The 56,523-nt window shown below is 59.4% G+C and carries 55 protein-coding genes (1 of these 55 cut by a window edge); 29 read left to right on the top strand and 26 right to left on the bottom strand.

Annotated elements, in window-relative coordinates; genetic code table 11:
- Positions 1-124 precede the first annotated feature (124 nt).
- Genes AC1DPR_RS09460 through AC1DPR_RS09450 form a run of 3 tightly spaced genes read left to right on the top strand, consistent with a single transcriptional unit; the run spans position 125 to position 2,682 of the window.
- On the top strand, positions 125-691 hold the full coding sequence (locus tag AC1DPR_RS09460) for a TadE/TadG family type IV pilus assembly protein (RefSeq protein WP_477816215.1): 567 nt from the start codon (positions 125-127) through the stop codon (positions 689-691).
- Positions 678-1,271 (top strand): TadE/TadG family type IV pilus assembly protein, encoded by a 594-nt coding sequence (locus tag AC1DPR_RS09455; protein ID WP_477816214.1) that lies wholly within the window; start codon positions 678-680, stop codon positions 1,269-1,271. Before AC1DPR_RS09460 ends, AC1DPR_RS09455 begins: the two co-directional genes overlap by 14 nt.
- A 22-nt stretch (positions 1,272-1,293) precedes the next feature.
- Positions 1,294-2,682, top strand: coding sequence for a pilus assembly protein TadG-related protein (locus AC1DPR_RS09450; RefSeq protein WP_477816213.1), 1,389 nt, complete (start codon positions 1,294-1,296; stop codon positions 2,680-2,682).
- Between the two features lie 758 nt (positions 2,683-3,440).
- Here the strand turns inward: AC1DPR_RS09450 and AC1DPR_RS09445 are convergent.
- On the bottom strand, positions 3,441-3,893 hold the full coding sequence (locus AC1DPR_RS09445; RefSeq protein WP_477816212.1) for an MEKHLA domain-containing protein: 453 nt from the start codon (positions 3,891-3,893) through the stop codon (positions 3,441-3,443).
- 141 nt (positions 3,894-4,034) lie between these two features.
- Here AC1DPR_RS09445 and AC1DPR_RS09440 point away from each other — a divergent pair, with 141 nt between their 5' ends.
- Entirely contained in the window at positions 4,035-4,379 is a 345-nt protein-coding gene (locus tag AC1DPR_RS09440) for a hypothetical protein (RefSeq protein WP_477816211.1), read from the top strand.
- 234 nt (positions 4,380-4,613) lie between these two features.
- On the opposite strand, the gene AC1DPR_RS09435 is transcribed toward AC1DPR_RS09440, so the two are convergent.
- The 14 genes from AC1DPR_RS09435 to AC1DPR_RS09370 form a co-directional block, all read right to left on the bottom strand.
- Positions 4,614-5,354 carry an MOSC domain-containing protein gene (locus tag AC1DPR_RS09435; protein WP_477816210.1) on the bottom strand — a complete coding sequence of 247 codons (741 nt, stop codon included), beginning with the start codon at positions 5,352-5,354 and terminating at the stop codon, positions 4,614-4,616.
- Positions 5,355-6,368 (bottom strand): GlxA family transcriptional regulator, encoded by a 1,014-nt coding sequence (locus AC1DPR_RS09430; RefSeq protein WP_477816231.1) that lies wholly within the window; start codon positions 6,366-6,368, stop codon positions 5,355-5,357. It lies immediately after the preceding gene.
- 16 nt (positions 6,369-6,384) lie between these two features.
- On the bottom strand, positions 6,385-7,236 hold the full coding sequence (locus AC1DPR_RS09425; protein ID WP_192303459.1) for an ABC transporter permease: 852 nt from the start codon (positions 7,234-7,236) through the stop codon (positions 6,385-6,387).
- On the bottom strand, positions 7,233-8,081 hold the full coding sequence (locus AC1DPR_RS09420; RefSeq protein WP_477816209.1) for an ABC transporter permease: 849 nt from the start codon (positions 8,079-8,081) through the stop codon (positions 7,233-7,235). The genes AC1DPR_RS09425 and AC1DPR_RS09420 overlap by 4 nt, the downstream gene beginning before the upstream one ends.
- A 23-nt stretch (positions 8,082-8,104) precedes the next feature.
- Positions 8,105-9,196 (bottom strand): quaternary amine ABC transporter ATP-binding protein, encoded by a 1,092-nt coding sequence (locus tag AC1DPR_RS09415; protein ID WP_477816208.1) that lies wholly within the window; start codon positions 9,194-9,196, stop codon positions 8,105-8,107.
- 83 nt (positions 9,197-9,279) lie between these two features.
- Positions 9,280-10,131 carry a glycine betaine ABC transporter substrate-binding protein gene (locus AC1DPR_RS09410; RefSeq protein ID WP_062368316.1) on the bottom strand — a complete coding sequence of 284 codons (852 nt, stop codon included), beginning with the start codon at positions 10,129-10,131 and terminating at the stop codon, positions 9,280-9,282.
- An 80-nt stretch (positions 10,132-10,211) separates the two neighbouring features.
- Complete coding sequence (locus AC1DPR_RS09405; RefSeq protein WP_477816207.1) at positions 10,212-11,558, bottom strand: NAD(P)/FAD-dependent oxidoreductase; 1,347 nt, start codon at positions 11,556-11,558, stop codon at positions 10,212-10,214.
- A complete protein-coding gene (locus AC1DPR_RS09400; RefSeq protein WP_477816206.1) occupies positions 11,555-13,072 on the bottom strand; it encodes an aldehyde dehydrogenase in 1,518 nt (505 codons plus the stop codon). Before AC1DPR_RS09400 ends, AC1DPR_RS09405 begins: the two co-directional genes overlap by 4 nt.
- On the bottom strand, positions 13,065-13,979 hold the full coding sequence (locus AC1DPR_RS09395; protein WP_062368319.1) for a dihydrodipicolinate synthase family protein: 915 nt from the start codon (positions 13,977-13,979) through the stop codon (positions 13,065-13,067). Before AC1DPR_RS09395 ends, AC1DPR_RS09400 begins: the two co-directional genes overlap by 8 nt.
- Complete coding sequence (locus tag AC1DPR_RS09390) at positions 13,976-14,692, bottom strand: GntR family transcriptional regulator (protein WP_062368320.1); 717 nt, start codon at positions 14,690-14,692, stop codon at positions 13,976-13,978. Before AC1DPR_RS09390 ends, AC1DPR_RS09395 begins: the two co-directional genes overlap by 4 nt.
- A 388-nt stretch (positions 14,693-15,080) precedes the next feature.
- A complete protein-coding gene (locus AC1DPR_RS09385; RefSeq protein WP_477816205.1) occupies positions 15,081-16,427 on the bottom strand; it encodes an NAD(P)/FAD-dependent oxidoreductase in 1,347 nt (448 codons plus the stop codon).
- 1 nt (position 16,428) lies between these two features.
- Complete coding sequence (locus AC1DPR_RS09380; RefSeq protein WP_477816204.1) at positions 16,429-17,316, bottom strand: dihydrodipicolinate synthase family protein; 888 nt, start codon at positions 17,314-17,316, stop codon at positions 16,429-16,431.
- Between the two features lie 154 nt (positions 17,317-17,470).
- Positions 17,471-18,178: a GntR family transcriptional regulator gene (locus tag AC1DPR_RS09375; protein WP_477816203.1), complete on the bottom strand. Its 708-nt coding sequence runs from the start codon at positions 18,176-18,178 to the stop codon at positions 17,471-17,473.
- 244 nt (positions 18,179-18,422) lie between these two features.
- Positions 18,423-19,310 (bottom strand): LysR substrate-binding domain-containing protein, encoded by an 888-nt coding sequence (locus tag AC1DPR_RS09370; RefSeq protein WP_477816202.1) that lies wholly within the window; start codon positions 19,308-19,310, stop codon positions 18,423-18,425.
- A 108-nt stretch (positions 19,311-19,418) separates the two neighbouring features.
- On the opposite strand from AC1DPR_RS09370, the gene AC1DPR_RS09365 reads away from it, so the two are divergent.
- From AC1DPR_RS09365 to AC1DPR_RS09350, 4 genes are read left to right on the top strand one after another with little or no spacing between them, the layout of a single operon-like run.
- Entirely contained in the window at positions 19,419-20,672 is a 1,254-nt protein-coding gene (locus AC1DPR_RS09365; RefSeq protein ID WP_477816201.1) for an aromatic ring-hydroxylating oxygenase subunit alpha, read from the top strand.
- Positions 20,662-21,750, top strand: coding sequence for an FAD-binding oxidoreductase (locus AC1DPR_RS09360; RefSeq protein WP_477816200.1), 1,089 nt, complete (start codon positions 20,662-20,664; stop codon positions 21,748-21,750). The genes AC1DPR_RS09365 and AC1DPR_RS09360 overlap by 11 nt, the downstream gene beginning before the upstream one ends.
- A 50-nt stretch (positions 21,751-21,800) precedes the next feature.
- Positions 21,801-23,075, top strand: coding sequence for a M24 family metallopeptidase (locus AC1DPR_RS09355; RefSeq protein WP_477816199.1), 1,275 nt, complete (start codon positions 21,801-21,803; stop codon positions 23,073-23,075).
- A gap of 58 nt (positions 23,076-23,133) precedes the next feature.
- A complete protein-coding gene (locus tag AC1DPR_RS09350) occupies positions 23,134-23,628 on the top strand; it encodes a DUF1643 domain-containing protein (RefSeq protein ID WP_477816198.1) in 495 nt (164 codons plus the stop codon).
- Positions 23,629-23,672: 44 nt separating this feature from the next.
- Here AC1DPR_RS09350 and AC1DPR_RS09345 read toward each other — a convergent pair whose 3' ends face one another.
- Genes AC1DPR_RS09345 through AC1DPR_RS09330 form a run of 4 tightly spaced genes read right to left on the bottom strand, consistent with a single transcriptional unit; the run spans position 23,673 to position 28,127 of the window.
- The gene (locus AC1DPR_RS09345; RefSeq protein WP_477816197.1) at positions 23,673-24,635 is read right to left on the bottom strand and encodes an electron transfer flavoprotein subunit alpha/FixB family protein; all 963 of its coding nucleotides are present in this window, start codon (positions 24,633-24,635) and stop codon (positions 23,673-23,675) included.
- 23 nt (positions 24,636-24,658) lie between these two features.
- Positions 24,659-25,420 carry an electron transfer flavoprotein subunit beta/FixA family protein gene (locus tag AC1DPR_RS09340; RefSeq protein ID WP_477816196.1) on the bottom strand — a complete coding sequence of 254 codons (762 nt, stop codon included), beginning with the start codon at positions 25,418-25,420 and terminating at the stop codon, positions 24,659-24,661.
- Positions 25,417-26,052, bottom strand: a complete 636-nt coding sequence (locus tag AC1DPR_RS09335) for a dimethylsulfonioproprionate lyase family protein (RefSeq protein WP_477816195.1) — start codon at positions 26,050-26,052, stop codon at positions 25,417-25,419. The genes AC1DPR_RS09340 and AC1DPR_RS09335 overlap by 4 nt, the downstream gene beginning before the upstream one ends.
- 38 nt (positions 26,053-26,090) lie before the next feature.
- Positions 26,091-28,127: an oxidoreductase gene (locus AC1DPR_RS09330; protein ID WP_477816194.1), complete on the bottom strand. Its 2,037-nt coding sequence runs from the start codon at positions 28,125-28,127 to the stop codon at positions 26,091-26,093.
- Positions 28,128-28,271: 144 nt separating this feature from the next.
- On the opposite strand from AC1DPR_RS09330, the gene AC1DPR_RS09325 reads away from it, so the two are divergent.
- The 9 genes from AC1DPR_RS09325 (at position 28,272) to AC1DPR_RS09285 (ending at position 38,095) form a co-directional block, all read left to right on the top strand.
- Positions 28,272-28,901, top strand: coding sequence for a TetR/AcrR family transcriptional regulator (locus tag AC1DPR_RS09325; RefSeq protein ID WP_018856127.1), 630 nt, complete (start codon positions 28,272-28,274; stop codon positions 28,899-28,901).
- A gap of 7 nt (positions 28,902-28,908) precedes the next feature.
- On the top strand, positions 28,909-29,703 hold the full coding sequence (locus tag AC1DPR_RS09320; RefSeq protein WP_477816193.1) for a pyrroline-5-carboxylate reductase family protein: 795 nt from the start codon (positions 28,909-28,911) through the stop codon (positions 29,701-29,703).
- A gap of 68 nt (positions 29,704-29,771) precedes the next feature.
- Positions 29,772-30,773 carry a glycine betaine ABC transporter substrate-binding protein gene (locus AC1DPR_RS09315; RefSeq protein ID WP_112644519.1) on the top strand — a complete coding sequence of 334 codons (1,002 nt, stop codon included), beginning with the start codon at positions 29,772-29,774 and terminating at the stop codon, positions 30,771-30,773.
- Positions 30,774-30,872: 99 nt separating this feature from the next.
- The gene (locus AC1DPR_RS09310) at positions 30,873-31,760 is read left to right on the top strand and encodes an ABC transporter permease (RefSeq protein WP_477816192.1); all 888 of its coding nucleotides are present in this window, start codon (positions 30,873-30,875) and stop codon (positions 31,758-31,760) included.
- Positions 31,753-32,829 (top strand): quaternary amine ABC transporter ATP-binding protein, encoded by a 1,077-nt coding sequence (locus AC1DPR_RS09305; RefSeq protein WP_477816191.1) that lies wholly within the window; start codon positions 31,753-31,755, stop codon positions 32,827-32,829. The genes AC1DPR_RS09310 and AC1DPR_RS09305 overlap by 8 nt, the downstream gene beginning before the upstream one ends.
- A gap of 248 nt (positions 32,830-33,077) precedes the next feature.
- Positions 33,078-35,063: an oxidoreductase gene (locus AC1DPR_RS09300; protein ID WP_477816190.1), complete on the top strand. Its 1,986-nt coding sequence runs from the start codon at positions 33,078-33,080 to the stop codon at positions 35,061-35,063.
- A 1-nt stretch (position 35,064) separates the two neighbouring features.
- A complete protein-coding gene (locus AC1DPR_RS09295; RefSeq protein ID WP_477816189.1) occupies positions 35,065-36,114 on the top strand; it encodes an Ldh family oxidoreductase in 1,050 nt (349 codons plus the stop codon).
- Positions 36,115-36,693: 579 nt separating this feature from the next.
- Complete coding sequence (locus AC1DPR_RS09290) at positions 36,694-37,380, top strand: GntR family transcriptional regulator (RefSeq protein WP_477816188.1); 687 nt, start codon at positions 36,694-36,696, stop codon at positions 37,378-37,380.
- A 40-nt stretch (positions 37,381-37,420) separates the two neighbouring features.
- Positions 37,421-38,095: a GntR family transcriptional regulator gene (locus AC1DPR_RS09285; RefSeq protein ID WP_025661619.1), complete on the top strand. Its 675-nt coding sequence runs from the start codon at positions 37,421-37,423 to the stop codon at positions 38,093-38,095.
- Positions 38,096-38,106: 11 nt separating this feature from the next.
- On the opposite strand, the gene AC1DPR_RS09280 is transcribed toward AC1DPR_RS09285, so the two are convergent.
- The gene (locus AC1DPR_RS09280) at positions 38,107-39,996 is read right to left on the bottom strand and encodes a bifunctional sugar phosphate isomerase/epimerase/4-hydroxyphenylpyruvate dioxygenase family protein (protein WP_477816187.1); all 1,890 of its coding nucleotides are present in this window, start codon (positions 39,994-39,996) and stop codon (positions 38,107-38,109) included.
- Between the two features lie 248 nt (positions 39,997-40,244).
- On the opposite strand from AC1DPR_RS09280, the gene AC1DPR_RS09275 reads away from it, so the two are divergent.
- From AC1DPR_RS09275 to AC1DPR_RS09245, 7 genes are all read left to right on the top strand, one after another.
- A complete protein-coding gene (locus AC1DPR_RS09275) occupies positions 40,245-41,075 on the top strand; it encodes a transporter substrate-binding domain-containing protein (protein WP_018856117.1) in 831 nt (276 codons plus the stop codon).
- Positions 41,076-41,178: 103 nt separating this feature from the next.
- Complete coding sequence (gene aroQ / locus AC1DPR_RS09270; protein WP_477816186.1) at positions 41,179-41,622, top strand: type II 3-dehydroquinate dehydratase; 444 nt, start codon at positions 41,179-41,181, stop codon at positions 41,620-41,622.
- Between the two features lie 9 nt (positions 41,623-41,631).
- Positions 41,632-42,300 carry an amino acid ABC transporter permease gene (locus tag AC1DPR_RS09265; protein ID WP_018856115.1) on the top strand — a complete coding sequence of 223 codons (669 nt, stop codon included), beginning with the start codon at positions 41,632-41,634 and terminating at the stop codon, positions 42,298-42,300.
- Between the two features lie 9 nt (positions 42,301-42,309).
- Positions 42,310-42,951, top strand: a complete 642-nt coding sequence (locus AC1DPR_RS09260) for an amino acid ABC transporter permease (RefSeq protein ID WP_018856114.1) — start codon at positions 42,310-42,312, stop codon at positions 42,949-42,951.
- Between the two features lie 32 nt (positions 42,952-42,983).
- The gene (locus AC1DPR_RS09255; RefSeq protein WP_477816185.1) at positions 42,984-43,748 is read left to right on the top strand and encodes an amino acid ABC transporter ATP-binding protein; all 765 of its coding nucleotides are present in this window, start codon (positions 42,984-42,986) and stop codon (positions 43,746-43,748) included.
- Positions 43,749-43,767: 19 nt separating this feature from the next.
- Positions 43,768-44,844: a Gfo/Idh/MocA family protein gene (locus AC1DPR_RS09250; protein WP_477816184.1), complete on the top strand. Its 1,077-nt coding sequence runs from the start codon at positions 43,768-43,770 to the stop codon at positions 44,842-44,844.
- A complete protein-coding gene (locus AC1DPR_RS09245) occupies positions 44,841-45,671 on the top strand; it encodes a shikimate dehydrogenase family protein (RefSeq protein WP_477816183.1) in 831 nt (276 codons plus the stop codon). The genes AC1DPR_RS09250 and AC1DPR_RS09245 overlap by 4 nt, the downstream gene beginning before the upstream one ends.
- A gap of 88 nt (positions 45,672-45,759) precedes the next feature.
- Here AC1DPR_RS09245 and AC1DPR_RS09240 read toward each other — a convergent pair whose 3' ends face one another.
- The 6 genes from AC1DPR_RS09240 to AC1DPR_RS09215 all read right to left on the bottom strand — a co-directional run bounded on the left by AC1DPR_RS09240 (position 45,760) and on the right by AC1DPR_RS09215 (position 50,682).
- Entirely contained in the window at positions 45,760-46,404 is a 645-nt protein-coding gene (locus AC1DPR_RS09240) for an Isoquinoline 1-oxidoreductase subunit (protein WP_169680447.1), read from the bottom strand.
- The gene (locus tag AC1DPR_RS09235) at positions 46,404-48,554 is read right to left on the bottom strand and encodes a xanthine dehydrogenase family protein molybdopterin-binding subunit (protein ID WP_477816182.1); all 2,151 of its coding nucleotides are present in this window, start codon (positions 48,552-48,554) and stop codon (positions 46,404-46,406) included. The genes AC1DPR_RS09240 and AC1DPR_RS09235 overlap by 1 nt, the downstream gene beginning before the upstream one ends.
- A 4-nt stretch (positions 48,555-48,558) precedes the next feature.
- Complete coding sequence (locus tag AC1DPR_RS09230) at positions 48,559-49,014, bottom strand: (2Fe-2S)-binding protein (protein ID WP_025661608.1); 456 nt, start codon at positions 49,012-49,014, stop codon at positions 48,559-48,561.
- Positions 49,015-49,216: 202 nt separating this feature from the next.
- Positions 49,217-49,540 carry a DUF6665 family protein gene (locus tag AC1DPR_RS09225; protein WP_026371644.1) on the bottom strand — a complete coding sequence of 108 codons (324 nt, stop codon included), beginning with the start codon at positions 49,538-49,540 and terminating at the stop codon, positions 49,217-49,219.
- 84 nt (positions 49,541-49,624) lie between these two features.
- Complete coding sequence (locus tag AC1DPR_RS09220) at positions 49,625-49,933, bottom strand: MliC family protein (RefSeq protein WP_112644491.1); 309 nt, start codon at positions 49,931-49,933, stop codon at positions 49,625-49,627.
- A 332-nt stretch (positions 49,934-50,265) separates the two neighbouring features.
- Positions 50,266-50,682: a hypothetical protein gene (locus tag AC1DPR_RS09215; RefSeq protein WP_018856105.1), complete on the bottom strand. Its 417-nt coding sequence runs from the start codon at positions 50,680-50,682 to the stop codon at positions 50,266-50,268.
- A gap of 718 nt (positions 50,683-51,400) precedes the next feature.
- On the opposite strand from AC1DPR_RS09215, the gene AC1DPR_RS09210 reads away from it, so the two are divergent.
- The 5 genes from AC1DPR_RS09210 to AC1DPR_RS09190 all read left to right on the top strand — a co-directional run.
- Positions 51,401-51,643, top strand: coding sequence for a DUF3302 domain-containing protein (locus AC1DPR_RS09210; protein ID WP_477816181.1), 243 nt, complete (start codon positions 51,401-51,403; stop codon positions 51,641-51,643).
- Entirely contained in the window at positions 51,640-52,581 is a 942-nt protein-coding gene (locus AC1DPR_RS09205) for an HlyD family secretion protein (protein WP_477816180.1), read from the top strand. Before AC1DPR_RS09210 ends, AC1DPR_RS09205 begins: the two co-directional genes overlap by 4 nt.
- Positions 52,582-52,738: 157 nt before the next feature.
- The gene (locus tag AC1DPR_RS09200) at positions 52,739-54,457 is read left to right on the top strand and encodes an ABC transporter ATP-binding protein (RefSeq protein WP_477816179.1); all 1,719 of its coding nucleotides are present in this window, start codon (positions 52,739-52,741) and stop codon (positions 54,455-54,457) included.
- A 78-nt stretch (positions 54,458-54,535) separates the two neighbouring features.
- A complete protein-coding gene (locus AC1DPR_RS09195; protein ID WP_477816178.1) occupies positions 54,536-55,420 on the top strand; it encodes a helix-turn-helix domain-containing protein in 885 nt (294 codons plus the stop codon).
- Between the two features lie 188 nt (positions 55,421-55,608).
- Positions 55,609-56,523: the 5' portion of a TonB-dependent siderophore receptor gene (locus tag AC1DPR_RS09190; RefSeq protein WP_477816177.1), read on the top strand. 1,245 nt of this gene lie beyond the right edge of the window; 915 of the gene's 2,160 nt are visible here — the first part of the coding sequence; it begins with the start codon at positions 55,609-55,611; the stop codon falls past the right edge of the window.

Below are 56,523 nucleotides of genomic sequence, written 5' to 3'. Positions count from 1 at the left end.
ATGTCGCTAATTGCTGATAAAAGGCACAGTTGCATAGAATTTTATCTATCGCGTTACATTCCTATGAATGTTTCGGCGCTAGAACACCCAAAAGATCGCGGAATGGATGCGAGTGGGGTGTTTCGTGAGGGGACTTGTATTGACGCGCTTCCGCACCTCGGTGGACGGAGCGACCGCAGTCGAATTCGCAATCATCGCTCCCGTTCTTATTTTCCTGACATTCGCTATTGCCGAGTCCGGTATTGCCTTTGCTGCCGACATTGTTCTCAAAAACGCTACCTATGACGCAGCGAGGACCGGCCGAACGGGGTTTGTGTCGGAAAACTCGACACAGGATGCGACCGTAAAGGCGAAAATTCGCAACCAGGCGGGCGTATTCATGGATGCCGACAAGCTCGTCATCACCAGCCTGTCCTATAAGGGCTTCGATGCTCTCAAAAAGCCCGAGCCATTCACAGACAAGAACGGCAACGGCGTTCGCGACGATGGAGAAAACTTCACCGACGTCAATGGGAACGGTGTCTACGACATCGACCAGGGGGCGAACGGCTACGGCGGTACGGCACAAGTCGTCCTCTACACCGTAACCTACCCATGGACCTTCCACACTCCCGTCCTCAAGCAGCTTGTTGGCAACGACGGCACCGTCGAACTGACGGCAACAGCGGTGGTGCAGAATGAGCCGTACTGACCTGATCTCCAAGCCCTTGCGCGTCCTCTCTTCCATAGCCCGTCGGCTGGCGGCAAACGACGAAGGCGTCGCAGGTATCGAAATGGCGATCATCACGCCCGTGCTGCTGCTCCTTCTCTGCGGCGGCAGCGAAGTCAGCCTCTATGCCCGCTCGCACTTCCAGACAGCGCAGATGGCATCGACGGTAGCGGATGCGGTTGCGCGCTACGAAGCGATCACGTCGTCGGACATCACTTCGATCTTTTCGGTGTCGTCCGAGGTCATGGGAAACGAAGACTTCAAGGAGAACGGCTACGTGATCCTGACGTCGGTTTCCCGCACGGGCGGCGCGGCACCGGTCGTTGCCTGGCAGTGCAAGGGCGGCGCTGACGCCCAGACGAGCAAGATCGGGATCGTTACCAAGGCCGCCACACTTCCGGGCAACCTCACCCTCGATGCGACCGACAATGTGATCGTCGCCGAGGTCTTCTATCGCTACACCCCGCTATTTTCCAATTTTACGCCGGTCGAGACGCAGCTCTACAAGACGGCGGTCTTCCGCCCCCGTCTCGGCAGCCTCACGAGCGCGCCCGGTTGCTAGTCCACAAGGAAAGGATGATCCAATGTCGTTGATGTCCATGATCTCCCGCTTCCGCAAGGCCGAGGAAGGTGCCGTCCTCCCCTTCGTCGGCATCGTCAGCCTGGCACTGATCGGGGCAACGGGGTTCGGCATCGACGCGGCCCGCCTGATGCTTCTCCATTCGAGCCTTCAGCGCGCCATCGACGCCGGCGCCCTTTCGACCGTCGCCAAGCTGGACACCGCCACCATCGACGTGGAACTGCGAAAGTTTGCGGTCGCCAATTTCAACAATGGGGAGATTGGCGGGACGCTCGACAGCCTGACCTGGACCATCAGCTCGGACAACAAGACACTGACCGTCAAGGCATCGGCCAGCGCTCCCGCGACGTTGATGAAAATCCTCGGCGTCCAGACGATCAGCACCAGCGCGGAAAGTATCATCGAACGATCGACCAGCGGCCTTGAACTGGCACTTGTTCTCGACAACACCGGCTCCATGAAGGGAACGCCGCTCACGAGCCTCAAGTCCGCGGCCAACACACTGGTGAACATCCTTTACGGCAACGACGAAGTTGCCGAAAACCTCTATGTCGGCATCGTTCCGTTCTCGCAGTCGGTCAATGTCGGGACGAGCCATACCAGCTGGATGAAGTCCGGCTCCATCGCCGCGCTCGATTGGGGATCGACATCAACGGGTGGCTCATGGGGTGGCTGCGTCGAGGCGCAGGCCGTAAAGGCCGACGACATTTCTGATGCGATTCCCTCCAGCAAGCCAATCACGCCCTACTATTGGCGAGACGGCACGGATAACAACTGGATCAGCGTCGACCAGAATGGCAAAAAAACATACGTCAAGACTCTCACCACGTCCCTCGGCCCCAACAAGAACTGCCCGGCCCAAGTGACGCGCCTGACGCCCAAGAAAGCAACGGTGGTTGCCGCCATCGCGGCGATGAAGGCGGTGGGCAACACCCACATCAACTTCGGGGCCGTGTGGGGTTGGCGGATGCTGTCTCCCAAATGGCGTGGTCTCTGGGGCGGCGACATGTCGACCTACAATCTGCCTCTCGACTACTACACAAAGAACATGAACAAGGCGGCAGTCATCATGACGGACGGCGAGAACACGATGTCGGCAGACGTCTACAGCGCTTATGGCTGGCTGGCCGACAAGAAACTTGGGACGAGCAACGAGACGGCCGCGGAGACGGAACTCGACAACCGTCTGACCTCGGTCTGCACGGCGATGAAGAACTCCGGCATCATCATTTACACGATCGCCTTCAATGGGCCCAGCGAAGCCACCCAGGACCTCCTGCGCAACTGCGCCAGCCAGAACGCCTTCTTCTTCAACTCGCCGACTACGGCCGCGCTTCAGTCGGCCTTCAAGCAGATCGGGGATTCACTCTCCAATCTCCGTGTCAGCAAATAGACATCGTGCGATCGTGTCGAATGCCTCCTCATCCGACGCGGATCCACAATATGTCCGATGTCCTACTGTAGGAAACAGATGCTGGCTGCCGATGGGCACTCTTCACTACTGAGAGCAACACGGTCACATCTTCGGCTGTGTTATCCGGCTGTCCCTTTGGGAAGATCGTCCTGATCCGTGTCGGAGCGGATCGACGCAAGTTCGAGGCGGCAGCCTAAGCTCGCAAGATTGTCCGTGGCGGGTGGTGTTCTCGCGGCTACGCGAATGGAGCTGACGCGCGTATCCCCGCAGTCGGACGAGGCCGCCATCTCTCGCAAATGTAGCTTGCGCGCATCACCGATTCTTGACCCATGCGTGTCAAAGCCTCTTGCGCGATTTGTGATGCGTTCGCGCCAAGGGCTACACAATGAAAGTCGCATTGTTCGAAGGGTTGGTCTGCCGCAGTCCTTCTAATCGTCCTCGCCGCCATCAACCCCTATGGCAGGCACGTTGCTGATCCGATCACAACCGCCTCGATCTCGACTCCATTTCCGTAGATTCTGCAAAGGCGTCTCGTGCGCAATTCGACGTGGCGTGGTTGGTAAAGCAAGAAGCAGGGACGCAATCGCAATGGCACGAGGAGACGAATGGGTAAGTGTCGTCTCGCGAGTTTCATGCCGACATCAAACGACGGAAACACCAGGTGATTGCCGTGGAACTCCAAGTCGCTGACCAGGCAATCCGGCATGCCATTGGTCCCGGTGCGCTCCCCAATAAGCTTACGCTTCCGTCCAGCTGGAGAACGTGGCAGCCTGCCCCAGCCGCATTCCGGCTTCTGACCGCAGTTCCCAGACGAGCCCGTCCTCCATCCAAAAATGCGCGCCGGACTTGCGAACTCTAAGCCCACGATAATTCGCGATAAATCCGTGCCGTGCGACTTCATCGAGAAGCGCCTGGCGCTCCAGTCGATCCGGAGCTTCAGCAGATAATCGAGAAGGCAATTTCGTAAACTCCTCCCACGAGTATCCGAAACATCGCTGTGCCGTGCGATTTGCATAAATGAACCGAGGATCCGGCTCGGTATTGTGGGCGACAACCACAAATGGGGCGTCGAAGTAGAGCCATTCGGCTCCCTGCCCTGGCTCAACAAGCGGTCGGCCGACAGCACGCAGAAAGCTTTGCGCAAGGAGTTCGAAGAAGGCTTGACTGGTTGAAGGCTCATCAGGCGACATTTGGCTACTCCCGTTTAGGCTCTTGTTGAGACGCGCCATGATGCCGCCGACTTTGACACCAAGAACCAGGATAAGGTCGCTGGCGTGTGATCCGGCCACCTTAAGCTATTTTCAAATCCACTACCCGATATCGGAGTTGCAATGAAAACGATACTTACCTGGGCAGTCATGGCCTCTTGCGGCGTTGCCGCTCTGTTGCCGATGGCCGCGCCTGCGGCTGCCCAGGAGTGGCGAAGGCCACACTATGATAATCCGCCGCCTCCACCGCGGCGCCATCACCATCACGACAATGGCGCCGCGATTGCCGGTGGTCTGGCTGCCGGCGTCATCGGTGGGTTGATCGGTGGCGCGATCGTAAACAACAGCGGGCCGCGCTACATCGATCCGGCGCCTCCACCACCGCCGCGTTGCTGGTTCGAAGACCGGCGGGTGCCGAATGCCTACGATGGTGGATGGCATATGGAGAGCTTGCGCGTCTGCCAGTAGCAATTGGCTGATGTTTCTCTGGTCTCAGCGCCTCGTTGCAACGCGAACGTGGCGCTGGCCACGGCCTGGCGAGGACTGCAAACGGGTGCGAGCTTGAAAACTACTCACCCGCCAAGGCGAAGTTTCCATCCTGCTGGTTTCACGTTCAGTGTTGGTCGGTCATGTCGGCCTTCGCTGGCGGCCCAAAGGTTCAACGAGGATGACAGCCTTAAGCTGAGGGATGCAGCCGGACGGTCATGCGGAAATGAAAACGGCATCTCCAACACGGACAACCCCTGGCTCGTTGGGTCGGCAGTAGACGCCCATGTTGCGGTTACCAAACTTCATCACATTTCGGAGGATTTCCGGATCGTTCTCCAGTCCGTCCTGAGCGATGATCGTAAACCCGCATCGTTTGGTCGGTGCAATCACCGTTGCGCGGACATGTCCTATACTTACAGGTGCATCGACCCACTGCAATTCGGCGAAGCCGGAGAGATCCGGCTCGGTTTCAAGAAAAATGTTCGGGCGAAATCTGCGCCGGTCGGGATCTCCGTTGGGATGGATGGCCTTCAAATGGTCGACCGACGCGCTTGTGAGAAGGTGAAGCGGCGAAACGTCATACCGGTCGATGGCGAAGATGGTTCGATCATCCGCCGGCCTTGCGCGTTCATAGGGCATTACAGTTGCCTCGAACTCGAAGAACCCCGTGAGAGCTTCCGTCAGCCCCGGCGCATCGACGGACAGCCAGTCGTGGCCCGGTAACTTGATTTCCACGGTGCCATCCGAGATGGTCCTCGATCTGATGAAGATCGCTTTCTGCCATCGCTTGTCGCGCTCAGGATGAGCAACGACACCCGTCGCTGCATCAACGAGCGCAAGCCGACGATCGCCGACGACACCGGTCGACGTGACCTCGCATTGCTCGATCAGTTCGCCTGCGGTGGAACTGACTGGGTAGCGCCACAACTCGCTGATTGTTCCGACCTTGCGCATCTATTGAAACCCCAGTGCAGAGGCCCGAAGTTGCGTTGGCGTCTGGCCGAATATGCGTTTGAACGTGCGGGTGAAGTGGGAGGCGTTCTCGTATCCGACATCGAGCGCGATTTCGATCAGGGAGGCCTTCGATTGCACAAGCAGCGCGCGTGCCCTCTCCATTCGAACGCGGGTATAGGCTTTCGCGGGAGACATCCCCGCCTTCTCCAAAAACAGTCTCTCGAGCTGTCGCCGCGACAGGCGAACTGACGTCGCGAGCCTGGGAATGGTCATGCCCCCCTCGACATGTTGCTCCATCAGGATCATTGCCGCCTTGACGCGGTTATCTTCGTAGTCGTCGTGTAGCGGGCGCCGGGGCTGAATGTCGCCGGCGGAACGCGCCTTCTCGATCTGGAGGACCTCCAAGGCATTTCTCTCAGCCTCCCGGCTGATGTACCGCCGCACCAGGGTTGCCGCGATATCGGCCGCACTGCTGCCGCCGGCACAGGAACCGCGTTGACGATCCAGATTGAATATCCGATCCGACCGCACGGCGAGATCGGGAAAGCGCTCGCGAAACTCCCTGTAGTGAAGCCAGCTCACGCAGGTCTCGTGGGTGGTCATCAGTCCCGCATCGGCAAGAATGAACGATCCGGTGCAGAGACCGATCAACGGGATTTTGGCGGCATCCGCACGCTTGAGAAACCTGATCGTATCGTGGTCGACCGGATCCTTCGCCGTGAGAAGCCCACCAACGACCACAATGTAATCGAACCTCGCCGGGTCCACGAAATCAGACGTCGGGGCCACCTGCACACCACAGCTGGAGGCGATCAGATGCCTCGTACTTCCGAGCACCTGCCAGTCCGCCATCACGCGTCCGGAACGATCATGCTCGTCGCTGGCAAGCCGCAGCGTATCGACAAAGAGCGCGAACGCCGAAAGCGTGAAAGACCGGGCAAGAACAAAACCAACCTTCAGTCGGCTGGCGGATTTGCCGACGGCTCCTGCCTGCCGATAGCCTTCCGGTCGCATCTCAATCTCCATCATGTCAGGCCGCCCGAGGTCCTCTGTCGCGATCGAAAAGACCACGGCTCACTCGATCGAGCAAGAGCGCAACAGCTACGATTGCGAGACCCGCGCGCAAGCCCAGTCCCATTTCCATGCGGGTCAGACCGCGCGTCACCTCGGCGCCAAGGCCACCTGCCCCGACCAGGCCCGCCAGAACGACCATGGCCAGGGAAAGAAGAATGCATTGGTTGAGGCCGACCAAGAGCGTTTGCTTGGCGAGCGGAATCTCAATCTTCCAGAGCACGGAACGAGGGGGCGCTCCGATGGCGCTGCCAAGCTCGACGTATTCGTGCGGCACCTGGTTGAATGCCAAAGTCGTCAATCGCAGCATCGGCGGAATACCGTAGACGATCGTTGCGATGATGGCCGGCACCCTCCCAAGGCTGAAGATCATCACAGCGGGGATGAGATAAACCCACGGCGGCACGGTTTGCATCACATCGAGGACTGGGCGCACGAAGGCCTCGAGGGTCTTGTAGCGCGAGCAGAGGACGCCAATCGGAAACGCGATGAGCACGGAGATCAAGACAGCGACCGTCACCAGTGCGACGGTCTGCATCGATGCCGTCCAAAGCCCCACGATCAGGCAGAACCCCAGGCACAGGCCGGCAAGGATAGCCGCGCGAAGATTGACCGCAAGGAAGGCCGCGACGACCACAATCGCAATAAGGGCGAAAGGCGGGACGAACAGGAGTGCTGCCTCGATTGCCGACAACACTGCCTCCACCACATAGCTGATTGCAGCGAACAAGGGGTGCAGGTTCGTGTTCAGCCAGTCGACCGCCGGAGCGAGGAAAGCCCCTGGCGAAAACTTGAGTATCGAAGGGTTCATGAATGCCTCCCTGCGCCAAGCCGGCCCGCACTTTGGGTCATGCGGTCGATGACCATGGTCAGAACGACGATGGCGATCGCCCCGTTGATGGATGTCGCAATGTCGAGCGTCCGGATTGCGCCGTAGATCGTTTCGCCAAGGCCGCCGGACCCGACGATGCCGGCGATGACGACCATGCCGAATGCCATCATCAGGCTCTGGTTGATGCCAGCCATGATGCTGGGAAGAGCAAATGGCAGGCGGATCTTGAAAAACATCTGGCTCGGGCGCATTCCGCTTGCCTCACCAAGCTCGATGAACTCCCTTGGCGTCATGCGGATACCAAGCGAGGTCAGCCGGATTGCAGGCGGCATGGCAACCACGATGGTAGCGATAAGCGCTGTCGCGGGGCCGTAGCCCAAGAGTGCGATGGCAGGCAGGAGATAAATGTACGGCGGAAGCGTCTGGATCAGGTCCAGGCCCGGTTCCATGAACCGGTCGAGTGCCGTAAAGAAGCCTGCCAGTATCCCGACAGGGATGCCGACCGCGAGCGCAATCACCGTCGCCGTCAGAACCAGTGCCAGGGTGCTCATCGTTTCGGACCAGAGCCCCATGGAAAAGCACAGGAAGAGCGCAACGCCACTGAGTATCGCAAACCAGGCGTTCACCAGCCGCCAGCCCACCAGCGCCACCACGATTGCGACGATGTAGAATGGCGGAAGCTGCAGCAACCAGAGGATCCCATCGTAGAGGCCCTCAAGAACCCACCTGACGTAGTCGAAGAGGGATTCTCCGTTTTCGCTTACCCACTCGAGCGCGGTGTCTGTCCATTCGTCGAAGATGTCTGTGAAGCTTGATATGTCCATGTCACTCAGCTCCCGTTCTGCGATCAGGCGGCCACGCGATCGCTGTTGGAGGTGCCCTTGACGCCCATGAGGAGGCTGCGCGGCGTGACGACGCCGACAACCTGATCGTTGTCGACGACGGCGATAGCGTCGCGGTCTGTCTGCATGGTCAACGTGATCAGTTCGTCGATGTCGGCGTCCGGCGTGGTTCGCACCAGCGATGAGATGTCGTTGTGTGGCTCGCTGCGCTGAAACTCGCTGACGCTGTGCATCACCGAGTGCGCCTTGATCAGATGAAGTCGCGATATGCCTGCGACGAACTCGGCGACATAGTCATCCGCCGGATTGAGAATGATCTCCTCGGCGGTACCCGTCTGGATAATGACGCCATCCTTCATGATGGCGATGCGATCGCCGATGCGGATCGCTTCGTCGAGGTCATGGGTGATGAAGACGGCGGACTTGCCGAGCGATTTTGTGAGTTGGCGAAACTCGTCCTGAAGCTGACGACGGATCAGCGGATCAAGCGCGCTGAAAGGCTCGTCCATGAGGATGATTTCCGGATCGGAGGCAAGCGCGCGGGCAAGGCCGACGCGTTGCTGCATGCCGCCAGACAATTCCTTCGGGTAACGATCGACCCAGTCTGCCAGGCCGACCGTCTCCAGCGCAGCCTTGGCGGTCTTGTTGCGTTCGGGCTTGGAGATACCCTGAACTTCCAGCCCAAAGGCCGCATTTTCGAGCACCGTACGGTGCGGGAGCAGCGCAACGCTTTGAAATACCATGCCGATGTTCTTGGCGCGCATCTGCCGGAGGTCGCCCGGAGACAAGGCGGCAATATCCTTGCCCTTTACGAACACCTTTCCGGCGCTTGGCGTGATCAGCTTGTTGAGCAATCGGATGAGCGTCGACTTTCCGCTGCCGGACAGGCCCATGATGCAGAAGATCTCGCCGCGCCGAACCTGCAGGCTGGCGTTGGAAACGCCGACGACGCAGTTGAACTCCTTCAGCACGTCCTTCTTGCCAAGTCCGCGCTCGGTGATCGATTTCATGGCGGCGGCGGACTTGTCTCCAAAGACCTTCCAGAGGGATTGGCAGTCAATCAGGACTTCATTGGTATCGGCATTTGCGGCTTTCATAGCGATCCCCTTGAGCCAATTGGTGCTGGCTCTTGTCGTTGGGCTTCAAGGGCCGTCCGACCGGATCGGACGGCCCTGCGCAACTAGTTCTTCTTGATGTTTTCCCAGCGCTTGATCAGGTCAGCGTGCGCTGCGATCCAGCCCTCGACGGCCTGATCCATTGTCTTGCCGTCCTTGACCTCGCCGTTGATGGCGGTGATGTCGGCGATCGGAACGTAGACGCTTGCCATGACCTCACGGGCGTGAGGGTTCTCTTCGGAAAAGCCTTTCTGACCGATCCAGTAGTAGCTCTGCGGCGGTGGGAAGACGCCCTTCGGATCCTTGAGGTACTTCACCTCGTATTTCTGGACCATCCATGACGGCTCCCAGATCGTGACGGCGATCCACTCCTTGCGGTCATAGGCCGACTTGAGCGCCGCCGTCATTGCAGCCGTGCTGCCTTCGACAAGCTGCAACTTGATATCGTAGTCCTTGACGGCGTTGGAGGAGTCCCGCATCAGGCCGGCGCCCGGCTCGATGCCGATGATCTTGCCGCCAAACTTGTCGGCGTTCTCATTGAGCTGTTCCAGAGAGTCGATCGGAACGTATTTCGGGACGGCGATGCCCTGGTAGAGGCCGTGCGAAACCGGTGAGATCTTCTCCAGACGGCTCTTGTTCTTGTTCCAGTAGTCCTGAGCGACATAGTCCGTCTGCGAGGTGAGAACCTGGATGTCGCCCTTGGCAAGAGCAGCATAGGCGATGCCCCATTCGGAGAATTCGGTCACCTTGACGGTATAGCCAGCGTCTTCGAGAACCTTCTTGGTGATACCGGTGATCGGCGTCAGGTCTTCCCATGACATCGTGCCCATGGTGATCGTCTTTTCTTCCGCCCGGGCAGGAAGAATGCTGATCCCGACCATCGCAGCCGCGCAGAGCGCTTTCCACAAAGCCTTCATTGTTCTTACTCCTAGTTCTTTGTTCCCATTTTCATTGAAGACGTGCGGGTAGCTCAGTCTTCACATTGCGCGGCGAGGGATCATCCCTCGCGGCCTGCACGCAATTCCTGCAACCGGATCACAGAATTGATCCCCAGCCATGCCAGCGGCTCGGGCGGCAGTCTCGTGGGCGCCGCATGATCCATGTATTTGTCGAGTTGTTCCGAGCCGGTTCCTGTCGCCAGCTCGGCAGCCAGCACGCCGGCAAGCGTGCTCTTCACTGTCCCGAGGCCATTTTCGCAGCAGGCCGAGAACAACCCGTCGTCGATTTCGCCGAAGGCCGGCACATGATTGCGACTGAGGCAGAGACGTCCGGCCCAACTGTATTGGAACGGCAAATCGGTCAATTTCGGAAAGCGCGCATCCAGCGAACGACGATGAGCGGCCGCGAGCTTGGCCAGCCGCTTGTCGGTGACGGTGATCGTTCTGTCATAGGTGTATCTCGTCCGAAGCACGATCCGCGAAAGGCCGTTCGATGTGATCTTGCGAACCGTCGCCCCCATGGCATCGGCCGGGAGCAAGGCCCACCGGTCTTGTCCGGAAGCTGCGTGCGGAGCATCGTCCGCGGCAAACGGAGCCGTCATCGAGGCGTAGGCAAATATATGGATCAGCCGTCCGCGAAAATGGCCAAAGTCCTCGATATGTCCGTTGACGCCCAGGATGACCTTCGGCGCTGTGACTGTCCCGTTTGTCGATTTGGCGGTCCAGGTTCCTCCCTCACGCCGGAGTTCCGTCACAGGCGAGCGCTCGAAGATCGTCACACGTTGCCCGACCCCGGCCGCAAAGCCGCGGACGTAGTCAGCTGGCTGGATCATGACCGCGCCGGGCGTGTAGAGGCCGCCAAGGTAGTAGTCCGAGCCTGTGAGCTCGCGCATTTGGGATCGATCGAGAAACATGTGCTTTTCGCCGATGCGCCGGAGCGACTCGCCATAGCTGACGTTCAGCCTCATTCCCCTCGCCGTTGCAGCGGCATTGATCTTGCCCGACGGGTCGAATGTTTCCCGGGACATCCCGTATTCGTCCGCAGCACTTTTTGCGAAATCGATCGCAAAGCGGTTTTGCGCCATCTCAAGCGTCGTTGCCGCCTCGCTGGCGCCGGAATATTCGCCCGCCGAGAGGTTGTGCGGAACATCGATCATGTAACCGGAATTTCGGCCTGCCGTGCTCTTTGCCACCTCGCCGGCTTCCATGACGACGATCTTGTCGTGCGGTCGGATTTGCGAAAGTCGTCGCGCCGCAGACAATCCCGCAAACCCCGCGCCGACGATGAGCCAGTCGGCCGTCACGCTGCCTTCGAGCGTCCGCATGGGGGCAATGCGGTTGCTGATCGCCTCCCAGCCAGAGACACCGGATTCAGCAGGAAGCCGTCTGACCACAGTCTTCGTCATCGGATCGTCTCGTCGACCGAGCGATCGGAAACGTCGATCCAGATCGTCTTCAGCTCACAATAATTGTCGTGGGCGAAGATGGACTTGTCGCGACCGCCGAAGCCGGACTCCTTGTAGCCGCCGAACGGCGTCGTCGCATCCCCCTCTCCAAAGCAGTTGACTGTCACAACGCCTGCGCGGATTTCGCGTGAGAGCTTGATCGCGTTCTTGAGACTTCCGGTATAGATCGAAGCCGTCAGACCATAATTCGTATCGTTGGCGAGGGCGATCGCCTCGGCGATGGAATTGAAGGTCGTGACCGAGAGAACCGGCCCGAAAATCTCCTCCTTGAAAAGCCGGCTGGACGGGGTAACCCCTTCGACCACCGTTGGCTCGACGAAGATGCCGTCGCGCGTCTTGCCGCCGTGCGCGACAGAAAGCTTTTCCTTCTTCGCATCGTCGAGGAAGGAAGCGACCTTTTCGAAATGAGCCTTGTTGACGAGGGCACCGATGCGGTTTTCCGGGTCGAGTGGGTCGCCGGTCTTCCACTCACGCATGTAAGCGCCGATCCGGTTGAGAAGCTCGTCCTTGACGCTTTCATGCACGATCAGCCGCGATGTGGCCGAGCAATTCTCGCCCATGTTCCAGAAGGCGCCATTGACGACCTGCTCGGCGACAAGGTCGAAATCTTCAGCGTCGTTGAGAACGACTGCCGGATTCTTCCCGCCGCATTCAAGCACCACGCGCTTCAGATTAGAGTCCGCCGCATAGCGCAGGAAGCGACGTCCCGTCGGCGTCGAACCCGTAAAGGCGATCATATCGACGTCCATGTGCATGCCGAGCGGCTCGCCGACATCCTTGCCGCTTCCGGTGACGACGTTGAAGACGCCGGCAGGGATGCCCGCCTCATGAGCAAGCTCGGCGATGCGAAGCGTCGTCAGCGTCGTGTCCTCAGCGGGTTTGACGACGACGGAGCATCCCGCAGCGAGAGCGGGGCCGATCTTCCATGCAAGCATAAGGAGGGGAAAGTTCCAGGGCAGAACGCAGCCGACGACGCCGACAGGCTCGCGCACGATCATTGTCAGCGCATTCGATCCGACGGGCGCCGTGTTGTCGTAGAGCTTGTCCACCAGCTCGGCGTGCCAGCGCAGCGTATGAATGGTATCGGGCACGTCGACTGTCTGGCACTCGCGGATCGGCTTGCCGCTATCGAGGCTTTCCATCACGGCAAGCTCGTGACGATTGCGCTCAATCAGTTTGGCAAGCTGCAAGAGCACGCCTTTGCGCTCGGATGGCGAGCGCAGCCGCCAGCGGCCATCATCGAACGCCTCCCTCGCCTTGAGTACGGCATAATCGACGTCCATGCTGTCACAGGCTGCAACTATGGCAAGGGTCTCGCCGGTCGCGGGATTGGTGGACTTGAAAGTCTTGCCAGAGCGTGCCGGACGGAATGCGCCGTCAATGAACGCGTTCGTCGGAAACTGTATGTCGGCTGCGATCGCCCTGTATTCGGTGGCGGTCAATGGTTCATGCATGACAATTGGCTCCCGACGTGATCTGGCCGACCGTGCGCTTCAAGGTGGCAACGACGGTCTGGAGTGTTCGCTTTTCTTCCGAATTGAGCGGGCGAAGCGGCGCGCGCACCGAACCGGCCCCAAGGCCGATGATCTCGCAGCCGTGCTTGATCGACTGGACGAACTTGCCGCATTCGAGGAAGTCCATCAGCGGCAACATCGCGGCCATGATGGCGCGGCCCTTGTCGAAATTCCTCTCGACCACACAGGCCTCATAGAGAGCGACATGCTCTTTCGGCAGGAAATTCGATCCCGCGCAAACCCAGCTTCTTGCGCCCCATGCGAAGAACTCCAGCGCCTGATCGTCCCAGCCACAGGAAAGCGCGATATGCGGGAACTTCCTGGCGAGCAGATGCAGGTTGCTCATGTCGCCGGAACTTTCCTTGATGGCGACGACATTCCTCGACTTGCCGACGCGCGAGAAATACTCCTCGCCCATCACCACACCCATGCGAGCCGGGTAGTTGTAGAGCATGATCGGCAGATTGGCCGCACGGTCGATGGTGAGCGCGTGAACCGCATTTTCCCGCTCGGTCGGGAGCGCATAGGGAGGCGTGGAAACGAGGATCGCATCGGCGCCGATTTCCTTGGCGGCCTTCGCGTATTCGACCGAATCCTCAGTCCTGGTCGCGCCCGTTCCGATGATGAGCGGCAAGCGGTTTGCGATGACGTCCTTCGCATGGGACGCCAGGTCGAAGCGCTCCTGGCTTGTCTGGGCGTAGTACTCGCCGGTCGATCCGCCGACGATAATCCCATGAACCCCGGCCTCGATCAGAGACTCCAGCACCGCCGCGAAAGCCTTCCGGTCAATCTGTCCGCTTGCATCGAGCGGCGTGATGGCCGGGGTATAGATCCCCTCGAACTTCACTGTGACTTCTCCAATGTTTTGGCGGCGGGACTGCCGATCAGGACGTCCGCCTTGAGCCCCTGCGGCGCGATGAACATCTCCATGTTCTCGCGGGACAATTCCCAGTGCTCGAAGACGAGATCGACGACGGCATCTTCGTCGTGCGCCGAAAGCGCTTCGATGAATGCATCATGGTGTTCGACCGCCAGCTGAAGCCTGCGCTTCATGTCTTCGTTCTTCGGTCGGAAGAAGGTGTGGCCAATTCGGGCGTGGTCGATGAGCAGACGGCCGAGGCTTGGCTGCAAGTATACGTTTGCCGACATCTCACCGAAGATCTCGTGGAAACGATTGTTCTCGAGGACCATGTCCAGCGCATCGCCGTTCGCGCTCGCCTTGCGGAAGCGATCCTGCGTCCGCTTCAAGTCTGCCAGCTGCTGTGACTTGAAGTTCTGCACTGCCAGACGCCCGATGGCCGCATAGATCATCGGCGCAACCAGGAAGAAGTTTCTGAGCGTGGCGTGGTTCATCGGAATGACGCGCGCGCCGCGGTTCTCCCGGATATCGACATAGCCCTCGCCTGCCAGCCGCCGGAAGATGTCACGCACCGGCGTCCGGGAAAGGCCATAGCGTTCGCTCAGGCTGGCTTCGTCGAGATCGGCGTCTGGATCGAGCTCCATCGTCAGGATCTGACGTTTCAAGTCCTCGTACAGGTTGCTCTTCACGGTCTTCGCCATGCGTCACTCCACGCCGTTGGTTGGGCTATGGCTAAAACATGGCACGCATCTAATATGCTGTCAATAAATTGTGTACTTTGAGTACACAATAAAAGTTCCATGGAAATACAATTTAAAAAGAGCGTGTCTATATGTATTTGATATACCTTCGTATTTTTCTATTTCATCACTCGCAAGAACGGGAGCGAGATGTCCAATATTGGCCTTGGAACGGCGGGGAGAGGCACAGATCAACGATGCCGACCGGCTGGGACTCTCGTCGTCCAAGAGCGAATGATCGAGGGCCACAAGCGGTGTTGCGCACCCAGCTCCAGCGCGGCTTTCTCCGACGAGGCCGATGGCTTAGCGCTTTAGAGTACTAAGAAAACCCTTAGGACGGACCCGGCGATCACTCTGCCCCGGCACGCCATTCGCGATATGCAAGATGGAGCTTAGCGCCGATCGTTGTGAGCGGCTGCGGCGGCAGTGCCGTCGGCGCGGCCAGTCTGGCGTAGACCCGGCCAAGTTCGGACTCGTGACCCAGAGCGAGTTCGGCGGCAGCAATTCCCGATGCCGTCGAGTTCGAGGCCCCAAGGCCATTGCAGCCGCATGCGGCAAACACGTTGCGCGCGATTTCGCCAAAGGCCGGGACATGATTGCGTGTCAGAGCCATGGCGCCCGCCCAGCGATACTGCATTCCCACACCATGTAGGCTGGGGAAGCGCTGAACAAACTTCCCGTCATGCAGGTACCCGGCCCGCACTATCGCGGCGTCATTCACCTTGATGCCCGGATTGTAGCTGTAACGCGAGCGGATCAGGATCCGGTCACCGCCTGTCGTGTTGATACGGCGAACGGTGGTTCCCATCGGCAGAGCTGGCGTTGCCGCCCATTTCCGTTCTCCGCCAAGGCGAGAGGGATCGAACTCTTCGGTAAGCGAGGCGTATGTGAAGACATGCAAAAGCTGCCCCCGGAAGAAGCCGAAGCTTTCCGCGTGACCGTTGTTTGCCAGAATGATCTTTTCCGCCTGTACCGAGCCCTGCGGCGTCTTGATGAGCCAGCCGTTCCCGAAACGCTCGAACGAAAGCGCCGGCGTCTGCTCGTAAAGTCTGATCGGCTCGTTCAAGCCGTCGGCAACAGCGCGAATATAGGCGGCCGGTTGAACAATAACCGTACCGGGCATAAAGAGACCGGACGTGTAGGCGGACGATCCGGTCACGGCCGCAATGTCGCCGGCACTCAGCAATCGGTGATCCTCGCCCATCTTGGAAAGACGCGCTGCGTAATCCGTGAGGTGCTTGTCGCCTTCGGGACTGATCGCAACACTATATCGCCCGCACGGGTCGAAAATGTCGCTGCCCCAGCCATATTCGACGGCCATTTCCGTGGCCAAGGCAATCGCCGAGCGCTGTATCAGGACGGACTGGCTGAACCTGTCCTCGGATTCTCCATTGAAATCGTCGGCAGAAACCTCGTGCGGAAGGTCGATGATGAAGCCCGAATTCGCACCTGCGGGCCCCTCACCGACGATCCCTGCTTCCAGGATCGCAACACGCACGGCGGGGTCGAGGCGCGAAATCCGCCGGGCCGCGGAAAGGCCGGCAAAGCCGGCGCCGATTATCGCGACATCAGCGGTAGACGAACCATGCAGCGCTGGATGCGGCCTTCGCGACGGGAGCGTCGCCACCCAGCCTGAAACACCCGCGCGCTTCGGAAGCCTGGATGCGACGAAGACCTCGTTGGAAGTGCGCGGCACGTCAAATCGCCTCCCGCTCGATGAGCGTTTCGATCGACTGTCGCAGCGCCGGAATGCGATCGGAAGAAAGCGCGCGCAGGGGCTTTCTCGGAGACCCCGCACCGTAGCCGGCCAGATGCGCGGCAGCATAGACCGTTTGAACGTAGTCGCCCTTCGAAAGAAGGGCCATCATCGGCTCGAGCAGCTTCCAGAGCTCACGGGTCTCAGCCCAGTTCCCCCTGGCGGCGGCATCGACGATCGCGAGGCATGTTCTGGGCGCAAAGTTCGCGCCTCCCCAGATCAGACCGTGGCAGCCGGCATAAAGCGCGTAGGGAACGAGATTGTCGGCGCCATTCATGACGAACTTGCCGGTGCGAATGAGTTCCGCCTGCTTGCCGAGATCGCCACCGCTATCCTTGACGGCGCAAAAGCCGGGAATTTCGCTTAACTTGAGCAATAGCTCCGGCGTGATCGCGACACCGACAGCCTGCGGAACGTTGTAACCGATCACCGGAAGGCCAACCCCGGCAACCTCGGCGTAGAAGTCGACGATGCCCTCGTCGTCGGTCGGCCCTTCGAAGAACGGCGGAAGAACCATCACGCCTTCGGCGCCGGCATCGCGGGCGCGCGCTGTGCGCTCCACGGCCTCTTCAACGAGAAGCGCAGAGGTTTGGGCGATGATCTTGGCCCGACCATTCACGATCCGCGCCCCACGTCTGATCAGCCCCTCGGATTCCTCCTTGGAAAGATAGACGTGCATGCCTGTTCCCGAACTGAGGAGGAAGCTGCGAACGCCAGCCGCCAGATATCGCTCAATGTTGCGCTCCAGACTGATGTAGTCGATCCGCCCCGCGTCGTCGAAAGGCGTGGTAATCGCGAGATTGAGGCCTGGAAACTGGAACTCAGACATTCGTTTGATCCTCCTGAGGTAACCTGTCGGAAGCTCGTGCAAGATTGCCGTGAGCAGCCGCATTGTTCGGCCGCGCGAACATCGAATGTCGCGCGCCGCATGATCAGAATCTTATCCCCCGGCAAGCGCGCCGATGAGGTCGCGATGTCGGCCTCTAGAGCGTCGGCGCCTCGATACCCTCCGGGGTGGCATACATCGCCATGTTTCTGCGAGAGAGTTCGAGATGCAGGCGCGCAAGCTCACCCGCAGCGTCGACGTCGCGCCGTTCGACGGCTTCGATCATTTCCTCGTGCTGCCTGGAAGCAAGTTCGAGCTCCTCCTGCATACGCGGCGTATTTGGATGCGTGTAGAAGATCTTCCCGATCCGGGCGTGGTCGATCTGAAGCCTGCGGAGGCTCGGAACGAGATAGACGTTGTGAGCCATTTCGCCGAGCTGGCGATGAAACTGATCGTTGTAGAACACGCGACCGTCCACATCGTTGGCATCGATCGCCTTCTGGAAGGATTGCTGGATCTGCCTGAGAGCGTCGAGTTCCGCCCGGGTCCGGTTCTCGGCGGCAAGCTTGTTTGCCGTGATGTAGATCATCGGCGCCAGAAGAAAGAAATCCCGCAGGGATTGGTAGCTCATCGAGCTGACCCGCGCAGCCCGGTTGGCCTCCAACTCGATGTAGCCTTCGCCGGCCATCTGGCGCATCAGTTCTCGCACCGGCGGGCGCGACAGGCCGAACTCCTCGCTGAGCGCCACCTCGTCCAGGACCGCGCCCGGAGCAAGCTCCATGGTCAGGATCCGTTGTCGCAGCGCAAGACCGAGGCTGGCCTTGCGGTCGATGTTCGGAGGGTCGGTGATCATGCCGTCAATCATTGGATCTCCTTTTGGAAGACATTATGTAGACATATGATAGACAGTCAAGCCGCACGTCAAATTTCCTCTTCCTGGATCTGCTCAAGGAAGCTCGGACGCTAGATATCAACGACAGTTTCGGGATGGCTTCAAACGTGCTCTCAGGTGCCCGGCCGGCGCGCTTGGCTGCGCAAGAAATGGCTGGGAGTCAGATTTCTTGCACGACTGGAGCCAATGGCCATTGTCGCTCAGGACAGCAGCACAATCACTTGTGAAGCGCAGCGGTAAGCCACGACGAGGCCCGGTCGATCGCCACCGTCCTTCTGGATTTCAATGGCAGCAGGACATTGTACCGGCCTTCCGGGGACAGTCTCGTCTCATCGAGCGCCACCAAGGTGCCGTCATCGAGGAATGTCTGAACAAGGGTGCCCCAGCCAAGCGCAACCCCCTGACCAGCGCGCGCAGCGAAGATCGTCTCCGTGTAGTGACTGAAGCGCAGAGACGGCTTCACCTCGAAGTGCACGCCAAGTTCGGCGAGCCATTGGCCCCACGACAGCCAGGATCGGTCTTCAGCATCGGTCTCGATGAACTCGTCAGTCGCGGCCAATGGGCCGTCGCCACGCCGGTCGAGGTAGTCCGGCGAGCAGACGAGCATTATGACGTCGCCGCGCGAGGCGATCACCGTTGCGTCGTTGAAGGGTGGCAGCCCGAAACGGATGGCAAGATCGACGGCACCGCTGTCCAGATCGATTTTCGCATCCTGGGAGATGACGCGGATCTGAATGCCCGGATTCTGAGCGCGAAAATCGGCGAGCCGCGGAAGCAGCCAGAAAGACGAGAAGGCCACTGTCGCGCCGATGGTGACGACATCCTGGGCCGCCCCCTTGATGGCCTCGATCGCATCGGAAATGTTCGAGAAGCTCTGCGCGAGCGACGCACCCAGCACGAGGCAGGCGGCAGTCGGCTCGATCGCGCGGTGCTTGCGCACGAACATCGGCTGCCCAAGCTCTTCTTCCAGCAGCGCGATTTGCCTGCTGACGGCCGCCTGGGTAACCCCGAGCTCGCCTGCCGCAAGGGTAAAACTCTTTCGGCGAAGGACCGCTTCCAGCATGATCAGCGCCGTCATCGACGGCAAGCGCCTGCGAAACTGCATTTCACGCCCCGTCACATTACCATTCATTATGCGAACGTGAGAATTAATGCCGTTGAAGAGCCTTGAGAGCAAGAGCAGTCTGCATGAAGGCAAGCATAAGGGGCTCTCATGCTAAACAAACTTCCCTCTTCCATCTCCGCCCTTCTCGACGCTCGCACGAACGGGCACTCGCTGCCCGCCGGCCTCTATACGCGTGAAGACGTCTTCGAAGCGGACATCGACGTTTTCTTCCACAAACACTGGATCTGCATCGGTCTCGACTGCGACGTCCCGGAAGCTGGCGACGCCACTGTCATAGACATCGGCAAGACGAGCCTCATCCTTCTGCGAGATGACGACGGCGACATTCGGGTGCTGCACAACGTCTGTCGCCACCGCGGCTCGCGCCTGTTGGACGCAGGAAAGACGATCGTTTCAAAGCTGGTCTGCCCCTATCACACCTGGACCTACGAGCTTACGGGAGAGCTCAGCTATGCTCCCCACATGGGCAGGGACTTCGACAAGGACTGTCACGGACTGAAGCCTGTGACCTTCAAGTCGATCGGCGGGCTCATCTATGTCTGCCTTTCCGACACCCCACCGGAGGACATCGACGTCCTCGAACGCACGATGGTCGAGCGCCTTGCTCCCTACGATATCCGCAATGCGAGGGTTGCGCATCAGACTGACGTGATCGAGGAGGGCAACTGGAAGCTGACGATGGAGAACAATCGTGAGTGCTACCACTGTTCGGCAAACCATCCCGAGCTCTGCGTGTCCTTCGTCGACCTCGACTTCGGCTTCGACCCGGAAACCTTGAACCCTGAGGATCGCGCGCAGGCTGAAGAGCATTTCCGGCTGTATGAGGAGCGGACGAGGGCATGGGAGGCGGATGGCTTCCCATCTGCCGCCGTCGAGCAACTCTCCGACTGCGCCACGAATTTCCGCACGCAAAGGCTGATCATCGCAGGCGCAGGCGAGTCCCAGACCCATGACGCCACCGCCGCGTCATCGAAGCTGCTCGGCCAGATGACGCGGAAGGACCTGGGGGACACCCATCTCTGGGGTCACAACTCCTGGAACCACTTCATGGGCGATCATGCTGTGATCGCCATCGTGATCCCGCTGTCCGCTGGCAAGACGCTCGTGCGGACGAAGTGGCTGGTGCACAAGGATGCAGTCGAGGGCGTCGATTACGATCATGACAAGCTCACTGACGTCTGGATTGCAACAACCGACCAGGACGCTGACCTGGTGGCGCGCTCCCATGCCGGCGCGCTCGATCCTGCTTATCTGCCGGGCCCCTACTCGCAATTCTCGGAGACGAACCTCGACAAGTTCGCAAGCTGGTATATCGATCGGATGCGCGCAAATGGATATTGATTTCGCACAGAAGCAGGACGGCTCAGTCTCGCGCGATACATGGGATCCCGAGCACGACGACACATTGGTGTGCCTGGACGTCCATCAGGAAACCCACGACGTCAAGAGCTTCACCTTTGCGTCGCCGCAAGGCAAGCGCTTCAGCTTCGATGGCGGGCAATACTTCCTCTTCGACTTCCCGATTGGCGATGACGCCGAGGCCCGCTGCTACAGCATCTCCTCGTCACCGCACCGCTCCAACGCTTTCACCGTGACGGTGAAGCGCGTCGTGAACGGAAGAATATCGAACTGGCTTCATGACAACATGCAAAGCGGGATGACCGTGAAGGCTCAGGGCCCGCTCGGCTATTTCGTCTGCCCGCGCGTTGCCGCGCCGAAGCTTCTGCTTCTTTCCGGCGGCTCCGGCATTACGCCCGTGATGTCCATTCTGCGCGGTCTGGCGGATCGCTGCGAGCCTGCCGACATCGTCTTTCTTCATGCCGCCCGCTCGCCGGTCGACCTGATCTTTCGCAATGAGTTGAGCTGTCTTGCGGCACGAATGAAGGGTCTTCGCCTGCAGTTTCTACCCGAAAGCGTCGATGGAGAGCCATCCTGGCCGGGGCTGACGGGGCGCATCTCGCCCGAATTCCTGAAGCTCGCCGTGCCGGATATCGTGGAAAGAACCGTAATGTGCTGCGGTCCAGCACCTTTCATGGCCGCGGCACGCTCGATCACCGCACAACTCGGCGTGCCTCAGGGGAGCTACATCGAAGAGAGCTTCGATGCCGCCATGATCGAGGAACCGGCGGCCATCGGCGAGGCCACGATGCCAAGCAAGGTTTTCCAGGTCGAGTTCGCCAAACAATCGAAAAAGATAGAGGTCGCAGACGAGCAAACGGTGCTTTCCTGCGCCAAGAAATCGGGCGTGCGGCTGCCGTCATCCTGCTCCAACGGCGTCTGTGGTACCTGCAAGTCGAAGCTGGTTTCCGGCGCGGTGGATATGAACCACAATGGCGGCATAAGGCAAAGAGAGATCGACGCCGGATTATTCCTGCCTTGCTGCTCCAAGCCTCTCAGCGACTTGGTGATTGACCGCTAGGGCCGGCACAGGCCGGCACACTATCCTTCGACAACAATTAGGGATCGACCATGCTGCTTAGCGACAGCATTTCCGACGACGGCTCCTCGGTATTCAAGGACGAACGCAAGCAGGCCTATCTCAATCCGGCAGGAGCCGACAGGCCGCTCATCAGTCCGATCCCCCTACAGACGCTCGATACCGCGCGGCGATATCGTCTGAACCGCCTTCGATCGAAAATGCGGGAATGGGATTGTTCGGCGCTACTCTTATACGATCCCGTCAACATCCGTTATGCGTTCGATTCATCGAACATGAGCATCTGGACGATGCATAACCCCTCCCGATATGCGCTCATTCTGACTGATGGCCCCGCAATCATGTTCGAATTCGAGGGCGCGGAGCACGTCAATGACGGACTTCCCGGTATCGATGAAATCCGGACGTCGAAATCCTTCCTGTTCTTCACGTCAGGCAATCTGGTCGAGCAAAGGATGCAGGACTGGGCCGACGAGATCGCAGATATCCTGACGTCCGGCGGTCGCAACAAGAGGCTCGCGGTCGACAGGCTGGAACCAGCGCCGGCATCCGAGCTTCGAAAGCGCGGCTTTCAGTTGCTCGACGGCCAGGAACTGGCCGAACGAGCGCGCTCGATCAAAAGCCCCGAAGAAATCGAACTGATGCGCTGGACGATCCGGGTGTGTGAAGCCGGCATGGCGCGCATGTACGAGATGTCCCAGCCCGGACGAACCGAGCGGGAAATCTGGGCGGAGCTACACTTTGAAAACGCCCGAAGCGGCGGCGAGTGGCTCGAGACGAAGCTGTTGACCGCCGGCCCACGGACCAATCCCTGGTACCAGGAGTGTTCCGACTACGTGACAAAGCGCGGCGAGATGATCTCTTTCGATACCGACATGATCGGACCATACGGATATTGCGCCGACCTCTCGCGCTCATGGACCTGCGGCCATGTGGCAATGAATGACAGGCAAAGGGAGCTTTATTCCGCAGCACTGGACCAGATCGAGCACAACCTGTCGATCATTCGTCCCGGCATGACATTCGTCGAATTCAACGAAAAGAGCTGGCGAATTCCTGAAAAGTACCAGCCTTATCGCTATACTCTGGCAGTGCATGGGACAGGAATGGCCGACGAATGGCCCGGCATCCTGCTGCACCCCGATTTCGACCCGAACTTCGGCGGTTTCATTGAAGAGAACATGGTTCTCAACGTCGAAAGTCTGATCGCGGAGGCAGGTTCGGAGAGCATAAAGCTGGAAACTCAAGTGCTTGTCACATCCCGTGGGGTGGAGCGGCTGGACTCTTTCCCCTGGGAGGACGTCTGAAGCAGTGGGTGCGCCCAGTCTGGCAACGCATCGGGATTGGCAGATGACGGAAAGGCGAATGAGCGACTTCACCAGCTCGTCTGCACTGTTTTCAGAATGTGGCTGCTACCGATACCGGCTGGAGCGGCAGTGGGACCCTCGGAAGGAAGCCGTTGGCTTCCTGATGCTCAATCCGTCCACCGCCGACGCCCACAGCGTCGATCCGACGCTTCGCAGATGTATCGCCTTTGCAAGATCATGGGGTTTCGGTGGTCTTGTTATCGGAAATCTCTTTGCTCTCAGATCGCCCAAGCCAAGACTGATCTACGAATGCGCAGACCCCGTTGGGCCGGAAAACGATCGCTACTTGCGCAAAATGCCCGAAAGCTGCGAGCGCATCGTCTGCGGTTGGGGAAGGCATGGCGCCTACCTTGATCGAGCCTCCGGCGTTTGTCGAATGCTTGCAACATCGAAGCTCTACGCGCTTGAGGTCACGGCGGGCGGGTACCCGTCCCACCCGCTCTATATTTCCGCCGCAGCTGAGCCAAAGCCATTCCAAATCCTAAACCGGTGATTTTCCCCAGCCGCACCCGATCGACAAGTCGCATTAACGCTGGGTTAGACGGACTGTCCCAGTTCCGGCAGGACGTCGAAGAGATCGGCGACGAGGCCGTAGTCGGCGACCTGGAAGATCGGGGCTTCCTCGTCCTTGTTGATGGCGACGATGACCTTCGAATCCTTCATGCCGGCAAGGTGCTGGATGGCACCTGATATGCCGCAGGCAATGTAGAGATCAGGGGCGACGACCTTGCCGGTCTGGCCGACCTGCCAGTCGTTCGGGGCATAGCCGGCATCGACGGCAGCGCGCGAGGCGCCGACGGCAGCACCGAGCCTGTCGGCGACCGGCAGGATGACTTCCCTGAACTTCTCGGCCGAGCCGAGGGCACGACCACCGGAGATGATGATCTTCGCAGACGTCAGTTCCGGACGATCGGAGGCCGACAGTGCGTCCCTGACGAAGGTCGACAATGGCGATGAAGAAAGAGCTGCCGTCGAGATTTCCTCGACGGCAGCAGTTAGGCCTTGGGGAACGGCCTGGGAGAACGAGGCGGTGCGCACGGTGATGACTCGTCTGGCGTCGGTCGCCTGCACCGTCTGGATGGCGTTGCCGGCATAGATCGGCCGCTTGAAGGTGTCAGCCGAAACCACCTCGATGATCTCGGAGACCTGCGCGACATCGAGCAGGGCTGCAACGCGCGGCATGACGTTCTTGCCGGTCGAGGTGGCGGCGGCGATGATCGTGTCATAGGCACCGGAAAGCTCGACGATCAGGGCGGCCAGCGGCTCGGCCAGATTGTTGGCAAGGCTTGCGTCCTCGGCAACCAGCACCTTGGAGACGCCCGACAGCTTGGCAGCCTGTTCGGCCGCAGCCTTGGCGCCGGCGCCGGCGACAAGCACGGTGACGTCGCTTCCCTGTTCCTTTCTCTGTTCCTTGGCGATCTGTGTCGCCGCCGTCAGCGCCTTGGCGGTCTGGTCGGAAAGGTGGTTGCCGTCGTGATCAGCCAGAAGAAGAATGGCCATGGATATATCTCCCTTTCTCGAACCTAGAGGACGCCAGCTTCGACTTTAAGCTTCTCGACCAGCTCGGCGACCGACTTGACCTTGACGCCCGCCTTGCGGCCGGACGGCTCCTCGGTCTTCAGCACCTTCAGACGCGGCGCGGTGGAGACGCCGAAGTCGGCAGGGCTCTTCTTGTCGAGCGGCTTCTTCTTCGCCTTCATGATGTTCGGCAGCGAGGCGTAGCGCGGCTCGTTCAAGCGCAGATCTGATGTGACCACGGCCGGCAGCTTGACCTCGATCGTCTGCAGGCCGCCATCGACCTCGCGCGTCACCTGGGCCTTGCCCCCAGGGCCAGCAACTTCGATCTCGATCTTCGAGGCGAAGGTCGCCTGCGCCGTGCCGAGCAGCGCCGCCAGCATCTGGCCGGTCTGGTTGCTGTCGTCATCGATCGCCTGCTTGCCTGTTATAATCAGGCCCGGCTGTTCGGCGTCGACGACGCCCTTGAGGATCTTGGCCACAGTGAGCGGCTCGACGGCATCGTCAGTCTCCACCAGGATGGCGCGGTCGGCACCCATGGCGAGTGCTGTGCGCAGCGTCTCTTCGGCCTTGGCCGGACCGATCGAGACGACGATCACCTCCTCGGCCTTGCCGGCTTCCTTCAGCCGCAGCGCCTCCTCGACCGAGATCTCGTCGAACGGGTTCATCGACATCTTCACATTCGCGAGTTCGACGCCCGTGCCATCCGGCTTCACGCGGATCTTCACGTTGTAATCAACCACCCGCTTGACGGGGACGAGAATTTTCATGGCAGCACCTGTCCGTTAGAGTTTGGCGTCGAACCAGCGCCTTGTTCGGGCAGGAGCACCCAGAACGCAAACAGCGGCTGATCCGTCGATCGCATGGCATGCCTTATCCCTGGCGGGTTGTAGAAGGATCCGCCGATACCGGGTGAGAACCAGCCAGAGTCCCCATGCCGGAACTCTCCCTCGGACATCACCAGATAGATTTCTTCGGGGGCATGGTCGTGATCGGGATATCGCACATTCGGCGCCATCAATGTGGCACCAAACCAGACGTCGTTGCGCTCCTCCAAGCCTCCCGGCCCGACGATCATCGCGTTCGCATGCCCGTCCTGAAAGTTTTCGCTTGCGGTGCCGGACATGTCCTGACGATGCCGCCAGATAAGGAGGGGTTCAACTGCCTGGAAGCGAGCGAGGAGTTCCCCAAGCACCGGCGAACCGACGTCGACCGAAATCTTCGACAAGAACTGGCACACCGGTAGCTGTCGCCCGTTTTCCGACAGCTGTCCGCCTGACGTCTGAAGCACCGAAAATGCCTGACCGAGCGAACGTCGGGCTTCCGGATCCCTGGCATATTCATCGAATGCCACATCGGCGGCGTCGATTAGAAGCTGTAGCTGTTCGGCCCGTTGTGCCACTGACAAACCTCCGTCTGCTAGGATGCGTCTTTCGTGGTCTAGAGATCCTTCGCGATGCGCAGGCCATCGTAGATGGCCGCATGGGTATTCCGCGCGGCGACCGCATCGCCGATGCGGAAGAGCTGGAACGTTCCCTCCACATTGCGGACGACGGACTGCCGCTCGCCTGACAGGAGTTGGTCGTACGAGGTCTCGCCGAGATTGCTCGACAGAGGCTTGAGGTCGAAATAGAGGTCGTCGAGCGGGATCGTGCCATGGTTGACGACAATCTGGTCGACGACGCGCTGTTTCGATACGCCGCCGTAATCACTTCCGACGCTGGCAACGATCTGGTTCCCGTTCCTTTCGGCGGCCTCGAGGCGGAATGTAACCGTGAATGTCACATCCAGCTTCTGAAGAGATCGCATGTAGGGAACAAGGTTCATGGCCATGACCTCGGGCGCGAAGGAACGATCGGGCGTCATGATCTCGACCTTTGCTCCGGCCTTGGCCAGAAATTCGGCGGCCTGCAGGCCCGCGTGGTCTCCGGCATCGTCGAAGACGAGAACGTTCGAACCCGGCTTCACGTCTCCTGAGATGATATCCCAGGACGACACGACAAGATCGTTGCCCTTGGTCAGAACCTCGGTGTGAGGAAGGCCGCCTGTCGCGATGATGACGACGTCTGGCTTCTCCGCGGTGATCGTGTCTTCTTCGGCCCATGTATTGAAATGGAAGACGACGCCGTGTTTTTCGCACTGGGCCATTCGCCAGTCGATGATGCTGATCATTTCTCGGCGACGTTCGCTCTGGGCGGTCAGCCGGATCTGTCCGCCCGGATTGCTTGCCGCCTCGAATACGATCACCTCGTGACCACGCTCGGCGGCGACGCGGGCGGCTTCGAGGCCGGCCGGGCCAGCCCCGACCACGACAACTTTCCTGCGGACTTCGGCCTTTGGGACGATGTGGGGCATCGTCTCCTCTCGCCCGGTGGCGGCGTTGTGAATGCAAAACGCCATGCCGCCCTGATAGATGCGGTCAAGACAGTAATTGGCGCCGACGCACGGCCGAATGTCCTCTTCCCGTTTCTCAATGATCTTGCGGACGATGTGAGGATCGGTCATGTGCGCACGCGTCATGCCGACCATGTCGACCTTCCCGGCCGCAATTGCGTGACGAGCCGTGGCGACATCGGGGATCTTGGCGGCATGGAAGGTTGGGAAGTTGGTCGCCGCCCTGATTTCCCCGGCAAAGTCGAGGTGGGGCGAATTGGCCATTCCCTGGATCGGAATGACATCCGTCAGCCCCGGATCCGTGTCGATATGGCCACGAATGACGTTCAGGTAGTCGATAAGGCCGCTGTCACGAAGCCTGCGGGAGATTTCAATGCCCTCTTCCTTGCCGTTGCCGCCAGGAAGGCGTTCGTCAGCGGTGTAGCGGACACCAAGGATGAAGTCGTTGCCGACTCTCTCGCGCATCGCCTTGAAGACATCGAGACAGAAGCGCATGCGGTTTTCGAGCGATCCGCCGTAAGGGCCCTCAAGTTCGTTGGTCAATGGCGAAGCGAACTGGTCGATCAGATGGCCGTAGGCCTCGAGTTCAACGCCGTCCATCCCGCCGGCTTTCATGCGTTCGGCGGCGTCGGCAAAGTCCTTGATGATGCGCTCGATATCCCAATCTTCCAGCTTCTTCGGAAATGCTCGATGGGCAGCTTCGCGGTGGTGAGATGGAGCAACGACGGGAAGCCAGTCGCCCTTGTCCCAGCGCGTTCGCCTGCCGAGGTGCGTGAGCTGGATCATGATCGCAGCGCCCTCTTCGTGGACGGCGTCCGTCATCTCCCTGACCCAGGGTACGATCTCGTCCTTGTACGCCAGGAGATTGTTGAAGACCGGTGGACTGTCCTTGGACACGGCTGCGGATCCGGCAGTCATTGTCATGGCAACGCCGCCTTTGGCCCGCTCGACCGTATAGGCCCGGTAGCGCTCCTTGGGCATGCCATCCTCGGGATAGGCCGGCTCATGGGATGTCACGATGATGCGGTTGCGTAGCGTCAGATGCTTGAGTTGATACGGCTGCAGCAGGGGATCGTTCGACATCTGTCATGCTCCGAATTAGGAAGTGGTCCGAACGCTAGGCGGAATGTACACATGTGTCAACGACGAAAACACGACAGTCAAATTTTATGGACAGTCATGTACATTTTGATTGTGCGGAGCTTAACGATTTGCTAGGAATTGAACATGGACCAGAATTTGAGCGACAGTGGCTGGCGTGGATCGCAGGAGGGATGGCTCGAGGCAGCCTATGACTCCCTGCTGGAGTCCGGGATAGACTCCGTGAAGATCCTGCCCCTGGCAAAAAAGCTCAACCTGTCGCGCACCAGCTTCTATTGGTTCTTCAAGGATCGCGAAGAGCTTCTGGACGGGTTGGTCTCGCGCTGGCGGGAGAAGAATACAGGTTCGATCGTCAAGCAGTCGGAAGCCTATGCGGAGACCCTGGCGGAAGCGATGCTGAACGTCTTCGACTGCTGGCTGGACAGCCGGCTGTTCGACAGCAAGTTCGAGTTTGCCGTGCGAAGCTGGGCGCTACAGTCGGAGGAGATCCTTCAGGAGGTTCAAGAGGCCGATCGAACGCGGATGGACGCGCTTGCCAGCATGTTCAAACGCTTTGGCCATCCAGAAATCGGCGCGGATGTTCGCGCACGGACAACCTACCTCGTTCAGATCGGCTATATATCAATGCAGTCGAACGAAAGTATCAGCGTCCGCATGAAGCGCATCCCCGAATATATCGCAATCTACACGGGTGAAACTCCGCAGCAGCGAGAGCTTGACCGGTTCTTTGCGAGACATAGCTACAAGCCAGGCTAGGGATGAGATGAGCGGAAAAGCAAGGATCGGGATCATTGGTGGCGCAGGTTGGCTTGGCGGTTCCATCGCAGAGGCGATCCTTCGCACAGGCCTCGCCGATCCTGACGATCTGACGCTCTCCTATCGCCGCTCTCGGCCAGACCGCTTCCCGGCCTCACACTGGACAACGGACAATCAGCTCCTTGCGGACCGTTCGGATGTGGTGATCTTGTCTGTGCGCCCGGAAGACTGGGGTTCGGTGCCTGTAAAGCTGGAGCGGAAGCTCCTGATCTCGGTCATGGCCGGTATCCGCGTCTCGGCGCTGATCGAAAGGCATGCGGCCGAAAGAGTTGTCAGAGCCCTCCCCAACGCTGCCGCCGAAGTCTCCTGTTCCTACACGCCCTGGATGGCATCGGCCGGTGTCGATACCGATGATCGCAGTCTGGTGCGAAAGATCTTTGGCGCCTGTGGTGTCGAAGACGAAGTGGGCAGCGAAACGCACATCGATTACCTGACGGGCATGTCTGGCACCGGCCCCGCCTTTCCCGCGCTCCTTGCCGCGGCAATGATGAAGCACGCGATCGGTCAAGGTTTGCCTGCGGAGATTGCCCGGCGAGCTGTCCTGACGATGCTGACGGGAACCGGACGCCTGCTGGAACGACAGCAGGACGACCCGGCCGAGATCGTCAATCGCTTTCTCGAATATCGCGGCGTGACTGCGGCGGGCATTCAAGAGATGCGCGCTTCGGGATTCGACGATGCTGTTTCCAATGGATTGGCCGCAGCCTTCAAGAAATCGGTGAGTATGGGAGACGCTTCCTAACGACCGTTGCAGCGGGTTTTCGCGGCGTCCCGCTCAAGAATACATGCCGCTAAAAAAAGGGAACGATAATGACCAAGTTATTGGCTTCTACGTGCATGGTATTTGGGCTGCTGGGAGTGGCCTCATACGCAAATGCAGCAGAGTGTGGCAGCGTCACAATCGCCAGCATGAACTGGCAGAGTGCCGAAGTCCTGTCGAACCTGGATAAGATCATCCTGAACGAGGGATATGGTTGCCAGGCGGAAATCACTGTGGGTGATACCGTTCCAACGATCACGTCGATGGCGGAGAAGGGCGAACCCGACATCGCTCCCGAAGCCTGGGTGGACCTTCTACCTGAGGTCGTGAAGAAGGGCACAGATGAGGGACGTATCATCAAGGTCGGTTCGCCACTTCCCGATGGAGGCATCCAGGGTTGGTGGATCCCCAAATATCTGGCGGACGCCCATCCTGACGTAAAAACGATTCCTGACATGCTCAAGCACCCGGAATTGTTCCCGGACGCGGAAGACGCCTCGAAGGGAGCAATTTACAACGGACCGCAGGGCTGGGGCGGCACGGTGGTCACGTCGCAGCTCTTCAAGGCGTTCGATGCTGAAAAGGCGGGCTTCAAGCTCGTGGATACTGGTTCCGGAGCGGGCCTCGATGGCTCGATCGCAAAGGCATACGAGCGCAAGCAGGGTTGGGTCGGCTACTACTGGGCCCCGACGGCTTTGCTTGGCAAGTATGAAATGGTGAAGCTCGAAGCCGGCGTCCCAGCCGACGCTGCCGAGTGGAAACGCTGCAATACCGTTGCTGACTGTGCCGATCCGAAGCCGAACGCATGGCCGGTCGATACAATCGTCACGCTCGTTGCAAAGCCATTCTCCGAAAAGGCCGGGCCCGATGTGATGGCCTACCTGGAGAAGCGCTCGTGGAGCAATGACACCGTCAACAAGCTGATGGCATGGATGACCGACAATCAGGCGAGCGGCGAGGACGGCGCCAAGCACTTCCTGAAGGAAAACAAAGACATCTGGGCAAAGTGGGTGTCGGAAGACGCAGCAAAGAAAATCGAAGCCTCGCTTTGATTGTTGAATGGGCGGCGCGTTTTGACACGCGCCGCCACTTCAGAAGCCGGAAAACAACCAGAAGACTTGTCACGGCTCTTTCAGAGAAAGGGGAACCGAATGGAATGGTTTTACAAATTTCCGCACATGAATGACGACAGTCTTCGCGACCTCAAGAAGATGATTGACGACGGATTTCGCGCCTTCACGAGGGCATACGGCGATGCAATCGAGAGCTTCTTTTCTCCGTTGCAACACTTCCTGATCGCCGTCGACCGCTTCATGACCCAAACGCCGTGGCCGATCATAACGCTGATGGTCCTCGTTGTTGCGTGGCTCGGAAGCCGCAGCTTGAAGATCGTGCTCGGCTGTCTCGTGACGTTGCTGCTCATCGGCTACTTCGACATGTGGGAAGACACGATGCGGACAGTGTCGATGATCTTCGTCTGCACGGTCTTGTCCATCGCGCTCGGCTTGCCCATCGGGATCGTGATGGCGCGATCCGACCGGTTCCAGCGCGTCGTCCATCCGATCCTCGACGTGATGCAGACCATGCCGAGTTTCGTCTATCTCATCCCCGTCGTCATGCTGCTCGGGATTGGCCGTGTTCCCGGTCTCATCGCCGTCGTGATCTATGCAATTCCGCCGATGATCCGGTTGACCGACCTCGGCATTCGACTGGTCGACAAGGACGTGCTTGAGGCAGCTGACGCCTTCGGGGTTTCAAATTCCCAGAAGCTTTTCAAGGTGCAGATGCCGCTTGCCCTGCCAACCATCATGGCCGGGATCAACCAGACCATCATGATGGCGCTGGCAATGGTCGTGATAGCCTCGATGATCGGCGTCCAGGGACTTGGACAACCGGTCCTGAAGGCGATCGCCAATCAGTACTTCACGCTGGGCATTTTCAACGGCCTTGCCATTGTCGGCATTGCTATCATCTTCGATCGGGTCAGCCAGGCATATGGCAAGCGGCTCCAGAAGCATCGGGAGATCGTTCATGGGTGATCACGATTTCGGCGGCATCAAGATCCGCCATCTCTTCAAGATCTTCGGTCCGAACGCGAGATCGTACATCGAGGCGGTCCAGAACGGACTGACGAAGGCCGAGTTGAACCGGAAGCACGGTCACGTACTTGGGCTTCGCGATATCAATATCGAAATGCCGTCGGGCTCCATCCAGGTCATCATGGGCCTGTCCGGCTCGGGGAAGTCGACGCTCATTCGTCACATCAACCGACTGATCGATCCGACCGCTGGCGAAGTGCTTGTCGACGGCGTGGACGTGGTCAAGATGGATGAGACCGAGCTCCGCACATTCCGCCGGCATCAGACGGCGATGGTGTTTCAGAAGTTCGCCCTCCTGCCGCATCGCAACGTTCTCGACAACACGCTATTTGGCTTGGAAGTCCAGGGTATGGAGCGTTCGAAGGCAGTCGACGTGGCGATGCGATGGCTGGAGCGCGTCGGATTGAAGGGCTTCGAGGAGAAATACCCGAACCAGCTTTCGGGAGGCATGCAGCAGCGCGTCGGCCTGGCGCGCGCCCTTTCGAATGACGCACCCGTTCTCTTGATGGACGAGGCCTATTCCGCGCTCGATCCGCTGATCCGCACGGATATGCAGACGGTGCTGCTCGACATTCAGCGGGAGATCAAGAAGACCATCGTCTTCATCACGCATGATCTCGACGAGGCGCTGAGACTGGGAGACCAGATCGCCATCCTGCGCGATGGCGAAATCATCCAGCAAGGCAGCAGTCAGGACATCGTGTTGCGACCGGCAGACGAATACGTCGCCAACTTCGTCAAGGAGGTCAACCGCGGCCGCGTGGTTCAGGTCAGCGCCATCATGAGTCCGATGCGACCCGGAGCTGCCGTCAGCGGTGTCACCGTCGATGCTACGACGACGGTCGAGGAGGCCGTTCGCCTGCTTGCGTCGGTTCCGGATGGCGATGTGACTGTCATCGGCCAAGGATCTCGTCCCGTCGGGATGGTCACCTTCCGCCAGCTTGCGACCGCGATGGTCAACTCGGATACGGTCCAACCGCGCGAGGATGCCATTGCGCTCGCGCAGTAAGGCTCCCGCGAAGAGGTCCGGCCCTGATGTCCGCTGAGCGCGTGCGCGGAATTCATCGCGAGTTCCGTGCCCACACGTCCCCAAGGGATAATCGTTCGGCCCGTCAGGCCCCTCAAAGCAAGTTCAGTCCAGACAAAGACGCGTGGCGACTCCCTCCGCCAGGTGTCAATGGATCCTGCCCAAGGCCACGGCGTCGACAAGACCGTCACAGCCAGAAACCTAGCAACGACCTATATCCGGGAGCGACCATGCCCGAAAAGTTCCCCCGCCTCTTCAGTCCGCTTCAGATTCGCGGGCACACGCTCCGCAATCGCATCGTGTTTGGCGCTCACACCGCGAACATGGCTGTCGACGGGTTGCCGACGGAGCGCCACGTCGCCTACTACGCCGAGCGTGCTATCGGCGGCGCCGGGATAATTGTCGTCGAACCGATGCCGGTCCATGCTGCCGCGGTTCTGACGCAAAGAAACTTCCGTCATTGCGACGATACCGTGATTCCGCACTTTGCCAGGCTTGTTCGCGCCATCAAGGAGAATGGAGCCGTCGCAATCCAGCAGCTCTACCACGTCGGGGCGCATGGCGACTCCGACAACTCCTTCCATCCCCATTGGTCGCCGTCCGGTCTGCCGAGCTACCACGATAGTGACGGCTCGCATCCAATGACGGAAGCCGAGATTTGGGAGACCATCGACGGGTTTGTCCAGGCGGCGCGCCGATGTCGCGAGGCCGGCTTCGACGGTGTCGAAGTATGGGCAGCCTATCTGGGGATGGTCGACCAATTCTGGACGCCTTGGAGCAATCGACGCGAAGACCAGTGGGGAGGCTCGCTCGAAAACCGCACGCGCATGTCTCGCGAGATTCTCTTTCGGATCAGAGAGACATGCGGACCAGATTTCATCATAGGCCTCGCAGTGAGCGACGAGCCGGATGTGAAGGCCGCGCTGCAGCGAGACGAGCTCGCGGAGATCGTGAAGCTTCACGACGAGCTCGGCCTGATGGACTATGTCACATGCGGGTCTGGCGGATACCTCGACTTCTACAAGCTCATGCCGACATTCATCTATCCTGAAAAGCTCGGCGCCGATCTTGCCGCCTGCCTCAAGAAGGTCGTGAGAAATTCCGCCGTCATTGCCGAAAGCCATATCCGAACACCTGAAAATGCGGAGACAGTTCTTGGCGAAGGCGCGTGCGACCTTGTGTCGATCGTTCGTGGACAGATCGCCGACCCTCACCTGGCGCGCAAGGCCGGTGAAGGCCGCCCCGAAGACATCCGCGGCTGCATATCCTGCAACCAGATGTGCTGGGGGCGCCGTTCCCGGGACTACTGGATAAGCTGTCTGATCAATCCTTCGGCGGGACGAGAATTCGAATGGAAAGGCGATCGCTTCACCAAGACATCCAATCCAAAACGCGTATTTGTCGTCGGTGGCGGCCCGGCGGGGCTCGAAGCGGCAAGGGTAGCGGCCGAACGCGGCCACAGGGTCGTCCTCTCGGAAGCCGGAACGCGTCTCGGTGGCAATTTTCTCCTCGCCGGCCTGCAGCCGAGGCGTGCCCAGATCCTTGATCTGCTTGCCTGGTATGAACGCCAACTGGAAAAGCTCGGCGTTGACGTCAGACTGAATAGCTATGTGGAAGCAGATGACATCGACCCGTCGAAGGTGGACGTCGTGATCGTCGCGACCGGCTCCTATTCTCCGGAAACCGGGTTCCAGAAGGCCTTGCCGACGATTGCGGCGATGCCCGGGCTAGACAAGGGCGGCGTGTTCACCGTCGAGGCAGTCATGGCAAGGCAGGCAAGGCCAGGCAAGCACGTCCTTCTCCTGGACGAGGGCGGCGGCTGGCGCGGTTGCGGGACGGCCTGGAAGCTGGCGGAGGACGGCCATCAGGTCACGATCGTCACACCCGACCCGTTCGTCGGAAAGGAGCTTCAAAGAACGGCTGCCGATCTTCCGATGCGGCAGGCTTTGAAAAAGCTTGGCGTGCAGTGGATCACGGAGGTCAGCATCGCTGAATGGCACGGAAACGGTGCAACGGTTCTGGATCACAACACTGGTGAGCGCAACTTTGTAGAGGCGGACAGCCTGGTCACAGCAACGACAAATCATCCGATGGACTGGCTGATGCCAGGCCTGCTCGAACTGGGTGTTCCCGCGCGACAGATCGGCGATTGCGCGGCACCGCGGCAAGCTCCTTACGCCTTCTACGAAGGCAGAAAAGCGGGATTGGAGATCTGACATGTCCGAGGAGATCTTGCTCAAAAGGAAGGACGTCGAGGAACTTGCAATGAAGGCGTGCCTGGCCTCGGGCGCGGCTCGCGCGAGCGCACGCTCCCTCGTGGACGCCACGCTTTCGGCGGCAAGCTTCGGTCCCCCTACCCTCGGGTTTCCGCACTTCGTGGATTATCTCGATGGATTTCGCGAGGGACGAATAAATCGCGAGCCCAAGCCGCGATTGGACCGCGCCTTCCCCGCATTTCTCGTTTCCGATGCAGATCGCGGCATCGCTCAGCTCGGCTTCGATCTCGCTTTTAAAGATCTGCTCGGCGCGGTTCGCAGCTTTGGAGTTGCCGTCTTCACGCAAACCAACAGCTACACCACCGGCGAACTCGGATACTACGTCCGCAGACTTTGCAATGAGGGTGTGATTGGACTGGCGGCAACCAACGCAAATGCCATGATGGTCGCGCAAGCCGGCGGACCTGTCGTCTACAGCACAAATCCGATGGCATTCGGATTTCCGCTCGGCGAGCACACGCCGCCCATGATCATTGATCAGGCGTCGAGCGCCACCGCCTTCGTCAACATAGTCAGAGCGGCCGAAGAGAAAGAGCCAATCCCGAAGGGTTGGGCAGTCGACGCAGGCGGCAACGCGACTGAGGATGCGGAAGAGGCGTTGACGGGAGCTCTGTTGCCCTTCGGCGGCCGCAAAGGAGCCAATGTAGCGCTGCTGGTGGAGATGCTGTCTGCTGGCCTTTCCGGTGGCCCCTGGTCTCTGGACACGCCGGATTTCAGGTCGGGGACCACGTCGCCCGCGGTGGGGCTCAGCGTGATTGCAATCATGCCCGGTCCGGGAGCTGACGGACGGATCGAGCGGGCGCTTCGCCAAGTAGAGCGCCTGCAAGAAAAAAGCGTGTTCGTGCCTGGCGTTACGGGAGTTAATTCTACTCACACATCAGGAGAATTCTCCATCCCCCGAAGCGTATATGAAAAGATCGCCACCATCGCAAAGCCAGCCTTAGACGGGGAGCCCTCCAACCGCAAACATTGCGACGGCTATCCAAAATAGCAGGCACACTTCTGTCGCAACCAAGAAGCCCATTGCACGATCGCTCATCATCCCCTCCTCGACCGCGCTGCGTTGAAGCGCTCACTCGGCTAAGATATGCCTTTGTCGCCAGGCGATATCGCGCTTACGCAGCAACTCGATAGACCGCTTTCGAAGAGTGGAAATGTTGATGTCTACGCACTCACTCCCAACCACCCTTCGAACTCCTCACACAATTCAAGAGGCCCGACCTTTTTGGCACGGTTGAATGCCCCTGCTGTATGCCGAGCTTCGATCGATCTCACTCCCTCAACCGAAGCCTGCTAGAAAGCTAGAATCCAGCATGGCGGCGCACCACCAACCAGCGCGCGAATTTCGACATTGCCACACTGTTTTCGTTAAGGCGTTGCTAAATTACAGCAAGATGCCATTGCCGTTCCGGCAATGTGAAATGTTTCTTCCTTCGAGCCATGCCTTGACCGGCTGCGTGCCGGCCAAGTGATTGCGCATTCTAGGCGGATCCGACACCAGACGATCGGCATTGTCTTCGACCTAGTCATGCAGATATATATGACGATAGGAAAAATATCGGAGATTGGCGTGCGGAGAGAGACTGCGGACGAAACTGTCGCTGAAAGCAGCTACAGGCAGATACGGGCGGACATAATCTTCGGCCGCCTTGCGCCGGGCCTGAAGCTCAAGCTTGATAATTTGAAGAGTGCCTACGAGACGAGCGTCAGCACTCTGCGGGAAATTCTCAACCGCCTGACGTCCGAGGGGCTCGTCGTGGCTGAAGGACAGCGGGGTTTTGAGGTTGCCCGCGTGTCGGTTGCTGACCTGAAAGAGGTTGCGGCTCTCCGTTTGCTTCTCGAAGAGCATGCGCTTGAGCAGTCGTTCGAACAGGGGGATGTAGAGTGGGAAGCGAGGCTGGTGTCTGCCCACTACAAGCTGGCACGCATGGAAGAGGTCATGGCTTCGGGCGATTCCAGCAGGGCGGAAGACTGGAAGCGCTATGACTGGGAGTTTCACCAAGCGCTGATTTCCGCCTGTGGATCACGTCTGCTCATGGAGACCCATTCGGCCGTCTTCGACAAGTACCTGCGTTATCAGATGGTTGCGCTGTCTTACCGTGGGCGTGTTGCCGAGGAGGAACATAGGCAGCTCCTGGAAGCCGCCCTGCAACGCGACAGCAAGACGGCAAAGAAAATCCTGCAGCGTCACATACAAGGCGGCGTCGAGCATGCACTCGAAAAGGGATCGCTATCGGCCCTTCCGTCACAAACGTGATTGATGCCGACCCTGGCGCTTGATCAAAGCAGAGGATCTCATGCTCAAAATTGCTGCTGAAACAGCCGAGACTGTCAGCGACATCGTCTTTCGACAGATCCGTCAGGATATCATTTCGGGGACCTTGGCGCCTGGTGCAAAGATCAAGCTCGAGCAGGCCAAGGAGCGGTATTCCATCAGTGTCTCGTCACTGCGCGAGATATTGAGCCGCCTGACCACGGAGAACCTGGTGTTGGCAGAGGGCCAGCGCGGGTTCGAAGTCAGTCCCGCGACCCGCAAGGAACTCGAGGAGCTTGCCGATCTTCGCACCGTGCTGGAGACGCATGCGATCGGATTGTCCTTTTCGGCTGGAAATCTCGAGTGGGAGGGACGCATCGTTGCCGCCCACCATAAGCTGGCGGCCGCGGAAAAGAAGCTGCTTGCGGGCGATGCCTCGCGTACCATCGACTGGGTTCGCTATGACTGGGAGTTTCACCAGGCGATCGTATCGGCCTGCAATTCGGCCACGCTGATGGCGGCGCTATCTTCGGTGTTCGACAGGTTTCTGCGCTATCATATGCTTGCCCAGAGCTTTCGCGGTCGGGCGGTTGTCGAAGACCACAAGCTCCTCTTCGAACTCGCCTTGAAGCGTGACGTCGAAGGAGCCCGTTCTGTCATCCGCCGACATATAGAGAGCGGCGTGGCACACGTTCTGAGGAGCGGGCGCATTACCTGACGAGGCGCCGCTCAGACGGCGTCCTTCGGAATGCCCTCCGGCCGCATCTGCTTCTTGAGAGCTGCGATACGGAAAATGGCATTTGGCGCCCCATAGCCCCGATAGCCGCGTCGTTCGACGATTTCGAAGAAGAAGCCCTCGCCATAGGTGCCGCTGTAGAGCTGAAAATAGTCTCCGTGCTCGTCACGGTCATAGAGGATGTTTTCTGCTTTCAGGCGCTCGGTCAGATCGGGGTCAAGTCCGAAGCGGGCTTCAATATCATCATAATAGTTGGGCGAGATATGGAGCGGCTTGAAGCCCTGGCTACGAAGTGATCTGGCGGTGACGAAAATGTCGTCGGTGGAAAACGCCAGATGCTGAATGCCCGAACCGAATTTCTCGGCGATGAAGTGCCCCGCCAGCGTACGGCGGTTTTCGGCACCGTTCATGGTAATCCGCAGCGTCCCGGGCTCATTCTCGACGACCTGGCTGCGCACGATGCCGCTCGGGTCGATGATATCGACCATCGGCGTTTTTCTGGTTTCGAAGATCGATGTGTAGAAGAGCAGCCAGGTCAGCATTTCGTCATAGGCAACCGTCTGGGCGACATGGTCGAACTGCAGCAGTCCGGCGCCAGTGATGCCGCTTTCATCCAAAACCGGCTCGAAGTCGATCTCCGGGAACCGGCCGAGCGGGCTTGTGTCGTCGATCAGATAGATCAGGCCGCCGCCGACACCCCGGACAGTGGGAAATTCGAGCTCCCCATCGACAACAGGCTGTCGGAATGGTTCTGCGTCCAGGGCAAGGGCACGCTGGTAGGCCTTTGCGGCATCCTCGACATTGAGTGCGATCGCATAAGCAAATGTGCCGTGGACTGCATAGGCTGCGCTGGCAAAGCCAAGCGGATCTGTGTTGACCAGAATGCGAATGCTGCCCTGTTCGAACAGCGTGACCTTCTTGGACCGATGAATTGCCGTCTTGCGGAAACCAAGGGTCCGCAAGAGGGAGACCAGTTCGACGGACTCGTCTGCGTCTGTGGCGAATTCGACGAAGCCGACGCCCTTGACCACTGCCCGCTCCGGCATGGCGGCGCCGATCGGCGTATGGACATTGCGACGAACCTGATCTGCCAGATAGATCAGGGAGCGATGGCCATCGGCAGCGATTGCCCGCGTCGAGCCGCCGCGGAATTGATCGTTGAAGATCTCGAGCGAGAAATAGCCGTCATACCCGGTCGAGGCGACCGCCTCGGTGAACGCTGTTACCGGCAGATCGCCCTCGCCTGGCATGTTGCGAAAATGGCGGCTCCAATAGAGCAGATCCATGTCGATCAGCGGCGCATCGGCCAGCTGGACGATGAAGATCTTCTCCTTTGGAATGGAACGGATCGAGTTGATGTCGATCTTGCGCGAGAGCGAATGGAAGCTGTCGAGGATGAGCCCGACATTCGGATGATCGGCACGCCGCACGATTTCCCAGGCATCACGGTGGTCATTGACATAGCGCCCCCAGGCAAGCGCTTCATAGCCCACCTTGAGGCCGCGCCTGGCCGCGCGTTCACCCAGTTCCTGAAAGTCGGCGGCCGCGCGATCAATGCCGCCAAGGGCCGCCTGCGAGACATTCGAGCAGACAAGAACCATGTCGGTTCCGAGCTCCTGCATGACGTCGAACTTACGCTCCGCCCGATCGAAGGTGCGGCTTCGAAGTGCATCGGGCATGCCTTCGAAATCGCGAAAGGGCTGGAAGAGCGTGATCTTGAGCCCCAGATCCCTCGCCATCTTGCCGACATCGGCTGGGCTTCCATCAAAGGCAAGGAAGTCGTTCTCGAAAATCTCGACGCCATCGAATCCTGCTCGTGCAATGGCCTCAAGCTTGTCGGGCAGTTCACCGCTGAGCGTCACCGTCGCAATCGAGGTCTTCATAACCCAATACCTTTCTGTTGGCGCCACGAGAGCGCTGCGAACGGCCGATTTCGCCTCACGCGCCGCCCTCGATCATGGCATTATGTCAAATGTCGTGAGCATTTCAAATCAATTGGTCAAATCAAAAGTCTCATATGATTTTCAAAAACTCGGTTGATTTGCGCACGATCCTCTGGCAAAAAGCTGAACATGCAGTCGGGAGAGGAAGACTGTTGGGTCCAAGTGACCGTTCAAAGGAGGAGGAATCAATGTTCAAGTCGATGCTGACGCGCCGAAACGCGATGCTGGGTGTCGCTGCTGCCGTGGCTGCGATCGGGCTCGCCAACCCCGCTGCCGCAGTCACCCCCGAAGAAATCAAGGCCAAAGGAAAGCTCGTCGTTGGCATCCAGGGCGACAACCCGCCATGGGGCTTCGTGACATCAGGTGGCAAGCAGGACGGCCTCGATGCCGATATTGCAACGCTTTACGCAAAGGAACTCGGCGTCTCTGTCGAGTTCGTGCCTTTGGAAGTCAACAACCGCATTCCCGCCCTGACAACTGGTCGTGTCGATGTTCTCTTCGCGACGATGGCCATGCTGCCGGAGCGTGCCAAAGCCGTTCAGTTCAGCAAGCCCTACGTTGCCAACGCCATCGTGCTGATTGCGCCGAAGTCCATGTCGGTCAAGACGAATGATGACATGGCCAATCTTTCGATTGGCGTTGCCAAGGGTGCGGCTCAAGATACCCAGGTCACCAAGAATGCACCCCAGAGCGCCACGATCCGCCGCTTCGATGGTGATGCGCCCAGCGTCCAGGCGCTCGTGTCGGGCCAGGTTCAGGCGCTTGGCGGCAACATCTTCTACATGGACCGTGTCGAAAAGGCTCGTCCAGGCGAGTTCGAAAACAAGCTTGAGTTCCAGAAGCTCTACAATGGCGCTTGCACGCGGCTTGGCGAGAAGGAAATCAACGCTTCGATCAATGCCTTCATCGACAAGATCAAGGCCAATGGCGAGCTCAAGAAGATCTACGACAAGTGGATGAAGGTGCCGGTTCCGGAATTCCCCGCGAGCCTCGAAGGCATTCCGTTCACCGCAAACTGAGCCACAAGCGCTGAAGCAAAAGCAAACTGGCGGGCGTTTCGATGCCCGCCGACGGTGTCGCGACGCCGAAAGCACGGCTTTGCGCGTTTCGAGGAGCGCAATCATGAACAAGACGATTTTTGTGCTCAACGGGCCAAACCTGAACCTGCTCGGACAGCGGGAGCCCGCCATCTACGGCACGACAACGCTTGCGGACATCAAGGAAAAATGCCTCGCCAAGGCGAATGACCTCGGATTCGACGTCGACTTTCGCCAGACAAATTTCGAGGGCGAACTGGTGGAGAGCGTGCATCAGGCCCGCAACGAGGCCTGCGGCATCATCATCAACCCGGCAGGCTACACGTTCACGTCAATCGCGCTACTCGACGCGCTGAAGACGTTCGATCACCCGAAGATCGAGCTCCACATTTCGAACGTGCATGCGCGCGAGAGCATCTACCATAATTCCCTTGTCTCTCGCGTCGCGACGGCAATCATGATCGGCTTTGGAGCAGCTGGTTATGAACTGGCGATCCAGGCCATGGCTGGCATGGTCGGACGCGATTGAGGAGCCGCGATGAACTACACGCTGGATTTCACGCCTGTCATTGACGGCCTGCCAAGCCTGCTGCTTGGCTGTCTCGGCACGTTGCTGCTCGCAATCTGTGGCATGCTGCTGGCAATCGTGATCGGCATAGGCGGTGTGGCCCTGCGGGATTCTCGCTACAAACCGCTGCGCTGGCTGGTGATCAGCTTTGTCGAGCTCATCCGCAACACGCCGTTCCTGGTTCAGATCTTCTTCCTGTACTTCGCCCTTCCCCTTGCAGGCATCAGGCTGGATCCGACGCCAACAGCGATCATTGCTCTTGGGATCAACGGCGGCGCCTACGCCATCGAGATTATCCGCGGTGGCGTCCAGTCGATTTCCAAGGGCCAGATGGAGGCCGGCCTCGCTCTTGGCCTGCACAAGGCGCAGGTCTTCCGGCTGATCATCCTCAAGCCGGCGCTCAGGGCGATCTATCCATCGCTGACCAGCCAGTTCGTGTTGCTGACGCTGTCGACCAGCATTGCCTCGGCGATCTCGGCCTATGAGCTCACTTCGGTTTCGCAGCGCATCGAGTCCGAAAGCTTCCGCAGCTTCGAGGTCTATTTCACGGTGACGGTTTTCTACCTCGTCATTTCCTGGCTGATGATGCGCCTCTTTGCGTTCTTTTCGGCACGTTACTTCACCTATCCGGTCAAGTAGGAGCAATCGATGGGCAGCGAAGAATTCGTCTTCCTTCTGATCGGTCTGAAATGGACCGTCGTCTTGTCCGCGGTTGGCTTTGTCTGCGGATGCGTTGCCGGGCTTGGTGTGGCGCTCGCTCGGACATCGGAAATTCCGCTGCTGGAGCGAGTGACGGCCGGCTATATCGCGGTCTTCCAAGGCACTCCTCTCCTGATGCAGCTGTTCGTGGTTTATTACGGTCTTGCCCTCATCGGCTTCAAGCTCGATGCCTGGGTGGCAGTTGCCATCGGTCTAACCCTGCATGCCAGCGCCTATCTGGGCGAAATCTGGCGCGGCTCGATCGAAGCGGTTCCGCGCGGCCAGAGCGAGGCCGCAAGAGCGCTCAGCCTCAAATATGTCTCGCGCATGAGGGACGTGATCCTGCCACAGGCACTGCGCATCTCGCTGCCGGCAACGATCGGTTTCCTGGTGCAGTTGATCAAGGGAACCTCGCTCGCCTCCATCGTCGGCTTCACGGAACTTACCCGCGCCGGCAACATCATTTCCAACCAGATCTTCGAGCCGCTGACAGTCTTCGGGATCGTGGGCGCACTGTATTTCCTGATGTGCTGCCCGCTGACGATCTTCGGCGCACGTCTTGAACGGAAGTTCGCCGCGGCATCGCGGTGATCTCCGGCGCTGACCAGGAAAGAGACGGAACCATGAACAGTCCTTCGCCCGCATCAACCGCCGAGACCGTTATCACCATGAGCCACGTGGAGAAATGGTACGGCGCCTTTCAGGCCCTGCACGACATCGACCTGTCCGTTCGCAAGGGCGAGAGAATCGTGCTTTGCGGCCCTTCCGGCAGTGGAAAATCCACGCTGATCCGCTGCATCAACCATCTGGAGACCTATCAGAAGGGCGAAATCCGCGTCGGCGGCATCCTGCTCGGAAACCAGGCAAAGGCGATCGACGCGATCCGCCGCGAAGTCGGCATGGTCTTCCAGCAGTTCAATCTCTTTCCGCATCTCACCGTGCTGCAAAACTGCATGCTGGCACCGATACGTGCGCTTGGCGTCGGAAAGGCGGAGGCAGAGGACCGCGCACGCTCTCTGCTTGCCCGCGTCAAGATCCTCGAACAGGCCAGCAAATATCCTGTGCAGCTTTCCGGTGGCCAACAGCAGCGTGTCGCAATTGCGCGGGCGCTCTGCATGCGGCCGAAGATCATGCTCTTCGATGAGCCAACCTCGGCACTCGATCCGGAGATGGTCAAGGAAGTCCTCGACACCATGATCAGCCTTGCTGACGAAGGCATGACGATGGTCTGCGTGACGCATGAAATGGGCTTCGCCCGGCAAGTTGCAAACCGCGTCATCTTCATGGCGAGCGGCGCGATCGTCGAGGAAGCGCCACCCGGGGAATTCTTCACCAACCCCCGCCATGAGCGCACACGCAAATTCCTCGGTGAAATCCTGCGCAACTAGGATCTGTGAGGGAATTTTCATGTCAGCACAATCGCAGACGCCTCCCCTGAAGATCGCGGTGATGGGTGCCGGTCTTATCGGAAGGCGCCATATCGAAGGCATTCTGGGCGAGCCGCGCACGACACTATCGGCCGTGATCGATCCCTCCGATGCCGGGCGCGACTTTGTGACAAGCAAGGGTGCTGCATGGTTTTCAACGTTTGGCGAAGCCATAGCACGCGACCGACCGGACGGCGTCATCGTTGCCACCCCGAACCAGCTTCATGTCACCAACGCCCTTAATGTCATCGCCGCAGGAATTCCGGTCCTTGTCGAAAAGCCGATTGCTGACAAGGCGCAAGCAGCGGTGGCTCTTGTCGATGCTGGTTCGAAGGCAGGTGTCCCTATCCTCGTTGGTCACCATCGCCGCCACAACCCCATGATACGACAAGCAAAGCAAATCCTGGACAGCGGGCGGCTCGGCAAGATCCTGACCGTTCAGGGAACATTCTGGGTTGCCAAGCCGGACGGTTACTTCGAGGTCTCCTGGCGCCGGGAGGAAGGTGCAGGGCCGGCCTTCATCAACCTGATCCATGACGTTGATCTCTTCCGTTATTTCTTCGGAGAGGTGGAAGCTGTCCATGCGATGGAGTCGAATTCGGTCCGTGTGCATTCCGTCGAGGATAGCATTGCTATCCTGCTTCGTTTCGCGAGCGGTGTCCTTGGAACGTTAAATGCATCCGACGCCGTCCCGTCTCCCTGGAGCTGGGAGATGACGACGGCAGAGAACCCCGCCTTTCCGCAGCAGGATCAATCTTGCTACCAGATCGGTGGGACAGGGGGATCGCTCGCCATTCCCCAGCTTGCACTTTGGACCAATGCGTCGAAACCGGATTGGCTGGAGCCGCTTGACAAAGAGCGCGTGCCATTTGAACCAGCCGACCCGCTGGCGATACAGCTTCGTCACTTCTGCGACGTCATTCGCCGCGAGGCCGAACCGCTTGTTAGCGGAGCGGAAGGTCTCGCCACCTTGCGTGTCATCGAGGCGATCAAGGCGTCCGCGCGCTCGGGCGAAACGATCCAGCTGGGTGAACGCAGCGTGAGGCCCCTGATATGATCACCGGAACCACAAAGCTTATCGCGCACCTCGGCTATCCAACAGAATCCTTCAAGGCGCCACTCATCTACAATCCCTATTTCGAAAAGAGCGGCATCGACGCTGTCGTCGTACCGATGGGCTGCAAGCCGGAAGACTATCCTTCGTTTCTCAAGCTTATCTTCAGGCTCTCGAACATTCATGGTGCCCTCATCACCATGCCGCACAAGATTACGACGATCGGATTGCTCGATGGGGTCTCGACCAACGCCAAGGTTGCCGGCTCCTGCAATGCCGTCCGACTCCAGCCGGATGGCAAGCTAATCGGCGATATGTTCGATGGTGAAGGCTTTGTCCGCGGCTTGTTGCGCAAGGGACAACGGGTGGCGGGAGCCCAGGTGCTGATCGTGGGTGCTGGCGGCGTCGGCTCCGCGATTGCTGCCTCGTTGGCAGGAGCCGGCGCGCGACGGATTGCGCTTTACGATGACAACCCCGCTACGTCGGCGGGACTCGGCAACCGGCTGATGACACACTACCCAATGACTGAGGTGAGCATGGGTTCAACCGATCCAGCCGGTTTCGACATCGTCGTCAACGCGACCCCCCTCGGGATGCGCAAGGACGATCCCCTGCCGCTTGACGTATCGCGCCTTTCACCCACCACTTTCGTCGGCGAAGTCGTCATGAAAGAGGAAATCACGCCGTTTCTCGCGGCAGCCCGCGAACGGGGGTGCGCCTTTCAGGTCGGGACGGACATGCTGTTCGAGCAAATACCGGCCTATCTGGAGTTCTTTGGCTTTCCCACGACAAGCGCAGAATACCTGCGCTCGATCGCACAGCTTCCGTAGGGAAGCTGCCGCAGGCGTCAGTAACAGGTGCGAACTGCTTGCTACTGGAGAGCCGAAACGGGCCCTGTTGCCGAAGAGCGGCAAGAGATCAATCGGGACATTCGGCACCTGTGTTCGTCCACGCGGCGATCAGGGCGGCAAGTGCCTCCTGTGAGCCGGGAGGTGTGCTACGTCCCGCGCCCGGATGCCATGCCCACCCTACCAGATGGTCTTCACCCATGTGGCGAACGAGATCGGCATGAGACCGATTGCCGTTCCGGCTCGTGTCTTGCACCTGCCTGCATATTTCACCCACCGTTAGCCCTTGCCATGCCATACTGGCCGGCGCCAGCGACCAGTGCGCATTGCCCGGAATGGATTTCAGGCGGCTGCCAACGATCGGACGGTTCTCGGCACCGTGGCATGTGCTGCAGGCAAGCCCCGGCGGGCCCAACGGACCTTGGCTGGCGTTCATCAATGGCACATGCGGATGTTTGTCTTCACCTTGCGTCGGGCTACGCGTCGCCGGGTGGCAGTTGATGCAGCGCGGATGCGTCAGGACCCGGCTCGCCTCTTCGAAGATGGCCTTCGAGCGCGCGCTGGTGTCCGCGATGGCATCAAAGTCGGAGACGGCCTTGAGGGCTCCGCCGTCCGATGTTTCGGCGTAGCCGTTCAGGGGGCCGACAAGAGCAGCAATAGCTGCCGTGCCGAGAATGGCGGCCAACGGCACAGCGACGATCCGCTTCTTCACCATCACACCCTCCGCAAGTCGTTCTGGTCGATTGGCAGCGACCGCAACCGCTTGCCGGTTGCCATGAAAATCGCATTGAAAAGCGATGGCGCGACACCGGGTGTGCCGACCTCCCCTATGCCACCTGGGGCCTCGGAACTCGGCACAATGTGGACCTCGATCTTCGGCGTCTCGTATATTCTGAGAACCGGAGAGTCGTCGAAATTGCCTTCCACGACAGCACCATTGCGGACCGTGATGCGACCGTAGAGGGCTGCGCTCAGCCCGTAGATGATGCCGCTCTGTATCTGGGCTTCCACCGTGTCAGGATTGATCACCTGGCCGCAATCGACGGCACAAACGATACGGTCGGTCTTGAGCGTGCCGTCCTCTCCGACGCTTACCTCCGAGATCGTGGCTGCAAAGCTACCAAAATCCTCCGAAATGGCGATACCTCTTCCCTTTCCCTTCTGAAGGGTGGTTGACCAACCGGCCTTCTCCGCCGCGAGATTGAGCGCTGCGAGGAGACGCGGCTTATGCTCAAGCAGCCGCCTGCGGTATTCGAGCGGATCAATGTTCGCGACGTGGGCCAACTCGTCAATCCCGCCTTCAATGACGGGGATGTTACGTGTTGCGCCGACGCCGCGCCAGTTGCCCGTAAGCATTCCATCAGGCGCCTCGTGTCGGGCGAATTCCGTATATTTGTTAGGGATTGCATAGGGCGACTCCGCGCCGCCCATGCTATCGAGGTCAATACCGTCACGGGTGAAAGCCGGCAGCCAGCGCGCCATGACGGACGGCCCAATCACCCGGTGCCGCCAGGAAACGGGCATGCCGTCGGCACCGAGTGTTGCCGTGACCTTGCTGTAGTTGAGATAGCGGTAACAGTCGTGGCGGATATCTTCCTCGCGGCTCCAGGTGACCTTGACCGGGCCCTGCACCTGCTTGGCGATCTTCGCAGCCAGAATGACGCCGTCGACATCAAGCCGGCGCCCGAAGCCGCCGCCCAAAAGATGATTGTGTACGATGACCTTGTCCAAGGGCAGCCCCGTCACATCGGCGACGGCCTGCCGCGCACGCCCGAGGACCTGGGTTCCGACCCACACGTCGCAACCGTCGCTTCGGACGTGGAGCGTGCAGTTCATTGGCTCCATCGCCGAATGTGTGAGGATCGGCAGGCGGTAGATGAACTCAACGGGAGGTCCGTGCTCGGCCTCCGCCTTGGCGACGTCGCCTTCATTTATGTGTGGCAGAGCATTGCCGCTGATGGCATCTTCCATGCGCTTTTCGAGATCGGCAAGCGAGAGATCCCCGCTGACACCTGGATCCCATTCAAGGGAAAGTGCTGCCAGCCCCTTGCGTGCGGCACCCGTGTTGTCGGCCACGACTGCGACCGCATCCTCAATGCGCACGACCTGCTTGACGCCCTTTACCGCCATGGCCGGTCGGTCGTCGACCGAACGCAGCTTGCCGCCAAAATGGGGACAGATGGTGATTGCGGCGTAGGACACGCCTTCCGGACGGGCATCGATACCGAACTTCGCGGTACCGTTGACCTTCTGCGGACTGTCCAGACGCTTGATAGATTGGCCGATCAGCTTGAAGCTCGACGCAGGCTTCAATGGCATTTCCTGCGGAACGGGCTGCAACGCAGCAGCCTGAATCAGGCTGCCATAGGTAATCCGGCGGTCACTCGCCGTATGGACGACGTGTCCCGCCTCGGCTTTGCAGCTATCCGGTTCCACACCCCAACCACGGGCAGCAGCATTCACCAGCATGATGCGCGCAGCGGCTCCCGCCTTGCGCATCTGGTCATAAACGGCGCGAATGGCAAGGGAACCGCCAGTGATCTGATCGCCCAGCAAGGGGTTCGAATACCGCGTGGGATCGGCGGGCGCATGCTCGAGAACCACCTGATCAAGAGGGACTTCCAGCTCTTCTGCCAACAGCATCGCAACCGAAGTGTAGATCCCTTGTCCCATCTCCACGGAGGGCATGACCAGGACAATCTTGCCTTCGGCAGGGATCCGAATGAAGGCGCTGGGCTCAAACGCCTCTGCTGCGTATGAGGGCGAAGGCCGCAGGCCAATGACGAGGCCCGCTCCCGTTAGCGATGCGCCGATCAGAAAGTGCCGGCGTGAGACGGAAAGGTTGATTTTGTCGTGAAGAGACATCGCATCACCCCGCCGCGGCCAGCTTGATCGCGGCGCGAATGCGCGGATACGTGCCACATCGACAGATATTTCCGGCCATGACCGCATCGATATCATCGTCAGTCGGCGACGGATTTGCCGCCAGCAGCGCTGTCGCGGACATGATCTGACCAGACTGACAATAACCGCATTGAACGACATCGATGTCGAGCCAGGCTTTCTGGATCCGTGCGCCTTCGGCAGTCTCGCCAATTGCCTCGATGGTGGTGATCGACTTGGACACCGCATCTGCAACCGGCATCACGCACGACCTGACGGGCACGCCATCGACATGCACCGTGCAAGCACCGCACATGGCAATGCCACAGCCGAATTTCGTTCCGGTGAGACCTATGCTGTCGCGAAGAACCCATAGAAGCGGGATATCGCCATCCACATCGACGGCGTATTTCTTACCATTCACCTCGAGATCGTAAGACATACAACTACCGGCTGAAAGCCGTCCCCCAACGTACATGCAGCTCAGGCAAGCTAGCAGCAAAGCGGGGAAATCCGCCAGTTACATTCTTGTGAATGTTAGGATACGGCGCAACCACAAGGAACATGGCCGGCAGCCTCGGCCATTGCAGAGCTCGCGAGGGCGCAACGCCAGGTTTCGCGATGGGGGTTCGACAACATGCTTGTCATTTGTGGGCTGCGCCAAGCCTTGCAAGAACCTCGCCGGGTATCTGATAAAGCCTTATGACATCCCAATCGTTGTGGAAGCCGCACATCTCGCGCTGGATGAACAAGGCCCAGACGGCGTCGGAAGCATCATCGAGGAGGGTTTGCCTGTCGGTCCCGCAATTGGTCTCCGGCGACCAGGAGGCAAGCCTGGCCAACGCGGCCTCCGTCTTGCGGCCCTGGCGGCCCAATGCGTCCGCCCGCGCGGAAGCGAGTTCGTATTCCAAGGGGCTCAACCCGGTGCTCGACTGTCCTGAGATTGATCGTGGCGGCCTGAGACTCACGATTGCCTCCTTTTCCCGGATATTCAGGTCACCCTGCACCGTGCGATGCGCTGCGGCGACCCTCCCCGACGCCTAGCAACAGGCTCAGTCGGCGTGACATGTTTCTCGCTTCCCTTCACGCGTCAATGTGGCTTCCTTGCCCTTGATCCAGAATTCCATATCGCTATTGGCGTAACGGCCGCCATCGGCCGAAACGACCTGCGGCAGTATGATCAAGCGTCGTGCGCCCGCAAAGACAAGGATGACACTTCCCGGCGAAACATTAGGCGAGGAAAAAGTTGCGCTGAGACGAGTACCGGTCGAGCACTCGTAGTGCGCTTCGATCGGGCCTGGACTGGCCGCGAAAGCCGGAAGCGCAACAAGCGCAAACATCACGGTCGTCCTCGCGGGCATCACGCCTCCTTCGCCGGCGGGCACATGTCATCCAATCAAGCCAATCTAACGCGGAGACGCTCGTGAAGGAAGAGGTGCGTCCCTAGCTGCGCGGGCGCGCCAGAAATAGCACCGGGCCCACATTTCGGGACAAGTTGGTCGCATAGAAATGTCGGACATCCGGACAGCCCCGCGGCGCCGTCCGCCCCCGCAGCGTACTTCCGGTAAAACCTGGAGCTGCGAGAAGGCATGGGCAGTATCGCCCTTGCCCGATGATATAGTCGCGTCCTCGTCAAAGGTTTCACCCGCTGCCGGCGGCGGCCAGCAGTGTCGCTGCGACGGATACACGATACTCAGAACCGGCCGCGTATTTTATCGTAAAGGTCGCGCATATCATCAAGCGCGCGGTCATAAGTGGACTGTCGCGCCGAGGCTTGCAATCGCCCGGCGATCGTTAAACCGAATACCGCAGCGACGGCGGCAACTGTCACCAGGCTGGATACGGGATAAAACTTTACGGTCGCTTTTGTCTGTCGGACAGCTACACTAGCGCCGGCCTTGACGGCCGCAGAAGCGTCGGCCACTTGCCTGCGAAGGATCTCCACCTGCGACCGGAGAAGGCCGATCTCCTCTTCGGCATTGAACTCGGGTTGCGGAGGAATTCCAATGGAAGCCGTGTTTACGTCAACCACGGCGCGCGGCACTGGCTCGCCGATCTTGGCGCCGTCAGCAACGAGAGGTCTCGTGGTGGTCTTTTTTTCCGCGGGCATTTTTGTTCTCCGTCCAGATCGTGCTCGAAGAGCGCATAGTGAAATCGGACAGATACGCCTCGCGGCCGCAGATTGTTCCAATTTAATCAGATCGGCTCGCAAAGTGGAACGAGCTTGTACTCGCGCAGAGCTTGCGGTTCGTCTTGAAATTCAGAAAAGGCGGGTACTTGCCGTCACTAAACGAGCCGGGCTTTTTTACGGCATTAGAGACGTTTCCGGGACTATTGGTAACCAGTGTTCATGAGCCGCCAGGGCGTTGATCTCGATCGCTCCACTGTGGCCGATCGGGTGCTGCCGAGACGTTCGGTCCGGCTGTATAGTGCACGCCATCGTTGTCGTCGTCAAAGCCGCGCTCCGTGTTCTCATAGCTGAATATCTCAGCTTTCAGCCCGCTCTGCCTGACAAGATCGACAAACGCCGGAATCTCGGGATCTACAAACCGATCTTTGCCCGCCAGGTTGAGGAGAAGAGGCGTCTTGTCGGCTAGCGACCACTTGGTTTGGCCGCCGTCGACGACGTCGAGGCCACGGATAGCAGCTCCGAAATCCGAGGCCGTGTTCGGCTTTTCAGACGCACCAGGACTCTAGCCAATGCGCTTGTCCAGACGCCCATCTCAATAGTCAGGCGAGCAGCGTTTACGAGTGCGTTTACCGTTGTGTACTTCCGTTACGGCTTGAACGAGACGAGGCTTCCGCAGGATCAAGAAGAGATGGCATCAATGATCATAGATATCTTCGCCTGGCTCGTGCTCGTCGTGCTGACGGCCAGTACTGCTTTCGTTATCGTCTTTATGGCGATGCTTCCCGGCATCATCGCCAAGCGCCGGAACCATCCCTGGAAGGATGCGGTCACCATTGGCGGCTGGGTTACGCTCTTTCTCGGCTTCGCGCTTTGGCCCCTCGTCCTGATCTGGGCCTATGTTGACGTTCCGCAGGCCTCGAAGCCGGAGGCACTGCGATGATCGTCGTACTTCTCAACGTTTATCTTGCTATTCTCTTTTGCCTGGTGAAATTCCGGATCGTACCATTCAATCTGTTCTGGAAAGTCTCGCCGGTCCTGGTCCTTCTGTTGCTCCTCATCGGCCTGTTCGTCCCAATGGGTTGGGGCGCGCCGCAGGGCAAGGTGCTGGTGGTACGCAATTCGGTCGCAATCGTCCCCGATGTCGCCGGGGAGGTCACGGAGGTGCCGGTGGTAGCCAATACCCCGCTCAAGGCCGGCGACATTCTCTTCAAGATTGACCCATTGCCCTATCAGGCGAAGCTCGACGCCTTTCAGGCACAGCTGAACCTCAACAAGCAACGACTGGCAGAGACGACACGGCTGCAGACAAGCGGTGCCGGTCGAACCTACGACGTCGAGCAGCGCCAGGCCGAGGTCGAACAGCTGACGGCCCAAATAGCGGGCGCTCAATGGGATCTCGACAAGACGGTGGTGCGTGCGCCGGCTGACGGCTACGTCACCAATCTTGCGCTTCGCAAGGGAGCGCGCGTTACCAGCCTGCCGTTGTCTCCAGTCATGGCATTCATTGACACCTCGGACACGATCATCGGCGTTGAGATTCCGCAGATCAACGCGCGCTATATCGAGCCTGGCCAGAGTGTGGAGGCAACTTTCAAGTTCGCGCCAGGTAAGGTCTATACCGGCAAAGTCGAAAGCGTGATCCAGGCCGTCGCCAGCGGCCAGGCCCGAACGTCAGGCACTGCAATCGCGCCCACAGCCATCCAGAGCCTGCCGTTTGTCGTTCGCATTCGTCTCGATGATCCGGCTTTTGCTGCCGCCCTGCCTGCCGGCAGCACCGGTGACGCAGCAATCTTTACCGATCATGTCAAGGCAGCGCATGTGATCCGCCGCGTCTTGCTTCGCCAGGTTGCGATCACCAATTACATCAATCCGCTGTAACCTGGCCTTTTGTGGGCTCGAACCGCTTCGTATTGCTTTTGGTCGCGCAACGCTCTATCAGCCGGGCGGCTCCACAATATGGAGAAATCCAGTCATGTTTTTACGATGCGGGCTCTTGGCCGACCAGTCCAATCCCCATTCGTTTGCGAGTATTTGAATGCTGCGTCGCTTCTTCTCCTATTACCGGCCCTATCGAGGCCTTTTCATTCTCGATTTCTCCTGTTCCATTGTTTCGGGGCTGCTCGAACTCGGCTTTCCCATGGCCGTGAAGTTGTTCGTCGACCGGCTTTTGCTCAGCCAGGAATGGCTGCTGATCCTGCTAGCGTCTGCGGCCCTTCTTGCGATCTATGTAATCAACACCGGTCTGATGGCGGTCGTCACCTATTGGGGCCATATGCTCGGCATCAATATCGAAACCGACATGCGTCGTGCGGCGTTCAATCACATACAGAAGTTGTCGTTCAGCTATTTCGACAACCAGAAGACCGGGCACATCGTCGGGCGGCTGACGAAGGATCTTGAAGAGATTGGCGAAGTCGCCCATCACGGGCCTGAGGATCTGTTCATCGCACTGATGACCTTTGCCGGCGCCTTGCTGCTGATGTTCTCGGTCAACTGGCAACTGGCGCTGATAACGGCTGTCGTCGTACCGCTGACGGCCTGGGTGACGAGCCACTTCGGTAGCCGCATGACCCAAAATTTCCGGCGCCTTTTCGAGCGGGTTGGCGACTTCAATACGCGGATCGAGGAAAATGTCGGCGGTATCCGCGTGGTGCAGGCCTTCGCCAACGAGAACCACGAGCGCACACTTTTCGAAAAAGACAATCAGAGCTACCGGCGCGTCAAGCTCGACGCCTACAAGCTCATGGCAGCGACCAGTTCGCTGAGCTACATGAGCATGCGACTGACGCAGATGGTGGTGATGATCGCCGGGGCCTATTTCGTGCTTTCCGGTACGCTGACGGCCGGCGGCTTCATCGGCTTCCTGCTTCTGGTTGGCGTCTTTTTCCGTCCTGTCGAAAAGATCAACTCGGTCATTGAAACCTATCCAAAGGGAATCGCCGGTTTTCGCCGGTTCACCGAGCTTATCGATACCGAGCCGGATATCGCCGATGCGCCGGACGCCATTGCGGTTGATCACCTCAAGGGCGCAATCGCCTATGAGGATGTCTCTTTTGGATACAATCCGGAAGCGCCCGTGTTCGAGCATGTCGATCTGACGATCGATGCCGGAGAAACGATTGCCTTCGTCGGCCCTTCGGGGGCCGGAAAGACGACTATCTGTTCGCTGCTGCCGCGGTTCTACGAGGTCGGCGGTGGCCGCATCACGATTGACGGCGTCGACATCAGGGACATGACAAAGGTGTCRCTGCGCCAACAGATCGGCATCGTACAGCAGGACGTTTTCCTCTTCGGCGGCACGATTCGCGAGAACATCGCCTACGGCCGTCTGGGCGCCAGCGAAAGGGACATCCTCGAAGCCGCCAGGCGGGCGAGGCTGGAAGAGATGCTTGCGGGCCTTCCTGCCGGTCTCGATACGGTCATCGGCGAGCGCGGCGTCAAGCTTTCAGGCGGCCAGAAGCAGCGCGTCGCGATTGCCCGCATGTTCCTGAAGAACCCTCCGATCCTGATCCTCGACGAAGCGACGTCTGCTCTCGATACGGAGACGGAACGAGCAATACAGCGATCGCTGAGCGAATTGTCTGAAGGACGCACGACGCTGGTCATCGCTCATCGGCTTGCCACCATCCAGGGTGCCGATCGCATTGTCGTCGTCGACGCCAACGGAATCGTTGAGCAAGGCACCCATCAGGACCTCATCGCCAAACGCGGCGCATACAACCGTCTCCATGACGCGCAGATGAGGAGCCACTGAAAAACAAAAACGTGGCGATTGATGCGATGCAATAAACTTGATAATTACGCACATATTTTACGCCTACAGGACATCGCCATGACATTTCAGCCGCGCATGCAGAACGCGATCGAGGGTTTCTCGGTCGTTGGCGGGCTCAGGCGTCGCAACTGGAACGGCATTACCGCCGATCTCTGGGATGTCGAGTGTGGCGCTTACGCGGGTGGTCACTACGTGGCGCGCGATCCGCGCCTCTTCATCCTTCTCGACCATCTCGGACGCGGCCGCCCCTCCGTCAAGCTTTCCTCGACCGCCGCCGGCGCTCCCCAAGACCGACGGGCGAGCCCGATTTCCTATATCCCGGCGGAGATGGAGCTCTGGGTAGACATCAGAAACGTGCAATCGATGCGCCATCTCGATATCCATTTCGATGCCGACGTCCTCGGCCAGCGGCTGATGGAGGATATCGATCCGCAAAAGCTGAAGGATCCGCAGTTGCTCTTCTTCGACCAGCGGATCATGGCTCTCGCAGAGCTCATCGCTTCGGAGATTGCAAGCGCTGCTCCACTCCACGATCTCTATGGCGACGGCCTGGCACTTTCATTGCTCATCGACGTCCTGAAGATCGCAAAGACACCGCCGCGCAAACGCGGTGCCCTGGCTTCGTGGCAGTTGCGGCGCGCCACCGAGTTCATCGAGGACAACTGCGCCCGCAACATACGTCTCCACGAGCTGGCGGAACTGACGGGGCTATCACAGTCGCATTTCAGCCATTCGTTCAAGGCCTCTACCGGCACGAGCCCGCATGATTGGCAAATGAATGCCAGGCTCGAGCGAGCCAAGCAGCTGCTCCGCAATGAGGCACAGGCGTTGACAGCCATCGCGGCAGAGACCGGCTTTTCCGATCAGGCGCATTTCACCCGTGTCTTTCGCAAACATGTCGGCACGACACCGGCTCGCTGGCAAAGATCGCAGTGCAAGTGATGCATTTTTGCAAAGATCTGCCCACGAATTTTGGAAACGCCCAAAATCATTCAATCGCCACCGATCGCGCCAAGCCTGGCCATTAAATTTGAGTTAATCGCTCATCTTATTAAGCGGACGCCTAACGGCCGCCGACGAATAGCATGAGCGGGGTCTTTGGAATGCATGAAGTAAAAGGTTTACAGCGCATGCGACGCGCTCTGGGCACGAGCGTAGCGATGATTGGTCTTTGCGCCGCCGGTGCTGCGCAGGCAGAGAGCGCCAATACAGCGCTTGCGCCGATCGTCGTTCAGGGCCAGAGCGTCGGCAACGGCGCTATCGGGCCGGTAAAGGGCTACGTCGCCAAGGAAACGACGACGGGATCCAAGACCGACACGCCGCTCACCGAAATCCCGCAGGCTGTGTCCGTCATCGGAAGGCAGGAAATGGACGACCGCGGCGTCGTCAACAAGGTCGACGAGGCGTTGCGCTATACGCCCGGTGTCACCGCTGCTCCTTTCGGTGTCGATGCCGACACCGACTGGATTTACATTCGCGGTTTCGACGCGACGCAGACTGGCGTCTATCTCGACGGACTGCAGCTCTTTACCTATGGCTTCGGTGGCTTCCAGATCGATCCCTTCATGCTGGAGCGGGTCGAGGTGCTGAAGGGTCCGGCATCGGTGCTCTATGGCGGAGGCAACGCTGGCGGCATCGTGAATTATGTCCGCAAACGCCCCACTGACGAGCCCTTCTACTACACCGAGGCAGGCATCAACACCGACGGAAATGCCTTCACCGGCTTCGATATATCGGACAAGCTTGGCCAAAGTGACACGGCAACCTATCGCCTCACCGGCAAGATCGCGGGTGGCGACAACTATTCGGACTTCTCCCACGACCTGCGCGGATTCGTCATGCCGCAGGTGACCGTCTCGCCCGACGATGGCACGACGCTCACAGCCTGGGCCTATGCGGGAGCGCTTAATCAGGTTCACGTCGGCAACGGATTTTTCCCCTATGTCGGGACCGTGGTCGATGCTCCATTTGGCAAGATCGATCGCGCCTTCTTCCCCGGTGAACCGGACATCGATACCGGCAGATATGACCAGCAGATGGGGGGC

The sequence above is a fragment of the Rhizobium sp. 01T417 genome, from assembly GCF_056398905.1.
The sequence above is the reverse complement of the archived record's forward strand: the minus strand, read 5'-3'. Positions and strand labels throughout refer to the sequence as shown.

Excerpts from the sequence above, each read along its gene's own strand:
- AC1DPR_RS09445 (WP_477816212.1), bottom strand. The coding sequence starts at position 3,893 with ATGTCGCCTGATGAGCCTTCAACCAGTCAAGCCTTCTTCGAACTCCTT.
- AC1DPR_RS09260 (WP_018856114.1), top strand. The coding sequence starts at position 42,310 with ATGGGCAGCGAAGAATTCGTCTTCCTTCTGATCGGTCTGAAATGGACC.
- AC1DPR_RS09210 (WP_477816181.1), top strand. The coding sequence starts at position 51,401 with ATGATCATAGATATCTTCGCCTGGCTCGTGCTCGTCGTGCTGACGGCC.
- aroQ (WP_477816186.1), top strand. The coding sequence starts at position 41,179 with ATGAACAAGACGATTTTTGTGCTCAACGGGCCAAACCTGAACCTGCTC.
- AC1DPR_RS09345 (WP_477816197.1), bottom strand. The coding sequence starts at position 24,635 with ATGGCCATTCTTCTTCTGGCTGATCACGACGGCAACCACCTTTCCGAC.
- AC1DPR_RS09440 (WP_477816211.1), top strand. The coding sequence starts at position 4,035 with ATGAAAACGATACTTACCTGGGCAGTCATGGCCTCTTGCGGCGTTGCC.
- AC1DPR_RS09340 (WP_477816196.1), bottom strand. The coding sequence starts at position 25,420 with ATGAAAATTCTCGTCCCCGTCAAGCGGGTGGTTGATTACAACGTGAAG.
- AC1DPR_RS09360 (WP_477816200.1), top strand. The coding sequence starts at position 20,662 with ATGGATATTGATTTCGCACAGAAGCAGGACGGCTCAGTCTCGCGCGAT.
- AC1DPR_RS09400 (WP_477816206.1), bottom strand. The coding sequence starts at position 13,072 with ATGCATGAACCATTGACCGCCACCGAATACAGGGCGATCGCAGCCGAC.
- AC1DPR_RS09365 (WP_477816201.1), top strand. The coding sequence starts at position 19,419 with ATGCTAAACAAACTTCCCTCTTCCATCTCCGCCCTTCTCGACGCTCGC.
- AC1DPR_RS09240 (WP_169680447.1), bottom strand. The coding sequence starts at position 46,404 with ATGGTGAAGAAGCGGATCGTCGCTGTGCCGTTGGCCGCCATTCTCGGC.
- AC1DPR_RS09300 (WP_477816190.1), top strand. The coding sequence starts at position 33,078 with ATGCCCGAAAAGTTCCCCCGCCTCTTCAGTCCGCTTCAGATTCGCGGG.
- AC1DPR_RS09265 (WP_018856115.1), top strand. The coding sequence starts at position 41,632 with ATGAACTACACGCTGGATTTCACGCCTGTCATTGACGGCCTGCCAAGC.
- AC1DPR_RS09235 (WP_477816182.1), bottom strand. The coding sequence starts at position 48,554 with ATGTCTCTTCACGACAAAATCAACCTTTCCGTCTCACGCCGGCACTTT.
- AC1DPR_RS09355 (WP_477816199.1), top strand. The coding sequence starts at position 21,801 with ATGCTGCTTAGCGACAGCATTTCCGACGACGGCTCCTCGGTATTCAAG.
- AC1DPR_RS09280 (WP_477816187.1), bottom strand. The coding sequence starts at position 39,996 with ATGAAGACCTCGATTGCGACGGTGACGCTCAGCGGTGAACTGCCCGAC.
- AC1DPR_RS09425 (WP_192303459.1), bottom strand. The coding sequence starts at position 7,236 with ATGAACCCTTCGATACTCAAGTTTTCGCCAGGGGCTTTCCTCGCTCCG.
- AC1DPR_RS09455 (WP_477816214.1), top strand. The coding sequence starts at position 678 with ATGAGCCGTACTGACCTGATCTCCAAGCCCTTGCGCGTCCTCTCTTCC.
- AC1DPR_RS09320 (WP_477816193.1), top strand. The coding sequence starts at position 28,909 with ATGAGCGGAAAAGCAAGGATCGGGATCATTGGTGGCGCAGGTTGGCTT.
- AC1DPR_RS09450 (WP_477816213.1), top strand. The coding sequence starts at position 1,294 with ATGTCGTTGATGTCCATGATCTCCCGCTTCCGCAAGGCCGAGGAAGGT.
- AC1DPR_RS09220 (WP_112644491.1), bottom strand. The coding sequence starts at position 49,933 with ATGCCCGCGAGGACGACCGTGATGTTTGCGCTTGTTGCGCTTCCGGCT.
- AC1DPR_RS09205 (WP_477816180.1), top strand. The coding sequence starts at position 51,640 with ATGATCGTCGTACTTCTCAACGTTTATCTTGCTATTCTCTTTTGCCTG.
- AC1DPR_RS09325 (WP_018856127.1), top strand. The coding sequence starts at position 28,272 with ATGGACCAGAATTTGAGCGACAGTGGCTGGCGTGGATCGCAGGAGGGA.
- AC1DPR_RS09310 (WP_477816192.1), top strand. The coding sequence starts at position 30,873 with ATGGAATGGTTTTACAAATTTCCGCACATGAATGACGACAGTCTTCGC.
- AC1DPR_RS09305 (WP_477816191.1), top strand. The coding sequence starts at position 31,753 with ATGGGTGATCACGATTTCGGCGGCATCAAGATCCGCCATCTCTTCAAG.
- AC1DPR_RS09435 (WP_477816210.1), bottom strand. The coding sequence starts at position 5,354 with ATGCGCAAGGTCGGAACAATCAGCGAGTTGTGGCGCTACCCAGTCAGT.
- AC1DPR_RS09390 (WP_062368320.1), bottom strand. The coding sequence starts at position 14,692 with ATGGCGAAGACCGTGAAGAGCAACCTGTACGAGGACTTGAAACGTCAG.
- AC1DPR_RS09295 (WP_477816189.1), top strand. The coding sequence starts at position 35,065 with ATGTCCGAGGAGATCTTGCTCAAAAGGAAGGACGTCGAGGAACTTGCA.
- AC1DPR_RS09230 (WP_025661608.1), bottom strand. The coding sequence starts at position 49,014 with ATGTCTTACGATCTCGAGGTGAATGGTAAGAAATACGCCGTCGATGTG.
- AC1DPR_RS09410 (WP_062368316.1), bottom strand. The coding sequence starts at position 10,131 with ATGAAGGCTTTGTGGAAAGCGCTCTGCGCGGCTGCGATGGTCGGGATC.
- AC1DPR_RS09375 (WP_477816203.1), bottom strand. The coding sequence starts at position 18,178 with ATGATTGACGGCATGATCACCGACCCTCCGAACATCGACCGCAAGGCC.
- AC1DPR_RS09415 (WP_477816208.1), bottom strand. The coding sequence starts at position 9,196 with ATGAAAGCCGCAAATGCCGATACCAATGAAGTCCTGATTGACTGCCAA.
- AC1DPR_RS09330 (WP_477816194.1), bottom strand. The coding sequence starts at position 28,127 with ATGTCGAACGATCCCCTGCTGCAGCCGTATCAACTCAAGCATCTGACG.
- AC1DPR_RS09245 (WP_477816183.1), top strand. The coding sequence starts at position 44,841 with ATGATCACCGGAACCACAAAGCTTATCGCGCACCTCGGCTATCCAACA.
- AC1DPR_RS09405 (WP_477816207.1), bottom strand. The coding sequence starts at position 11,558 with ATGACGAAGACTGTGGTCAGACGGCTTCCTGCTGAATCCGGTGTCTCT.
- AC1DPR_RS09430 (WP_477816231.1), bottom strand. The coding sequence starts at position 6,368 with ATGCGACCGGAAGGCTATCGGCAGGCAGGAGCCGTCGGCAAATCCGCC.
- AC1DPR_RS09380 (WP_477816204.1), bottom strand. The coding sequence starts at position 17,316 with ATGTCTGAGTTCCAGTTTCCAGGCCTCAATCTCGCGATTACCACGCCT.
- AC1DPR_RS09255 (WP_477816185.1), top strand. The coding sequence starts at position 42,984 with ATGAACAGTCCTTCGCCCGCATCAACCGCCGAGACCGTTATCACCATG.
- AC1DPR_RS09275 (WP_018856117.1), top strand. The coding sequence starts at position 40,245 with ATGTTCAAGTCGATGCTGACGCGCCGAAACGCGATGCTGGGTGTCGCT.
- AC1DPR_RS09420 (WP_477816209.1), bottom strand. The coding sequence starts at position 8,081 with ATGGACATATCAAGCTTCACAGACATCTTCGACGAATGGACAGACACC.
- AC1DPR_RS09250 (WP_477816184.1), top strand. The coding sequence starts at position 43,768 with ATGTCAGCACAATCGCAGACGCCTCCCCTGAAGATCGCGGTGATGGGT.
- AC1DPR_RS09285 (WP_025661619.1), top strand. The coding sequence starts at position 37,421 with ATGCTCAAAATTGCTGCTGAAACAGCCGAGACTGTCAGCGACATCGTC.
- AC1DPR_RS09350 (WP_477816198.1), top strand. The coding sequence starts at position 23,134 with ATGAGCGACTTCACCAGCTCGTCTGCACTGTTTTCAGAATGTGGCTGC.
- AC1DPR_RS09315 (WP_112644519.1), top strand. The coding sequence starts at position 29,772 with ATGACCAAGTTATTGGCTTCTACGTGCATGGTATTTGGGCTGCTGGGA.
- AC1DPR_RS09215 (WP_018856105.1), bottom strand. The coding sequence starts at position 50,682 with ATGCCCGCGGAAAAAAAGACCACCACGAGACCTCTCGTTGCTGACGGC.
- AC1DPR_RS09370 (WP_477816202.1), bottom strand. The coding sequence starts at position 19,310 with ATGCAGTTTCGCAGGCGCTTGCCGTCGATGACGGCGCTGATCATGCTG.
- AC1DPR_RS09195 (WP_477816178.1), top strand. The coding sequence starts at position 54,536 with ATGACATTTCAGCCGCGCATGCAGAACGCGATCGAGGGTTTCTCGGTC.